Genomic DNA, 57,671 nt, shown 5'->3' with positions numbered 1-57,671 from the left:
GGGCAGGACGCAACCTACCTGCTTCGATTGGAGTGGGCGTAGGGCTCGGAGCCTTGGTGCTGGCATTGCTATTGGCACCCACGGTCTTATTCCTGGTGTTTGTAATGGTAGTGGCGATTATGGCGGAAGTAGAGATGGCCAGAGCCCTCGCACGTATCCGGATAAAGCTGTGTCTGCCTCCTTTATGGGTAGGCACTATCGGGATGATGCTTTGCGCCTATCTGCTAGGACCGGAGGGACTGTGGGCGGCGCTGCTGGCGACCCTGATTACTTGCGCGATTTGGCGTCTAAGCGTGGGGCCTTCTAAGTTCGCTACCCGTGACCTTTTAGCTACCTGCTTTGTCGCTATCTATTTGCCGTTCTTGGCCTCTTTTGTGGTAATTATGCTGCATAACCCGCATCACCCGGCGCCAATTATCCTCTGGATTGTCATCACTATCTGTAATGACATTGGTGGTTATGCGGCGGGGGTGCTTAAAGGTAAACACCCGATGGCTCCGGCAGTTTCTCCCGCGAAAAGCTGGGAAGGTTTCGCCGGCTCGGTGGTGATGTGTACGGTGGCCGCCGCTATCGCCATCTGGGTGACCGGAACTCCGCTTTGGGCAATCGCGGTACTGGGGATATTAACCCCGGTGATCGCCACCTGTGGTGACCTGGGGGAATCTCTGATTAAGCGAGATTTACAGCTAAAGGATATGGGGCACCTATTGCCCGGTCATGGCGGGGTGATGGATCGCTTGGATTCGCTGCTAATCACGGTGCCGCTGTTCTTTGTAGTTTCCCTATTTATCTTTTAAGGGCGGCAGCAATGGCGAAAGAAAAAGCCCTGGGAAAAGGTAAAACTACGGTTAAATCCAGGGGAAAGGCAGGTGCTCTCCCCAAGAGTGCTGCCAGTGATAAAGACCTGATGCGCCGGGCTCGCCCTCGCCGCGATCCTGCCCAAGTAATGCCCACGGATCAAGCCCCCGAAGGCGCCAGAAGCCCGGATGCGCGTCCGGTGCTACGTTTTCAAGCAACCAAGCGGGTAAAACCGCAGGTACATTTAGCGGATTTTGATTTGGCGGGGCGCAAAAAAATGCTAAAAGAGGCCGGTTTTCCGGCTTTTCGCGCTGACCAGTTATCGCGCCACTATTTCACGCATCTGACAACTGATCCGCAGCAAATGTCGGATCTGCCCGCAAATGGGCGCGAAAAACTCACGGATCTGGCTTTTCCGCCCCTGATTGAGCAAGTAGTGGTACGTAGCGGTGACCAAGGAATGACCCGCAAATACCTGTGGCGGCTTTTTGATGGTGCCGAAGTGGAATCAGTGCTGATGCGCTATCCTTCCCGCGCCACCTTGTGTATTTCATGCGAAGTGGGATGCGGAATGGCCTGCCCGTTTTGTGCCACGGGGCAAATGGGGCTGACCCGTAATCTTTCTACCGCGGAAATCGTGGAACAGGTGCGTCTGGCACGTAAAGCCTGCGAGGAGGGCGAACTGGGCGGGGATCCCTGCCACCTCTCCAACGTGGTGTTTATGGGGATGGGCGAGCCGATGGTGAACTATCGGGCAGTGCTAGGCGCGGTGCGCCGTCTGATCGCTGAGCCCCCGGAAGGATTCGGGATGTCGGCGCGGGGAATCACGGTTTCGACCGTGGGACTGGTGCCGGGAATCAAAAAACTGACGGAAGAAAAAATCCCGCTGACCTTGGCGATTTCGCTGCATGCCCCCGATGACGAATTGCGTGACCAGTTGATTCCGGTAAATTCTAGGTTCAAGGTTAGCGAACTCTTAGATGCCGCCTACCAGTATTTTCAAGCTACCGGTAGGCGAGTCTCCATCGAATACGCCCTGATCAAGAATATGAATGATCAAGTTTGGAGGGCGGGGCTGCTGGCAGATTTACTTAATGCTCGCGGGCATGGCTGGGCGCATGTGAACCCGATTCCTTTAAATCCCACTCCCGGATCCATCTGGACGGCGAGTGAATCCCACGCTCAAGCCGAATTTGTGGATACCCTGGAAAGTAGAGGTATAACTACCACTATCCGCGATACTCGCGGACAGGACATTGACGGAGCGTGTGGCCAATTGGCGACCAAATCTCGGAAGGAGAGGGCTGGCAAATGAGTGAGAACAGCTTTCCGCGAGCCGGTTTTTTTACGCGGGGATACGACCCATCCCAGGTAGACGAGTTTTTTGCTAAAGCTCGTAAAGCCTACGAGGGTGGGGTGCCTGCGGAAAAGTTCTCGGCTGCCCAGGTGCGGGGTGCGCATTTTGACCTGGTGCGGCGGGGCTATCAAACTAGCGCCATCGACCAGGCAATGGATCGCCTAGAGGCGGCGTTCGTGCGCCGGGATCGCGCCGATAACGTGGCGGTTAATGGTTCCCAAGCCTGGATGGAGCGGGTTGCGCAACGGGCAACCACGCTTTATCCTCGGATGCTCCGTCCCCGGGGCAAACGTTTTGCCCACCCGGATGGTAAAGGTTATGACGTTGCCCAGGTAGATGAACTCCTTGACCGTTTAGCGGAGTATTTCGACTCGGATGAGGGGATGACTTCTGCCGAGATTCGCAACGCCACTTTTAAGACCGCCAAGAATGAAAAAGCCTATAAAGAGGGCGTAGTTGATGCCTATCTCTCGCGGGCGATAGAGGTATTGCTGGCGGTAGAATAACCGTTTGCGGGCGGGACGCCGCCAAAATAATACTGGTGATTGGGGAGAGGTAGTGCGCGACGTTTTCATCTTGGGATCAACCGGATCCATCGGCACCCAAGCCCTAGAAGTTATCACTCAAAATCCGGAGCGTTTTTGTGTCCGCGCCCTTAGTGCCGGTGGGGCTAACCTTGCTTTGCTGGCGCGCCAAGCCGTCAGTTTCCGCCCGGAGATAATAGCGATTTCTTTAGATAAGGGCGAGGAATTTGCTGATGCGCTAGCTGCGGAGCTTTCCGACAGCAAAGCAAAATATCAACCCGAGGTTTTGACCGGGGAAGATGCTAGTGAGCTTTTGGCTAGGCGAGCTGACCGCGAAGCGGTGGTACTCAATGGGATTACCGGTGGAGTGGGCTTGGCTCCCACTTTGGCGGCATTGGAAAGCGGAGCCACCCTGGCATTGGCAAATAAAGAATCTTTGATTGTGGGCGGTGCCCTAGTGAAAGCAGCCTGTCAGCGCCCTGGTCAGATCGTACCGGTTGACTCCGAACATTCGGCGATTGCCCAGGCTTTGGCTAGCGGTGTCCACCATAAGGGGCTAACCAGTGTAAACCAGGATGGATGCAGTGAAGTTAGTCAGATTATCCTCACTGCTTCCGGTGGACCTTTCCGGGGTAAGAAACGTGCGGATTTAGCTCAGGTCAGCGCGCAGCAAGCGCTTAACCACCCCACTTGGTCGATGGGGCCAGTGGTAACTATCAATTCTTCTACCCTGGTGAACAAGGGATTAGAGCTGATAGAAGCACATCTGCTTTTCGACGCTGAGCCGGAAAACATTGTGCCGGTGATTCACCCGCAGTCGATTGTTCACTCTGGGGTTACTTGGCGCGATGGTGCCACTATTTTGCAGGCCTCCCCGCCCGATATGCGCCTGCCGATTGCCTTGGGGTTAGATTGGCCGGCGCGCCTAGAAAAACCGGTTACCCCCTTGGATTTCACTAGCGCCCAGCAGTGGCAGTTCGAGCCGGTAGATCATGAAACTTTCCCGGCGATAAAACTGGCTCGAGCCGCAGTGGCAGCCTCCGCCTCCCACCCGGCGGTCTATAACGCCGCCAATGAAGTTTTTGTTGATGCCTTCCTTAACGGAAACTTGCCCTACTTGCAAATAGTGGATTCTTTAGCGCAAGTTTTATCGGAACATACCGGTATTGATAATCCGGATTTAGGGCAAATAATGGACGCACAAACCTGGGCGAAAGCTAAGGCTCAGGAAATTGTCATAAACACTAGGTAGGCTACCTCCATGGCGTTTTTGCTGGGAATAATAATTCTGGTTATCGGGCTAATCATCTCTATTGGCCTGCATGAATGTGGACATTTGCTGCCCGCTAAGAAATTCGGGGCGTTAGTTCCTCAGTTCATGATTGGTTTTGGGCCCACCTTGTTTTCGCGTAAACGGGGGGAAACCGAGTACGGGGTAAAAGCTATCCTCTTGGGGGGATACTGCCGGATTTTGGGAATGTATGGGCCGGGCGACCCGGATCAGTTTGGATACAAACTTGACGGTAAGAAACTTTCGGTACGTCAGGCGCGTGCCTTGGAGCCGCAGCAAGCCGAAAACTTGGTTCCTACCTGGTCGCAAGAAGCCCGCGATGCCTCGCTAGCAGAAATCCCCCTAGAGCAGCGTTCCCGCGCCTTTTATAACTTACCGGTACGGCATCGCCTGGTAGTGATGTTCGGCGGACCGGTCATGAATCTATTCCTAGCGTTCGTGCTGATGGGGGTAGCTATGTTGGGGATTGGGATTGCCACCCCTACCACTACAGTCGATAAAGCGGTTTGCCTAAAAGCCGGTCAGGTGGTCGAATGCTCCCAGGAGGGAGCCCAGCCGTCACCGGGAGCCAAAGCCGGAATTAAATCCGGGGATGTATTGCTTGCCTGGAACGGTAAGAAAATCAACACCTGGGAAGACCTGCGCAAATATGCGCAGGCAACTCATGGAGACGCTACCGTTTCGGTGCGGCGCGACGGGGAAGTTCTTGACCTACACCTTTCCGGGGTAGAGGGGAAAGCCGGTCTCTATGCACGTTCGGTACGGCAAAGCACTGGGCTTGCCACCTACGGGCAAACCATGTGGCAAATGTTCTACCAAACCGGGGCAGTAGTCTTAAAACTGCCGGTAGCAGTATGGAATGTAGGGGTTTCAGTGTTTACCGACACTCCGCGAGATAGCTCCGGCATCATGTCGGTATTGGGGGTAGGGCGCATCGCCGGAGAAATCGGTTCCGCCCCGGCCACCCAAATAACCTTGGCTGACCGTGCCGGAGGGCTGCTTTCCCTATTGGCTTCGCTAAATATGGCGCTGTTTGTATTCAACCTGATTCCGCTGCCTCCGCTAGATGGCGGCCATATTGCCGGAGCCTGTTGGCAAGGAATTAAAAACGGCTATGCGCGGCTGCGTTCTCGTCCCGCTCCCGGTCCCATCGATGCCGCGAAAGCGGTGCCACTAACATACCTGGTGGCGGGGCTGTTGATTGCGATGACCGTGCTGCTGATGGTGGCCGATATTGTGGATCCGATTCGCTTGCCGTAGCTTCCGGCGATATTACTAACGGTCGAACTTCCGATATCAGCCTCAGGATGCCCGTGATACAGCGAGGAACAGCGCCGGTAGAGAGGGAAGTCTTGGGGAAAGTAGGGGTTTAGCGGCTTAGGCGTCATAATAGGAACGTGAGTGTTGAACTAGGAATGCCGGAAGTTAAGCCGATGGGTTTTCCGCGGAAGAAAACTCGCAAGATTCATTGCGGAAGCGTAGCTATCGGGGGAGACGCCCCGATTAGTGTGCAATCTATGTGCACCACCAAAACTACCGATATTGGGGCTACCTTGCAGCAGATAGCGGCGCTTACCGCTGCAGGGTGCGATATTGTGCGAGTAGCGTGCCCCAGCGCGGATGACGCGGAGGCACTGCCGATAATCGCCCAAAAATCTACTATTCCGGTGGTAGCTGATATTCATTTCCAACCTAAATATGTATTCGCTGCCATTGAAGGCGGGTGCGCCGGAGTGCGGGTTAACCCCGGAAATATCCGCAAATTCGATGACCAGGTGGAAGAAATCACCAAATGCGCCCGCCAGCACGGCACCGCTTTGCGGATCGGAATCAACGCCGGTTCCCTGGACCCGCGGGTAATGGCGCGCCACGGTAAAGCCACCCCGGAAGCCTTGGCGGAATCCGCGGTTAATGAGGCGCGGCTCTTTGAACAATACGATTTTCACGACTTTGCAATCTCGGTTAAACACCATGACCCGGTAACCATGATTCGCGCCTATGAACTGCTGAGTGAAATGGGGGATTGGCCGCTGCACTTGGGAGTAACCGAGGCGGGACCGGCTTTCCAAGGCACTATTAAATCCGCGACCGCCTTCGGGGCCCTGCTGCGTCAAGGTATCGGGGATACTATCCGGGTTTCTCTCTCTGCTGATCCGGTAGAAGAAATCAAAGTCGGGATTGAAATCCTGCAATCCATGGGGCTAAAAGAACGCACCCTGGAGATTGTTTCCTGCCCCTCTTGCGGACGCGCCCAAGTCGATGTTTACACTTTGGCAAACGCCGTCACCGATGCGCTAAAAGACGAGATTAAAGTGCCGCTGCGTGTAGCGGTGATGGGTTGCGTTGTAAACGGTCCTGGCGAGGCACGCGAAGCCGACCTGGGGGTAGCCAGCGGTAACGGTAAAGGCAAGATCTTTATCAAAGGTAAAGTGATCAAGACGGTTCCCGAGGAAGAAATCGTGCCTACCCTGATTGCGGAGGCTCACCGCCAAGCCGAGCTGCTAGGTCTAGAAGAAGGCTCTGGCGAAGTTGAGGTAACCGTTTAGTCCATCGAGACAGAAGCGGGAAAAGCGCTCGGGGGACCCCGGTGAGCCTCGTAAAAATGACAAGGGCGTATTTGGAACTTTCTAATTGGGGACGTATCCGATTCTGAAGGTAATGGTTAATAACGTGTCCCTCTCGCATCTTTTCCCACTCCTGCCCTAAAAATCCTAAAGCCTAGAGGGTTTTCTCGCGGGGAGGATTGATTTTTCCTCCTGCCCAAGAATTCGGAAAACGTAGCGACGTTTCCCGAATTCTTATGCCCACCGCGCCTACTCGGATAAAACCAATCCTCCCCGCTTAAGTCCAGCCTGAGCGCTTATCTTTTCTCATTCCTCCACGAAAACCCCGACACCCTAGCGACGTTTACCGAATTCTTGAGCTCAAGGGTCTTACCGCTTTCCTTTTGAATAGCCGGGTATCCGAAGTTGAAACCATGCGAATAAAGGCTGCCAGCTCGGATAAAAACGACCTTCCCCGTTTAAGCCGCCCGTCTTTTTATTGTTTCCCCGCGCCGTTTCCTGCAGGAATACATCGTCAACGCAAGTTTGCTCTTGGCACTTCAAGCTGGGCGTAGAGTCCTTGTCTACGACCGTAACCCCGAGCGCGAGAGAGAAGTTTTATCCGAGTCGGCTAGGCGGGCGTAAAACTCGCAACTGTCCGCGGGCAGTTGCGAGTTTTTGGGCGGGAGGAAAACTTCTCGCTCGCGCGGATCTAGCGGATAGCTCCCGCGCTCCTACTACAGAAGCCTTTAACAAGATTCCTGCGAGGCGGGCGCGGTTTAGGTTCCTTTGAATCATCTACTAAACTGGCGAACGTGGCTTACAATATGTCGACTTATTTTGTCAGGACTTTGCGGGAAGACCCGGTAGATGCCGAGGTGGATTCCCATAAACTGCTGGTGCGCGCCGGTTATATTCGCCGCGCCGCGCCCGGGATTTACACTTGGACCCCCCTGGGGCTGCGCACGATTCGGCGCGTAGAACAGGTAGTACGCGAAGAAATGGATCGGATCGGCGCCCTCGAGGTGGCTTTTCCGGCGCTGCTGCCGCGCGAACCCTATGAAGCGACCAACCGTTGGGAGGAGTTCGGGCCTTCCCTGTTTAAGCTGCAGGATCGCAAGGGCGCTGACTACCTGTTGGCACCCACTCACGAAGAAATGTTCACCCTGCTGGTGAAAGACTTTTATTCTTCCTACAAGGATTTGCCAGTCGTCCTCTACCAGATAAAAGAAAAGTATCGGGACGAGGCGCGCCCCCGGGCTGGCCTGATTCGCGGACGCGAATTCATTATGAAGGACGCCTACTCTTTCAATATTGATGATGAAGGACTGGAAGCCTCCTACCAAGAGCAGCGCCGCGCCTATCAGCGGATTTACTCGCGGCTGGGGCTAGATTTCGTGATTTGTTCCGCGATGGCAGGCGCTATGGGAGGCTCCCGCTCTGAAGAATTTATATTCCCCTGCGCTATTGGGGAAGATACTTTTGTGCGCTCTGAGGGCGGTTATGCGGCCAATGTGGAGGCCGTGACCACTATTGCCCCGGAGCCGAAAGATTATTCGCAGGTTCCGGCGGCAATTGAACGTAAAACCCCTGGTGCACACACTATTGAAGCGCTAGTGGAATACTCGAATGAGCATTTCCCCCGCAAAGATGGTCGGGTGTGGAATAAAGCTGACACTTTGAAAGCCTTCATGGTTGCTGCCACCTATGCGGATGGGAAACGGGAAGTGCTGCTCCTGGGAGTACCCGGGGATCGCGAGATTGATATGCGCCGCCTGGAGGCTTCTCTGGGGGCAGATGTGGAAATGGCTACCCCGGAAGATATGGCCGCTTACCCCAATATCGTGCCAGGCTTTACCGGTCCTACCTGTGCCGGGCCTGATCATCCGGATCGGAAAGTAGACGAGGACGGGAATATTACTGGCAGCCCCCGCTGCCTCCTAGATCCGCGGGTAGTGGAAGGTACCGAATGGATCGCGGGTGCCGGTAAAGAAGACACCCATATTTATCACCTGGTGGCCGGCAGAGATTTCCGCGGTGACGGCTTTATTGAAGCCGCCGAAGTGCGCGATGGGGATCCGGCGCCTGATGGTTCCGGAGCCTTGCAGACCGCCCGCGGGATTGAAATCGGGCATATATTCGCCCTCGGAACAAAGTATTCCGAAGCCCTGGGGTTAAACGTACTAGATCAAAACGGAAAATCCCAGGTAGTTACCATGGGTTCCTACGGCATCGGAGTCTCCCGGGTCATGGCTGCTATCGCCGAGGAATATCACGATGAGGTGGGGCTCAAATGGCCCACCAATGTGGCGCCCTTCCAGGCACACGTGCTGGTTACTGGTAAAGGGGCAGAACTTTTCGAGGCCGCGCAAAAGCTGGGAGACCAGCTCACCGCCGCCGGAATCGATACTTTGATTGATGACCGCAAGAAAGTCTCTGCCGGGGTAAAGTTCAAGGATGCGGAACTGCTAGGTATGCCCTGGCTGGTAGTGATTGGGCGCGGGCTCAAAGAAGGAACCGTGGAAGTGCGCTGCCGCGCCACTGGCGAACGCAGCGAAATCCCAGTTGCAGATGCCTTCCAGTATGTCAGTGACAGGGTGCGCAGCGACCTTGCGAAAGCCTATGCACGGGCAGAAAAAATCGTTCCGGCAGCTGCGGTGGCAGCGGGTAGCGAGGAGGAATAACCATGGCTTTTCGAGAAATCAGAGTAATCGGTGACCCGATTTTGCGTACCCCCTGTGAACCGGTGGGCGAGATCGATGAACATATAAAACAGCTGGTAGAAGACCTGCTGGAAACGGTAGATGCCGACGGGCGGGCCGGTCTCGCCGCCAACCAGATTGGCGTGGGGCTGCGGGCTTTCTCCTGGAATATTGATGGGGAAGTTGACTATATTCTTAATCCTCGGCTGGTAGAAGTTTCTGAAGACGAATACCAAGACGGCGATGAAGGGTGCCTTTCGGTGCCGGGACTGTTCTTCCCCTGTCAGCGCGCCTGGTATGCGCGTGCCGAAGGGATTGACCTGGATGGCAAGCCGAAAGTGGTTGAGGGCGAAGAACTGATGGGGCGTTGCATCCAGCATGAATGTGACCACCTCGATGGGCATCTCTATCTTGATCGCCTGGATCGCTTAACGCGCCGCAAAGCTTTCAAAGAGATTCGCGAAAAAGGTCTGTAGCTGCCCTCTGAAATCGCACTTAAGCACGGGGGCTATATTTATCCTCCTGCCCAAAAACTCGAAAAAGCCGTTGGCGTTTTCGAGTTTTACGCCCGCCTAGCCTTATCGGACAAATATAGCCCCCGCGCAAGAGCCTGGACGCGAGGGCTGTGTTTGTCCTCCCGCCCAAGAATTTGGAAAACGTAGCGGATTCATTGCCGTTTTATGCCCATACCCGGTGAGTTTCATATTTTCAGCTAGGTATCCGAAGTTGGAGCTTTCGATGGAGAGTCTGCCAAACCCAGCCCCCGCGCGTTCATCTGGTTCCCTCTTGTATCTTTCCTCGCGCGCAAAACCACAGGTGTCACATTAGCCTCAGTGGTCACAAAATTGGTGGTCAGAGGCTTTTGGGCTTGTTGAAAGTCGCTATCGAGGGCAAAATAGAAACAGAGACACCGCGTGTCATCACTCTTTGAGGGCGCACAGGCCGTTGGGGAAGACGAACCTTGCGAGCACTAAAGGAGAAGCGATGAACAAGGATTACACCCGCGGTGTACTTTTCGTACACTCATGCCCCCGTGCGCTTTCTAGTCACGTGGAATGGGCGGTTGGCGCGGTTCTAGATCAACGCGTCAACCTAGAGTGGACGGAGCAGCCTGCCCAACCGGGAATGTTCCGCTCGGAACTGTCCTGGGTGGGGCAGATTGGTACCGGTGCCAAGCTGGCCTCTGCCTTGCGTGGCTGGGAACATCTGCGTTTCGAGGTTACCGAGGACGCCTCCATAAATAACAATGGAGGACGCTGGTCATATACCCCTGACCTGGGAATCTTTCATGCCCAAACCGATGTGGTGGGCAACGTAGTGGTGCCGGAGGATCGGGTACGCTCTGCACTCGCCCAAGGTAGCCAAGAAGAGTTGCGGCGGCTCCTGGACTTGGCGCTGGGAACCGCCTGGGATGAAGAACTCGAGCCTTTCCGCTACGCCGGAGCGGGCGCGCCGGTGCGTTGGCTGCACCGAGTGGGCTGAGATGGCGCTAGATGCTGATGCCCTAGCGGCGCTCGCTGATTTTGGTAAAAACCTGCCTGGTGGCTCGGAGGGCGAAAGCGGGGGAGAGGATGAGTCGGCGCGTACTGCTGCCCCGGAATCCGGGGCGGTTTATGAGGAAAGTAGCGCTAGTGACCCGGATGCCTCCTCGGAAAATATATACCCTGCCTGGGAAAACTTTAGTGGTGAACCAGCGGTTATAGCTTCTCTGCTAGAGGCCGTTGTCACGGAAACTGGCAGTGAACAGGCGGATCTGCAGCCGGCGACGGAGTTGAGGACGCAGTTGGATTTCGATGATCTGTCACTGTATGCGGTAGTGGCACGGCTTGAAGGGGAACTGGGTCAAAAACGCTCCGATACTCAGATCGCCAAATGCGAAACTTTGGGGCAGTTGGCTAGCTTATATCAAAGTCACTAATCCGATAGCTATTCCAGCTATCAACTTTAATCAGGGGTTTACCTGGCTTTTAGATTTCGTTAAAAATACCGTGTTAGTCTGGAAATAATCGTAAATTCTGATGGAAGGGTTAAATATGGATGACGCAGATGCAGCTGCAGGTGTAGCTACAGCTATTGGGATAGGGATCATTGTTTCGATGTTGATCGCCTTGGCTCTAGAAATCCTGTTTATTTGGTTGGTATACCGAGACACCAAGAAATACTCTGATGCCGCCTGGGAACGCTCGGGACAAAGTAAGGTGCTTTGGCTGGTCTTAGCTTTCTTCTTAGGTGTTATCGGATTGGCGATTTATTTTCTGGCCATCGCTCCCAAAGTACGCGAAGCAGACATGGCCATAAAATCTGGTCAAGCTCCTGGCTACGCTCAGGTAGGTCTAAACGGCCAATACGGCCAATATGGGCAAAACGGACAGTTTGCCCAAGGTAACCCTTCCGTGCAGGCGCCTCCAAGTGGAGATTCTGGACAGGTAAACCAGGGTGAACAGTTCCCTCCTTCGCAACCTCAGGGGTAGTTGCAGAATGGGTTAGTGTCAGGCAGGCTTTAAGCGCATTTGCTTTGCCAAGTTGCAGTGTTTGGGCGTGTCGGAGCTAATTGTTAAATATCTGAGATAGCTTTAAAAACACAATAACCTAACATTCCATCCGGCGAGAGGAAATATTTCCTCTCGCCGGATTTGTTTTTTGCTTTCCCCTCATTCTTATCTGGCGTCTACTTCCGTTAGTGCTGCTGGCAGTTATCGTTGGCTCGACTGTGGTATTGAAATAGAAAACCCTTGGTTCACTCAAGTAGTTGCTAGTTTTTCTATTCTTAAAAATATATAATGACGCTATATAACTTTCACCTGGGTTTTTGCTCATGCGCCCTTCATGGGTTGTGAGAATTCATTAAAGCTTAAGAGGGGATAGGAAAGATGAAAACTCAAAAAACTCATGGTTGTACTTGCAAGCGTAGCGCTGGGGCTGGGGCTTGCTGGGTGTACGGGCAGTGCTGATAAGAAGGCAGAGGATACTCCTAAGCCTCCCTCTATTAGTCAGGTGGAAAAGCAAAAGCAGCAGGAGGCTAAAGCAAAGGCTGCAGCAGAGACGAAGGCCAAGGCGGAACAAGAAGCCAAAGCCAAGGCGGATGCTGCTGCTAAGGCACAGGCCGCTGCTAAGGCTAAAGCACCTGCCCCTGCCAAAGCTCAGCCCAAGGCACGTAACTATCAGCCGATATCAACGTAAGGCGCAGCCTAAACGGCGCTACCAGGCTCCTCGCCGCCCCGGTAGCACTGCTGCCAAGCCAAAGGGGAACAGCGGCAGCAGTAAGGGTGGCTGGTCTAATGGCTCGGTAGATACCAAAGATGGTAAGAACTGGTACGTAAAAGATGGAGTTGATGAAGTCCACGTATGCGGCGACACCGAGGGCAACTCCTGGCCCTGCTAAGTAAACTGAACGTTTAAGACCTTGTAGCCCTAGCGATTTGCTGGGGCTACAAGTGTATTGGGGACGCAATTCCCTGTCCGACCCGAAAACCTATCTACCTGCATTTTCATTTTGGAAATCCTTTTTACGCATTACCAATAGTGGAAGCGAAAAACATAAAAGGAGGACTTTCCAAGATGATACAAAAAGTATCTAAACGCTTGGTGTTGCTAGCTGCCTTGGTAGCGTTAGCACTGAGCGTTAAAGTTCCACTATCAATGCCTAAGGCTGAGTCGAAAGCTGTAGGGCCTGGGTACTGGATTAGTATCGGGTGGTTTACCGCTCGGTTTGCGCGAGTTCTTTTAGGCGCTGGCGGAGGGCTTCAGCGTCGCCGAGGGCGTCATAGAGCGCGTCCTCGGAAAGTACCCCGCGAGGCAAATCTTCCGGCAAAAGCCCCTGGTTGTCGGCTTCTAGATCTTCCCACCAGGCTTTTCCGGAATAGTAGCTATCCAAGGCGCGATAATCGTCCCACATCTGCTCATAGGTATCCAACGCGCCCTCAACAGTTGCAATCGCGTCATTTAGGCGCACCAGCGCCGCCTCCATCTGCGAAACCCGCCCGATTATCTCCGCGGAAACTTGAGTTTTTTCCATAGCGCTATCCTCCCACACCTCGCACCTTACCGCTTATCTAAATAAACGTCTCCGGAGGGCGCGCCTGCCGCTGCTAACCAGTCCGGCAGTTATTCCGGTGGCAGGAAAAACTAAAATCCCCTCAAAGCTATTGACCCCCTAGAACGCTTGTAGTACCTTGTACTACAAAAGGGGAGGGTGAGAGATGGCATTTTCCATTCGGATGAGTGCAGAAGAAAAAGCACTAGCCACCAGCTATGCGAACCTGCATTCCGTTACCTTGGCAGAAGCCTTTCGGCAGGCACTTTTTGAAAAGATCGAGGACGAGTTCGACCTGGCAGTGGCCGATGAGGCTCATCGCGAGTGGGTGGAGGACGGAAAGAAATCGTACTCCTGGGATGAGTTCAAGAAAGAGCTCGACCTGTGAAATACCAGTTCCGGGTAACCGCCAGGTTCAAAAGGCAGTTTCGCAAACTCGATCGCTACACTCAGCGCATGATTAGCAACTGGATTGATAAAAACCTGGTGGAAACCACCGATCCCCGCAGCCACGGAAAACCGCTGCGCGGAAACTATGCGGGGCAGTGGCGATACCGCATCGGAAACTACCGGCTTATCTGCGAAATTGAGGATGATTACTTCTATATTCAAGCCTTAGCTATTGGACATCGCAAAGAAATTTATCGGTAGTTGTAGCGGAGGCAACTATAGGGAAATCCTGCGAAAGCCGGGGTTGTCCGTAGAATCGAAAAGTGGCTTAATGCGGTCCAGTGCCTTTTAGACAGGTGAATACCTATTCCGGAATTAGCAGGGTATTACCTCCAAAAAGTAGGGGGGCGGCCACCGCTCGGTGGGCGCCCCCCGGATGCGATTAGTATCAGATATTACTGTTCGCCAGAAGAACCGGCGTTTGGATTTAGCAGGTCATAGCGTTTTACTGCTTGCGAAACCACCGAGCGATCCTGAAGAACCCCGTCCTCATTCAAAGCCTCCAAGGCCTGAACTACCAGGGACTCTGCATCAATCAAGAAGTGACGACGCGCGGCGGCTCGGGTATCGGAATACCCGAAGTCGGAAGCGCCGAGCACCTTATAGCGTCCCGGCACCCAGGGGCGAATCATATCGGGAACCAGATGGTCATAATCCGAAGTCGCGATCACCGGTCCGGTAGCATTACGGAGCCGCTGAGTAATGTATGGCAGGCGGTATTCCTCATCCGCATGAATCAGGTTGTGGCGATCGCTCTCCATACCGTCCCGGCGCAGCTCATGCCAGCTGGTTACCGACCAGACTGCGGCATCAACCCCCCAATCCTGCATCAAAAGTTTTTGTGCCTGCAGCGCCCAAGGCACCGAAATCCCCGAGGCCAGCAGCTCCACTTTCGGTCCTCCATTTTCATAGTGACCGGTCAAGGCGTACATGCCGCTTAAGATTCCCTCGACATCTACTCCCTCGGGTTCTGCCGGCTGCTGAATCGCCTCGTTATAGACCGTCAAATAGTACATGACGTTCTGGTCACGTCCATCGGAGCCGTCCCCATACATTCGCTGCATACCGTCACGAATAATATGCCGCAGCTCGTAGGCATAAGCCGGATCGTACTGCACAAATGCCGGGTTAGTGGCGGCAATAATCGGGGAGTGACCATCGGCGTGCTGCAGACCCTCACCTGTCAAAGTAGTACGCCCCGCGGTTCCCCCAATCACGAAGCCCCGCGCGAGCTGATCGCCAGCCGCCCAGAACTGGTCGCCCGTCCTCTGGAAACCAAACATCGAGTAGAACAGGTAGAAGGGAATCATCGGTTCCCCGTTCGACATATAGGAGGTACCGGCCACCTGGAAAGCCGCCGCTGCACCCGCCTCATTAATCCCGGGGTGCAGAATCTGCCCGTCCCGCCCCTCCGAATAATGCAGCATCAAATTTTCATCTACCGCAGTGTAATTCATACCCAGGGTGTTATAGATCTTCGCCGAAGGGAACATAGAATCCATCCCGAAAGTACGCGCCTCATCGGGCACAATCGGTACGATTCGCTTGCCAAACTCTTCGTCTTTCAAGAACTCTTTCATCAGGCGCACCAGCGCCATCGTAGTGGCAACCTTCTGCTTACCCGAACCACCCTTGAGGACGTCATAAACGGAATCCTCCGGCAAAGAAAGCTGCATCTGATTACGTTCTTTAGGACGCGAAGGCAAGAATCCCCCCAACTTCTCCCGCCGCTCAAACATGTATTGCAACGAAGGATGATCTTGCGGGGGACGGTAATAGGGAGGTAGCTGCGGATCTTTCTCCAGCTGTTCATCGGTAATCGGAATATGCAACCGGTCCCGCAGCGCCTTCAAATCTTTCAAGGTCAGCTTCTTCATCTGGTGAGTAGAGTTGCGCCCCGCGAAAGTCTCACCCAGCACATACCCCTTAATAGTGTGCGCCAAGATTACAGTCGGCTGTCCCTTATGCGCCATGGCTGCATGATAGGCGGCGTAAACCTTGCGGTAATCGTGACCGCCCCGCCGCAAATCCCAAATTTCTTCATCGGTCCAATCCTCCACCATTTTCGCGGTGCGAGGATCGCGGCCAAAGAAATGTTCGCGCACATAAGCGCCATCATTAGCTTTGAAAGTCTGGTAGTCACCATCCAGGCACTCGGTCATAACTTTCAGCAGCGCATGGTCATGATCTTTAGCCAGCAACCGATCCCAGCCGCGCCCCCAAATCACCTTGATAACGTTCCACCCGGCGCCTCGGAAGAAGGACTCTAGTTCCTGAATAATCTGTCCGTTACCGCGCACCGGGCCATCCAGGCGCTGCAGGTTACAGTTCACCACAAAAGTGAGGTTGTCGAGCTTTTGTTGCCCCGCCAGCTGCAGCATCCCCCGCGATTCCGGTTCATCCATCTCCCCATCACCCAGGAAAGCCCAAGTGTGCTGGTCAGAGCAGTCTTTAATTCCGCGATTAGTTAAGTAGGTGTCGAACCAGGCTTGCGTGATTGCCTCAGCCGGGCCTAGCCCCATCGAAACCGTGGGGTATTCCCAAAACTCCGGCAGGTGCCGCGGATGCGGGTAAGAAGGCAGCCCATGCGGAGCTTGCGATAGTTCCTGGCGGAAACCATCCATATCTTCCTCAGAGAGCCGCCCCTCTAAGAAAGCGCGCGCATAAACACCCGGGGAGGCATGTCCTTGGAAAAACACGTGATCCCCGCCGCCCGGGTGCGACTTGCCTCGGAAGAAATGGTTAAAGCCCACCTCGTAAAGAGTAGAAATCGAGGCGTAGGAAGAAATATGACCCCCCACGTGTACCCCTTGACGTTGCGCGCGGGTAACCTGCACCGCCGCATTCCAGCGCATCCAGCGGCGATAGTCCCGCTCGATACGTTCATCGCCCGGGAAAGCCGGTTCATCATGCGGCTTAATCGTATTAGTGAAAGGGGTGTTCAGGTTCGCGGGCACCGCCACGTTTTGCTCGCCCGCCGCTGAAAGCATCCGCAACAAAAGATCGCGAGTACGCTCCGGACCGCGTTCTTTAATCAAATCATCCAAAGAATCCAGCCACTCGCGGGTTTCTTGGGGATCAGGATCCGGTAGGGCGTTAGCTAACTGGTGTACAGAATCCAGTGATGCCTTATTTTCGCTCATAGATTTCGTTGCTCCTCCAACAGAAAAAACCATACGCACCTAATTGTTATCTATTTCCGTGGCTTTCGCTAGTGTTGCCCGGAAAACAATGAACACCCTCCGCAAGCAAGCATGCAGGCAATAAAGCCAGGGACGTTTTTCTGCCCGCCTGGAAGCTGCCTTGAATTTCTTCTAGCAGAGAAAATAGGGGAAGGGAACGACCGGGAAAGCGTAGGTAAGCAGAAAAATAGGTAAATCAGGGCGCGTTTATCTCAAAGCGCGCCTACGCGTTTCCTCCTATTGCTTTAATCATGTAACTTAGAGAGCGTGGAAACCACACGCGAAAGGCATGAAAGTTCCCTATCCGTTTCAGAGATGGGGTTTAAGAAAGAACAAGTCATTCAGGAATTTGGTTGGGACGAGGACGTCGATGAAGATCTTCGCCAAGCCATAATGGATCAAATAGACGATGATCTCCAAGATGAAGATTTCACCGCGATGACCGATGGCGCCCTAATCTGGTGGCGTGACGATGACGGCGATGCTGATGATCTCTCCGATGCGCTGATGGACGCGATGGGCAATATGGATGAAGGGGGATTGATTTGGGTACTCAGCCCAATCGCCTCCGACCCCGGTGCCGTTGACCCGCGTCTAATCGAAGAGGCCGCAAAAACGGCGGGTATGAATCCCACCACCTCTGACGTGGTTTCTGCGCATTGGGCAGGCACCCAAATAGTTTCCCGCGGCCGCTAAGTGTTTTAAACCGCTCCGAGTATCTCCGGTATTTAAAACGTCTCCCCAGGTGGAGGCGGTGTAGCTGATTCCTGTTGGGATTACGCGTCATTTTCTCAATCAAACCCGAGGGACTGGGCTGAGAAAAGCGCTCGGGGGATCCCGGTGAGTCTTGCTGCGCTCGGTTCAAGCCCCCTCTCGCATCTTTTCCCGCCCCAACCCTTAGAGCCTTGTATGGAAGAGAAAAGATTGCCGAACTAAGAAAATGTTATGGAAGTAAGCCACAATGAGTGTTAGTAATCCCTGCGGGATTACACACAATTTCGTCTCCCTCACTAATACGAAAACCCGAACGGTTTTCGTGCCGTTCGGGCTCCTCATTGTGGGCCCAGAGGGACTCGAACCCCCGACATCCACGGTGTAAACGTGACGCTCTAACCAACTGAGCTATAGGCCCTAGACCTGTTAAAGAATACCCAATAGCGCGAAAGAAACAAACTTCGCGGGCTGTGAGATGTGTCGAACTTACTCAATCAGTTCCACTGAAACAATCCGCCGTCCACATTTCCCGCGCGCCTTTTGCAGCTAACGCGAGGTCATGGGAAAATGAAATAAGCCAAGAATACCAAGGGAGGCGGCGCAAATACCTGCGGAAACGGAAGTCAGTAAACAAGACCTGGACAGAGCCTATGAACTGGTGCGCCGCGTGCGTGACCGGAGCTTAAACCGGCGCAAAACTGATTCCTCCCCGGGCAGCGTCCCGGCAAATGCCCCCAAAAGCTCCCCGCGCTACTACCCAGATGCCAACACCCCCAAAGAAGGGTTAGAACTGCTGGATTGGGGCGGTACCGCCCTGACCAAACAAAGCTCCCACGGCGGGGATTTCTCCCGGAAGCTACGCGAAGATTTTCAACGCACAAATGCCTCTGACCTGGATATTTCCGAGGTTGAGTATCGGCGGGTACAGCTAGAAAAAGTTTTCCTAGTCGGCATTTACGATTCGGATCGTGCCAGTGCCCAGCAGTCCCTAGCGGAGCTGGCAGCCCTCGCCCAAACCGCGGGAGCAGAGCTGGTAGGCGCCGCCCTACAGCGGCGCAGCGCCCCGGATGCCGCAACTTTCGTAGGGCGCGGGAAAGCCAAACAGTTAGCCGAACAAGTGGCGACCCTGGAAGCCGATACCGTGATTGTAAATGCGCAGTTGCAACCCTCACAACGCCGCGGTCTAGAGGACCAAGTCAAGGTGAAAGTGATTGACCGCACCGCCGTAATCCTGGATATTTTCGCCCAACACGCCTCCTCCAGGGAAGGCAAAGCGCAAGTCGAATTAGCGCAACTGCAATACTTACTGCCGCGCCTACGGGGCTGGGGACAGTCAATGTCCCGTCAGGCGGGCGGGCGCGTATCCGGGGGTGCTGGTATTGGTGCGCGCGGCCCGGGCGAAACCAAACTGGAAACTGACCGCCGCCGGATTACCAAGCGAATTGCGAAACTGCGCCGGGAAATCAAGCAGATGAAAAAAGCGCGAGACACTAAACGGGAAAGTCGCCTCAGCAGCTACCTGCCTTCGGTGGTAATCGTGGGATACACCAACGCCGGGAAATCCTCCCTGTTAAACGTACTGGTAGATGCGGATGTGATGGTGCAAGACGCCCTATTTGCCACCCTGGATCCCACGGTGCGGCAAGCAGAAACTCCCGATGGACGCGCCTACACTTTGTCCGACACTGTAGGTTTTATTGACGAACTCCCGCACGAACTGGTGGAGGCTTTCCGCTCTACCCTGGAAGAAGTCGAATACGCCGATGTAATCGTGCACGTGGTGGATGCCAGTCACCACAACCCCGTCCAACAGGTAGAAACCGTACATGAAGTGCTAGCGGATCTGCCGAACGTTTCCCGCATCCCCGAGATTATCGTCCTCAATAAATCCGATCTGGTAGATGCCCTGCACCTACGGGCGCTGCAATCGGCACTTGCAAGCGGAATCCCGCTATCTACCCGCACCGGGCAAGGCCTAGACCAGCTACGGGAGGCAATCGGCGAGGCGCTACCTCCTCCCGCTAAACCCATTGACTACGTGATTCCCTACGACCAATCGGCACTGGTAGCGAGGCTACACGAGGAAGGTATCGTAGACAAAGTGGAATACTTAGAAAACGGCACCCACGTGGTAGGACGCGCCGGGCCTGCGCTTGCCCAAGCCATCTTAGAGGCGGCGAATTAGATGGAGAATCCCGCAGCCTCCCCGTTAGTAGCCACCGCCGATAGAGGCAAAGGTGGAGGCGGTAAAGACGCCCAGATGGCACGGAAAATCCTCAGTACCTGCATCAGTCAGATTGGCGGAAGTGAACGCGCCCAACAGGTGCAAATGTGCAACCTGGTTGCCCGCTCGTTTTCCCTGCCCGGCAGTCAATTGGTGGGGGCAGGAACCGGTACCGGAAAATCTCTTGCCTACCTGGCAGCGGCCTTCCAAAGGGCAATCGAACATGGGGACAGAGTAGTAATCTCCACTGCCACCTTGGCTCTGCAACGTCAGTTGCTTACCTGTGATATCCCCACAGTCGTGAGTGCCTGCCGCGAACTTGGTTACCCTCCTCCCACGGTGGCGGTATTAAAGGGCTGGTCAAACTATATTTGTCGCTGGAAATTAGCGGCTCCCGAAGAAATCGAGGGATTGTTCCCCAGCTATGAGGCAGCCGAATATTCCCCCAGCAATATCGGTAAACAGCTGCAGCGCCTGCGAGACTGGGCAGAAGAAACCGACAGCGGTGACCGGGATGAACTTCAGCGGGGAGTGTCCTTAGCTGCCTGGCAGCAAGTCTCGATTTCTCCCAACCAATGTCAAGGTAAAACCTGCCGCTTCTTTACCGATTGTTTTCCGCGCGATGCCCGTCTGAAAGCCCAAGACGCCGATATCATCATCACTAACCATGCTTTACTGTCCATCCAGGCGCTGACCAGTGCAGAGCTACTGCCAGAGTTCGACCTCTTGATCGTAGATGAAGCCCACGAACTGCCTTCCCGCGCCCGCTCCCAAGCCTGTGTAAGCCTCGCGGGCGGTACTATAGAAAAAGTAGCGCGGGGAGTGAGCAAACATTTCCACCTTCCAGTTACCGCCCTGGAAAAAGCGGGCAAAGATTTTACGAAAATCCTAGAGGCGCTGGACGAGGGCGAACTGAACGAACTGCCAAAGAAACTAGAAACCACCTTAACCACGCTGCAAATAGAACTCTCCGATATTTCCGGGGAAGTCACCAACAGCGCCGATGAGGATGAACAACGGGTAAAACAGCGCATCGTCCTCGCCCAGATTGAAGAAGCCTTAGATGCGTGCGAGATAATCGCGGCCTTTGACCCGGAAAAATCGGCCGCCTGGATCGCGGAAGAAAAATCCGGAAGCCGCCGCCTGTATAGCGGCTCTTTGGATGTGGGCGGGGATCTTTATACCCACCTATTTAAGGGACATTCCTGCGTACTCACTTCGGCAACTATGCAGCTGGGGGGATCTTTTGAGGCGATTGCGACTCGTTTAGGATTCCGGGACAAGAACGTTTGGCAAGGCAGTGACCTGGGCAGCCCCTTTAACTATCGGAAGCAAGGAATACTGTATGTGGCCGCAGATTTGCCGCGCCCGGGACGCTCCGGCTTGAGCGAAGCCGCTTTGGAAAGAAGCCTAGAGCTAGCCGAGGCTGCCGGCGGCGGAGTTTTGGGGCTGTTTTCTTCCTATAAAGCTGCTAAGCAAGCCGCCGAGTATTTCGCTAAGGAAAGCGACTTGCAGATATTCCTGCAGGGGGAGGCCCCGATAAATCAACTGATAGACGACTTTGCAGCCAGTAAAAACTCTTGCCTGTTTGGTACCCTGTCCCTTTGGCAAGGAGTAGATTTGCCTGGCGACAAATGCCGCCTCGTCCTCATCGATCGTATCCCCTTCCCGCGGCCTAATGACCCCTATATTTCTGCCCGCACCCGGGCGGCCCAGGCTCAAGGGCGCAGCGGATTTGCTGAGGTTTCTCTGTCTCACGCGGCCTTACTTTTAGCGCAGGGAGTCGGTAGATTGATTCGCACCCACTCGGATCGGGGAGTAGTGGCGGTGCTAGACCAGCGTCTAATCAACGCCCGATATGCGGGCTACCTGCTGAAATCAATACCGCCATTTTGGCGAACTACCGACTGTCAAACAGTGCTCGGGGCGCTAGGGCGGTTGGGGAACCCAGGCGAAGGGGACAAGTAGCTATTCCGCAAGCCTAAAAGCCGGCAAAGTCACCTCGGCAATTAGGTCGTTCTTCACCGGAAAATCCTGGCAGTAGCAGGTAACTTTAGAAGTAGAAGATTGATTCCCGCCTAAAGGAGAAACCATGTCCAAAGAACGCGCCAATTCTCTCTACCCTGCGTCGATGCTTACTCGCCGCTCCAAAGTTGGGATTGTAGGTGCCGGATTCGTGGGAACCGCCCTGGCTTATGCCTGCCAGATTAAGGGCGCAGCGCGTGAAATCGCCCTCTTTGATATTAATAAAGCCAAAGTTGAGGCCGAGGCGCTGGATTTGGCTCACGGGATTCAGTTCACCCCCGCGGCTTCCATCTCAGGTTCTGATGATGTTGAGGTATTGCGGGACGCGGATGTAATCGTGATAACCGCTGGTCCCCAGCAAAAACCCGGGCAATCGCGCCTCGATATGGTGCAGGCGATGGTCAACATCATGAACTCGATTTTGCCGAAAGTGTTAAAAGTGGCGCCCGATGCCATCTATATTTTGGTTTCTAACCCGGTAGATATCGCCACCTATATGGCTTTGAAGATGAGCGGACTACCCTCGCACCAGGTATTTGGTTCCGGTACCGTGCTTGATACCTCCCGGATGCGCTATCTAATCTCCCAAGAAACCGGGGTGGCGGTGCAAAACGTGCATGCCTATATCGCCGGGGAGCATGGCGATTCGGAAGTACCCCTGTGGTCTAGTGCCGAGATCGGAAACGTGCCACTTTCCCGCTGGGGAGCCACAGTCAATGGCGGAATTTTTGATGACAAACTGAAACAGCGTATCTCTAAAGATGTAGTCGAATCCGCCTACCGGATAATCGAAGGCAAAGGGGTCACTAACTTTGCAATCGGACTTTCCGTCACCAATATCATTTCTGCAGTTATGCGCGATGAAGACCGGGTACTGACGGTATCTTCGCTGCTTGATAACTGGAATGGGATTTCCGGAGTATGTATGGCAGCTCCCACCCTGGTGGGGCGTTCCGGGGTAGGGCGGGTGCTAGATCCCCCCATCACTCTTAATGAGCGTGATGCCCTCACTCGCAGCGCCGAAAAACTTTCCGAGGTAGCTAAATCGGTAGGCCTCTAGCTAGTAGAGGGGGAAGTTCGCTAAGAAAGGGGAACTTCCCAAATAATTTTTAACCCTCGAGGTAGCGCGGGTTGAATCAGACAGAGTCCGCCGTGGCGGCGCGCCCGACTTTTCAGGTTATCCAACCCGGAACGCCTAGTAACTGCAGGGTCAAGACCATGACCATCATCGGTTACCTCTACGCGAATAGAACCATTAGTACCCATCCCGTTAATGGTTACCACTACCTGGGCCGAGGAGGCTCCCGCATGGCGCGCCGTATTAGACAAAGTTTCGCGCACCACCGCTACCACGTCATCAGAAATATCGTGGCTAAGTCGCTGATCGACTTCCTCAATCAAAATTTCTTCCCGAGAAGGATCAGCAGAGGAAAGCGTTTCGCCATCGATATCTAAAACGAAGGAGGGCGCAAATCCCAGAAGCCGGCGGGCTAGAGAGGCTTCCCGGCGCAAACGCTCAACCAAATCTACTGCTGCGTCCGGTTCTCGCAGATTATGAACGATAGCACGAATCTGTTTCACCGAATCATCGACACTGGCCAGAGCATCTTGCATCAGGGATTCGGCGTGCGCAGAATCCAGATTAGCGCCACTAGCGAAAGCTGCGCGGATGCGTTCCAACTGCATGCCAGTGGCAAAAAGTTGCTGAATTGCCAGGTCGTGAAGATCTTCACCGATTTTGGCGCGCTCATCTAGCAACGTAGCAATATCGGCAGCATGTTTAGCCCCGGCAATCTCTAGAGCCAAAGCCGCCTGAGTTGCAACCTGTTCCGCCATTTCTAATACCGCCGGATCAAACTCCGGTTTTTCCGGCAGGCGCAGCAGCAACAAAACTCCAATGGCGTGGGAACCAGCTAGTAAAGGAGCATAAAGTGCCGCCCCGAACCGAGCTAACTCCGGCACCCGCATAGTGGTTGCCCGCGCTAGCGAATCAACGATTAAACCTTGACCTTCTGCCAGTACCGTGCGCGCCCGCCCGTGGGGAGGAAAGGTCACCCCGATCAGGTCTGAAGCAGCGTATCCAGAAGCAATCTCGCACACCCAGGAATCACCCACCGAGGGGAGTACCAGCAGTGCCGTATCCGCGTCCGCTACCTCCCGCACCGATTTCGCGATGAACTGTAGCGCGTCCTCTTCCTCAGTTCCCTCTAATAAAATTGTCGTGAGCTGCTGAGATACCCGGGTCCAGCGTTCGCGGGAACGTGAAACTTCGTAAAGGCGAGAATTTTCTACCGCCACCGCCGCCAGGGTAGCTAGCGCCGATACGTACGCTAAGTCCTGCTGGCGGTAGCCACCGGGTCGGTTGCACAGATAGAGGCGCCCGTAGACCTGTTCGTGGATACGCAGCGGTACCCCCAAAAACGACACCATTTCCGGGTGTGTAGGCGGGTATCCGGTGAAACGAGGGTCGGAATGCAAATCGTTAGAGATAATACCGTTATTCACCGGGATTGCCCCGATTATTCCCCGACCGATCGGGGGGTCTCCCAGAGATTCGTACTCGGCGGCACTCAAACCGTGGATATAAAAAGCGCTGGTTTCTCCGCGAGAACCCAGGATAGATAATGCCCCGTAGGGGGAGGAGGTAACCGCACAAGCCTGATCTACGAAAGCCTGCAAAACTTTATCTTGTTCCAGGTTTCCCATCAGCTGCAATACCGAGGAAATCAGTTGGGTACTATCTGCTGGCAGCGGTGAGTGATGCCCCGCATCGCTATTTAATACCGGGGGAATATCGATTGGTGAGGGCGCGTCAGCATTGTCTCGCCCGCTAGCTACAGAACCCGAATCAGGGAAGCTAGCGTTAGCGGAGGCGGGCAGTTCCTTAAAAGACATCTACTTGCTCCTGACGTAGGCTCCAAGCATATCCTTGGTGACTTTCCAGCAGCTCCCGATGGGTACCTTGGGCTACGAAAGTTGCCGGTTCGTCCGGGCTGCCATGCGGTTTATCCATAATGAAAACCTGATCTGCCTGGTCAAGTGGGGTGAGGCGGTGGGTAACCAGAATGACTCCCCGCTGATGATCTTCGCTGCCGGCAGTAAGTAAATCACGCAGTAGCGCATCGGCAGTTTCCGGATCTAAGTGTTCGCCCGGCTCGTCTAGAGCTAGCAGTGGAGCTTTAGCGGCTAGGGCGCGTGCCAGCAGAATGCGGCGGCGTTCCCCACCAGAAATAGTGGTTGCTCCCGAACCTAACTCGGTTTCGATACCCTCTGGTAGCGAGGAAAGCCAATCACCTAAACCGGCTTCTATCAAGAGTTCTTCGCCCTCGGAGACGGAAAGCTGACCGTTAGCCACCCGCAAGTTTTCCAAAATGGTGGTTTCGAATATATGGGCGTCCTCGGGGGTAATCACGAAATTAGCCGCCGCTTGCGTACGCGGCAGAGAAGAAATATCTACTCCGTCAATTTTCACGCTCCCAGCAACCGGTTTTAGCAGGCCAGCTAAGGTATAAAGCAGCGTGGTTTTCCCAATGCCAGACTGACCCACAATCGCCAGGTGATCCCCGGGAGCCAGGCGCAGATTAATCTCGTCAGCCACCACCGGACCGCCCGGCCAGCCGATAGCCAAATCCTTGGCTTCTAAAATGCTGGGTTCGCTCGGCTTGCAGTTTTCCGTCAACACTTCTTCGGTTTCTTCAGCAGCTTTTACTTGCTCTTCCGGAGGCAACATATTCATGATTCGCACGGCGGAAGTCGCTGAAATCACCAACTGTTGGGCGGCAGAACCTAGCTGGGAGGTACCCTCGAAAGCAGAAAGGGGAGTAAGCGCCAACACTGCCAGCATCACCTCGGGGATTGATTGATCATTGACCGCAAAAATCCCGAAATAAGCCGCCATAATCACCGACATCAGCATGCCGAATACGTCGATAGCGGCCGCCCAAGCTGCAGGTTTCGCGGTGGCATCTTTCGCGTCATACAGTTGATCTTCTAAATCGGATAGGCCCGCAAGCACCTGCTGGGTTTGCCCGTCAACTGTGATTTGAGCAGCGCCATCAACAATGGTCATTGCCACTTCCGAAATGTGGGCGCGACTCTCGGTTTCCCGGTGTTGGGCAATCCGGGTAGAGCGAATAGTAAATAACGGTCCCACCACTCCCGACAGCAGCAATCCCAGGGTTAAGAACAGTCCGGCGCGCCAATCTACTAGCGAAATTCCCACTACCGTAATTACCCCCACGATAGTGGCTACCATTGCCGGCAGCAGACTTTTGACTACGAAATCGCCGATATTATCAACATCGGTTCCCATCCGGTCGAGAATATCTCCGCGGCGCAGGCTGGCAATGCGGGCAGTATCGGAATGTGAAAGCGTCTTGTATAGGTTAGTGCGCAGGGTGGTCATTCCGGAAACCCCCAACTGGTGGGAGGCAAGGCGCTCTAAATAGCGGAAGACTGCTTTCGAAATCCCGAAGAAACGCACCGATACCACTGCTACCTCTAGGTAGAGGACGGGCGGCATTTGCGAGGCGCGCGCAATCAACCAGGCGGCAGTCGCCCCCAGAGCAATTGAAGCGCCCAATCCGGCAGCACCCAAAAAACAGGCGAGGAACAAAGTTCCCGGTTTAAGTTCCAAAAGTTTAATCGCCCGCTTAAGTGCCTGGCGTTCCTGAGCAGTAATAAACCAAGTCTTCATTTATTCCAACCCCCGGGTCGAACCTAAGAATTCAGGAATCTCCGCCTCACTGGCTATGGCTGCCTGCGGCTGGCTATCGCGATATTCCTCGGCCTCCTCAGCGGTAAAGGGCACCGAGGAAATCCGCACTACCTGGTCTGCGATCTGGGCAAGTTCTTTGCGGTGAGCAATTAAAACTACGGTTTTTCCCGCATCCTTTAGCTGCTGGACAACTTGGGCGACCTGGGCAACCAAATGCGCATCTAGGTGGGCAGAAGGCTCATCCAGGGCGATTAACTGTTTAGTAGACAGTAACGCTCGTACTAGGGCGAGGCGTTGGCGCTGACCTACCGACAGGCCTTCCCCGCCGGCGCGTAAGAAAGTGTTCCAGCCGTCTGGTAGCTTCGCTACTACCTCGGCAAAACCTGCGAGATTAGCAGCTCGCTGCACCTGCTCGCCAGGTTCGCCATGCGGAAATAATTCCTTCAGGTGGGCGGGGCTCTCCGCAATATTTTGGGCTAAAGTTCCCGGCAAAAGTAGCGGCATCTGCGGTAGCCAAGAGGTTTGCTCCCACCAAGAATCCGGGGAAACCTCATCTAAATCCAGGGTTTTGCCAGAGGCAGCGGTGAGGGTAATAGTGCCGCGGTCACAGGAGAGCTGTTTTAATAACGCCATCACGGTAGTGGTTTTACCTTCGCCAGATTTGCCCACTAAGGCGGTGATTGTAGCTGGTTTAATCACCATATTTACGGCGTTGGGTGCCCAAGCTCCCCGCGAACGCATCCCCAGATCCTTAATGGTAATAGTGGTTTCTTCTAGCTTAGGAGCCGGTTTATCACCCCCGGTAGCCGGGGGAGTTTCCAAGATTTCGAAGGCAGATTGGGAGGCCGAAAGCCCATCGGCGGAGGCGTGGAAGAATTTTCCGACTTCCCGCACCGGTGCGTACACCTCGGGAGCCAGCATAATCGCAATTAGTCCGGTGTAGAGGTCGAGGCCGCCAACCACCATCCGCAAGCCTACGGTGACCGCCACGATTGCTACCGAAAGAATCGAAATGAACTCCAGGACGGCACCTGACAGGAAGGCGATCCGTAAAGTCGCCATCGTGGTTTGGGTATAGGTTTTCCCAATGGAGGAAATCTGTTTTTCCGGACCGCGATGCCTGCCCAGGCTCTTTAAAGTGGCTAAACCGGCAACTAAATCGAGCAGTTGCCGCCCCAAATGCTGCATAGTGGCCAAGCGGCGATCCGAGGCAGTCTGGGTCATCAGCCCGATAATCACCATAAATATCGGAATCAGAGGAATAGTTATGATCGCTACCAGTGCTGACCAAAAATCCATAAATGCCATTACCAGTAGCACCAGGGGAGTTACCGTGACCGCCAAGATTAGTTGCGGAATATAGTCCACGAAATAAGGACCGAGTTTTTCTAGACCGCGGGTAGCTAGCGTTACCGTGTCGGTACCTTTACGTGCCAGCCAACGCGGACCGAGTTTTAAACAATGAGCCAGTACCCGCCCACGCAATTCTCGAATCGCTTTCTTGGCAGCCCGATGTTGATGGTAGGAACGGAAATAGGTGAGCGCTAGCCGCGCCAGGGAAACAATCGCTAACCAAAAAGCAAAGTGGGCGACTTGACCCCAGGACTGGCGCAAAGATATCACTGGAGAAATTAAGGCTGCAATCAGAAAGCATTGGGCGATTACTAGACCTGCTTGCATAATGCCGGTAACTGCGGTGATGGCAATGGCGACCCGCGCAGACTTAGCATATTTCAGCAGTTTCGGATCAAGTGGTTTCAAAACAAGTGTCCTCCGTGCAATTAATGGGACTATTTTCCCACAGGAACCTGAAAACTCTAAACCTTGTTCATCGAGTAGTCGTTGCTTACGCGTGGGAGAAGGATTTCTTCTCCCACGCTCATTCCAGGTCTGGGTGAAAAAAGCGCTCGGGGGACCCCGGTGAACCTTGCTTCGCTCGGCTCAAGCCCCCTCTCGCATCTTTTTTCACCCAGACCGGTTACCCGGGTGTGGGGGCTAGGTTTTATCCGAGTGGGTGCGGTGGGCATAAGAATTCAGAAAACGTCGCTACGTTTTCTGAATTCTTGGGCGGGAGGAAAAACCTAGCCCCCGCGCCTTCTTTCCGAGTACTTTTTCTGGCCCAGACCTTCTATGAGGTCAATAGTCGCGGGGGTAAAAATAGTGTTGGCCTTGGCTATTCAGCCAAGGCCAACACTATTTATTTAGTTTTTATTGTTCGGCATCTAGTTGGGAGTTACCTGATAGGTGCCGATTATTTGCCTAGCTTTCCGCGAGGAAAGAAGCACCCTGACGAATCTTGTCCCAGGGGACACCCGGGTTTTCGTCCAGATCCTCAAGAGTAATCTTCAGTGGCATCCGCGTGTAGCTCCAGTAGGTGTAACCCAAAACGATGGGTACCACTACCAGCGCGATCACTAGCATAATCGCCAAAGTGGACTGCGAAGAGGAAGCATCCCAGATAGTCAGAGAGAACTCTGGCTTGATGGAAGACTTCATTGCGTTGGGTGCCATCGCGGTAAAGATCCACGCTACTGCCCCAGCGATTCCGACGGAGTGGGCGAGCAAGGTACCCCATTCGGAGCCGCGAAGAGCCATCAACACCGCGGCGACAAATGCCAAGGCGGCAATGATCAGCGGGATCCAAGCCATGGCTTGGGAGGCGTACAGGAATTGACCCCAAAGCGCAGCTACGGCAACCAACACGGTGTCCGCAATCGCGAACTTGCCGAGTAGGTTCTTAGCGCGGTTCTGTACTTCACCAGTGGTGCGTAGCGCCAAGAAAGCCAGACCCTGAGTAGCGAATACCAGCGCTAGCATGACCCCACCGGCAATGGTGTAGGGGGTTAGCAGCGAGAGGAACACACTACCGGCAGGAGCGCCCTGTGAAGTGAAGTTGTGGACGTGCTTGCTGAGGTCAGCAGCTCCCGCCACGGCTTCACCCGGGGTGTTGTATTGGGTAATCGCAATGTTCATGCCCTGAACCAGGTTGGCAAAGGCTACGCCGAACAGAATCGGAACTAGCCAAGCCACAATGGTCTGCCAGCTGTCCCAGCGACCCCGCCAAGCAGCCGAAGCTACTTTGGTGCGCCACTCAATCGCGCAAATACGGATGATTAAGCAGAACAGGATCAAGAATAGCGCTAGGTACATTCCGGAGAACATGGTGGCATACCATTCCGGGAAGGCGGCGAAAGTGGCGCCCCCGGCAGTTAGCAACCAAACCTCGTTACCATCCCAAACCGGACCAAAGGTTTTTTGTACCTGAGAGCGTTCCCGGTCAGTCTTGGCTACCATCGGCATGACCATGCCGGCGCCTACCCCGAATCCTTCCAGTACCAGATAGCCAGTCCACAGGACGGCGATCAGGATGAACCAAATAACTTGTAGAATAGTCATCTCTTCGATCTCCTATCTGACCTAGTAAGCAAAGCTTAGGTTCTTGCCAGCATCCTCGCCGTGTACCGCCTTTTCATTGGCAGTGACGTGGATACCTTCCTTAACGTAACGCTTGATCAACAGGAACCAGACGATGCCTAGTGCCAAGTAGATCAGCGTGAAGCCCAACATGGTAACCAGTACCTGCCAGGCGGGGACGGCGAACGAAAGCCCATGCTCGGTAAGCATAAATACCGAGGAACCATCAACTTGCATATCTGTCGGGTGCACGATGAACGGCTGACGACCCCATTCGGTGAATAGCCAGCCGAAGGTGGTAGCCAGGTAGGGCATCGGCAAGCACCAAATAGCGAACTTGCCCAATCCGGTGGACTTAGAAATCTTGCCGTTCTTGGTGGCAATCAGACCCCAAATCGCCAGGATTGCCGAGAAGATGCCGAATAGCATCATCAGGCGGAAGCTCCAGAAGCTGAAGATAATGTTCGGGCTGAAATCAACCGGCTGGGACTGCATATCGTAGCCACGCTGGCTGAGAATCTCCGAGAACACGGAGCCGTATTGCTGGTTCAAAGTATCCAGACCCTCTACCTTTCCGGTAAAGGAGTTGGTAGCCATGAAGGAGTAAACCCCGGGAACTTCGCCAATCTTGGAGATTTGATCGCATTTAGCGTCTAGCGGTCCGAAAGCGGCAATAGTAAAGGGCGCGCCTTCTCCAGCGTTCGGAGTCTCACATAGAGCCTCCGCGGCAGCCATCTTGGCCGGCTGGTGCTTGGCAACCAGCTGACCTTGTATGTGTCCGGTGACTGCGGTTAGCAGACCACCAATAATCATGACCAGCATGCCGAAGCGGGCGATTGGACGCCAAATATCACGAGCCTCGGTTTCGGCGCCGGCATTGGCAGAGCGAACCATCCACCAAATAGCAATACCGGCAACGAAGGTGCCAACCAGTAGCCAAGAGGTAGTTAGAACGTGAGTGTAGGCCGCCCACAATACCGGGTTAAGCAGTACCTGGAAGAATCCAGCCAGACCGTCCAACTGCGCACGGCCGGTTTCCGGATCAAAGGTTGCCCCTACCGGGTGCTGCATCCAGGAGTTTGCCCCGATAATCCAGAGAGCTGAAGTGTTAACCCCGACAAAGACCAGCCAGGCGCACGTAAGGTGTGCCTTCTTAGATAGCCGGCCCCAGCCGAAGATCCACAGACCCAGGAAGGTGGACTCCATAAAGAAGGAGATTAGAGCCTCGCACGCTAGCGGCGCACCGAAGATGTCGCCTACAAAGCGGGAGTACTCTGACCAGTTCATGCCGAACTGGAATTCTTGCACGATACCGGTGGCTACACCGAGTGCAAAGTTAATTAGGAACAGTTTCCCAAAGAACCGTGTCGCCTTCAGCCAATATTCCTCGCCGGTCTTGTGCCATTTCGTTTGCATAATGGCAACTAGGAGGGACATGCCGATGGTGAACGGAACCAGGATGAAATGGTAGACGGTAGTAATACCGAACTGCCATCGCGCCAACATGGTGGCATCTAATGCTGTTGAAGCAATAGTCATTCTGCTCGCCTTTCCGTTTCTAGTCGGTTTATGAAGTCGCTGCCCCCTATGAACTTGTTCAGGCGAAGTCCATAGTGACAACGTTGTCACTTACAGTAGCTCGTTTTTCAGGCGGTCGCTAAGAAATTCCCAGGATTCCCTAAGAATTTCCCCTGTTTTACGACAGAATTAAGAAATATGGAATAATGATTGTGGATGGTTTCTGCCGTCGCACTACGGAGGAAACCAGCCCAGAGGGACTATTTTCCTAGGAAAACTCTCTGGCGTGGGATAAATATGTTCGCGTAACCAAGGGCTTCCGTCCTAGAGGACGGCGTAATATAGGGGACTTGTCGGTGCGGGCGTGTCCAGGTGAGATCAGTGGTGAAAGACCCAAATAATAACGAAACAGAATCTAATCAAAATAGTGGAGCGGCGCTTTTTTCTGGGCCGGCTTTTTCGGCTCCGAAGAAAATAGAATCCTCTCCGGTGGCTCCCGCTCAGATTACTGCGGCTCCGGCTTTTGGGGCTCCTATGTTTGCGGCGGCTCCGGTTCCGGAAGTACACGTTGACGAGGACGTAACTCGTGAACAGGAAACAACTTCAAAGCGCAAGGGCAGGAAAAAGGGCGAAGACAACAACGATAAGAAAAGTAAAACCGGTAAAGGTAAAGGCGAGAAAAAGACGCGCAGCGCCAAAAAATCCCGTAAAGACCAGGACACTGCCGGCGATAACGGTTCCGGTGATAACCAGAAACAATCTCGCACCAAAGAGGCTTCTGCCTCGAAAGATAGCTCGGAGAATGGCGAATCCCAGGCGGCGCGGGCAACGCAAGAGGAAACTGAAACCAGTGGTAGCCACCGGCGGCGTCGGCGCCGCACGCGTGGTAATGCGGAAGCTGTCGACCAGATTGAGCAGGTCAAAGGGTCAACGCGCCTAGAAGCGAAGAAGCAGCGTCGCCGGGAGGGACGCCGCGAGGGACGCCGCCCCAAGATCATTACCGAATCTGAATATTTAGCGCGGCGCGAAGCGGTAGATCGCACGATGTTAATCCGCTCTAAAGACGGACTAAACCAGATTGCGGTTCTTGAGGACAACGTACTGGTTGAGCACTATGTGTCCCGGCATACCCAAACCACTATGGTGGGCTCGGTTTATCGCGGAAAAGTGCAAAACGTGTTGCCCTCTATGGAGGCAGCTTTCGTTGATTTAGGGCGCGGACGTAATGCGGTGCTTTACGCCGGGGAAGTCAATTGGGACGTCGCCGGGATGAAGGGTCGGCCACGCCGGATTGAAGAAGCCTTAAAATCTGGCGATTCGATTACCGTGCAAGTAACTAAAGATCCGATTGGACACAAGGGTGCGCGACTTACTTCCCAAGTAACCCTGCCAGGACGTTTCTTGGTGCTGGTGCCGGGGGGATCAATGACCGGAATTTCCCGGAAACTTCCCGAGGGGGAGCGGCGCCGCCTCAAGAAATTATTGAAAGTGATTGTGCCCAAGGACTTCGGGGTAATCATTAGGACGGCCGCCGAAGGCGCCAGTGAAGAGCAACTGCGCCAAGATGTGCAGCGTCTGCAAAGACAGTGGGAAAAAATCGAAAAGAACGCCGCGTCCTCCAAATCGGCACCCTACCTATTGCATGGAGAGCCGGAACTTGCCTTGCGGGTGGTACGTGACGTGTTCAATGAAGATTTCCAAAAGCTGATTGTGCAAGGCAAGGAAACTTATCGTCAAGTTGATTCCTATGTGGAAGAGTTCGCTCCCGATCTGCGCGATCGGGTGGAACAGTGGGTGAGCAGTGACGATATTTTTGCCGCGCACCGGGTAGATGAACAGCTGGCTAAAGGCATGGATCGGAAAGTGTGGTTGCCGTCAGGCGGCTACCTGATTATTGACCGTACCGAAGCGATGACGGTCATTGACGTTAACACCGGGAAATACACTGGTTCCGGGGGTACTTTAGAAGAAACCGTTACCCGCAACAACTTAGAATCCGCCGAGGAAATCGTGCGTCAGCTGCGACTGCGTGATATCGGGGGAATCGTGGTTATTGACTTTGTCGATATGGTGCTGGAATCCAACCGGGATTTGGTTTTGCGGCGGCTAGTAGAATGCCTAGGGCGAGATCGTACCCGCCACCAGGTCACGGAAGTTACTTCCCTAGGTCTGGTGCAAATGACCCGCAAGCGGGTAGGAGAAGGGCTGGTAGAGGCATTTTCTACTCCTTGTGAGCATTGCGAGGGACGCGGGTTTATTGTGCACTCGGAACCGGTAGAAAACGGAGAGAATAGCGACGAAAATTTGCGTTCTCAGGGGCAAAAACGCGAGGCGAGAAACGAGAAACGCGCAAAAACCGATTCTAAGAACCGGGCATCAATGGCGAAAGTAGCGGCAGCTGCCAGCAAGGCTCATGAGGACAAACCCCAAAGTCAACAGGGGGATACCGATAATACCCGGCATTCTTTAGCTAAAGAGCCAGCTAGCCCGGTGAATGAAAAGGAGCGGAAAGAATCGGTTCCTCATCCGCAGGAAAACGCTGAAGCTGTGCAAGAAGTAGCCACCCCCCAAAAAGATGCGGTAAAAGATACTTTTGAACAGCACATAAATCCAGAAGAATCACCAGAAGATGTTCGCGGAAGTGAGGTCGTTGCCAAAGCGCCTCGCATGGCCGCCACTTCCGGGACGGTTACGCACTCTTCTGAGAGCGCGGTGATGACTATTCAAAGTGCGGGTGCCGTCAAGGCGGTGAGCTTGGAACAGCTTGGTGCAGGTGCTCCTACCTGGGAAAAGAAGACGGAGTCCGGTGAAGATAATGGCGGGGAAACCCCCAGGCGTCACGCCGCAGTAACCGCTTAAAAATCTGATTTTTTCTCCCGCTGACTTCCTCGGTCAGCGGGAGAAAAACAATTTTCGGGTAACTCCACCTCTCTAAAGAATCTCACAATGTGGGTATTTTTGTCCGACAGGTGATAGGTGGGGCTATTTTGGCTCTAAGCAATTGCGCTTCGACAATTGTTTGTCCCGTCTATAAGGAGTTGAGATGTCTGAACAGGTTTCGCAGCCTACTGCGTCCAATAAGACCAGCCGACAGTCATGGGGGACACAATACGGATTCCTGATTGCGGCGATTGGGTCTGCGATCGGTTTGGGAAACATTTGGCGTTTCCCCGGTGTTGCCTATACCAATGGCGGTGGCGCTTTTATTGTTCCCTATCTGATCGCCCTACTAGCTATCGGGCTGCCGATGCTGATGCTGGACTACGCGATTGGTCACAAGTTCCGGGGCTCACCTCCGCTGGCGCTAGCCAGGGTAAACCGGCGTACCGAAGCCGTAGGTTGGTGGCAGGTCGGGGTATGTTTCTTCATTGTGGTCTACTATGCGGCCATTATTGCCTGGGCGCTGCGTTACACCGTGTTTTCTTTTACCCGCGCCTGGGGGAATGATCCGGCAAAATTCTTTTCCGATAAGTTCCTGCAGGCTCAGGACACTACTTCCATCTCGCTGACCCCCGTGTGGGGAATAGCGATTCCGCTAATCATCGTGTGGGTAGTCACTATCGTGTTAATCGCCCTCGGGGTTTCGCGGGGCATCGAGTGGATTACCAAAATCTGTATTCCGTTATTGGTGGTGCTATTTGTTGCCATGGTAATCAAGGCGCTAACCTTGCCGGGCGCAACCGATGGGTTAAACAAGTTCTTTACCCCAGATTGGAGCGCCCTCTGGAATGGGAAAGTGTGGATTGCAGCAGTTGCCCAAATCTTCTACTCCCTGTCAGTAGGGTTCGGGATTATGATGACATACGCCTCCTACCTCAAGAAACGCTCAAACTTGACCGGTACCGGTCTGGTTGCTGGCTTCGCCAACTCTTCTTTTGAGGTGCTTGCGGGTATCGGAGTGTTCGCCACCTTGGGGTATATGGCGCATCTGCAGGGAACTTCAGTTGACAAACTGGAAAATATCACCGGGGTGTCGCTGTCTTTTATTACTTTCCCGCAAATCATTAACGAGATGCCCGGTGGATCCATTTTCGGGGCGCTATTCTTCGCCTCTTTGGTGTTGGCTGGGGTAACCTCCATGGTTTCTTTGGTGCAGGTAGTAGCGGGGGCTTTCCAAGATAAGATTGGTTGGACCTCCAAACAGGCTTCGGTGATTCTGGGGGTGATCCTCGCGATTGTCTCAGTATTCTTCTTTGGTACTACCACGGGGCTCGCGGCCCTGGACACGGTTGATAACTACATCAACACCATCGGGGTGGTTGGCGCGGCGCTGTCGCTATGCGTGATTGTTACAGTGGTAACTCCTTCGCTGCGTTCCTTGCGGATTCACCTGAACGTTACTTCTGCGGTCAAAGCCGGCAAGTGGTGGGAGGCACTGATCGGATTCGTAATCCCGGTGCTCCTAGTATTCATGCTGGTACCAAACCTAGTGGATCTGATTTCTCACGGCTATGGCGATTATCCGCGCTGGTGGACAAATACCTTCGGCTGGGGAATGTTGGGGATTCTTTTGGTGTTCTCAGTGATAATGCCCCGTTTGAAGTGGCATAAGAGCGCCGAGATTTCCCCCTCGTTTGACCTAGAAAACGTGGACTGGAACAAGGAGGAAGACTAGCTATGACCGGTGAAGCAATTTTGATGATGCTGGTCGCCATCTTGGTGATATGGGGCGGCCTGGTGGGGTCGGTAGTGGCGTTGCGCCGTATGGATCCGCCCTACCAAAAGGGCGAAAACTACTCGGAAACTGACTTTAACCCGCATCCAGGTCTTACCGAAGCTGACTTTATCGAAAAGGAAGCTGACAAGACCGAGGAAGCAGCTGCAGTCAGCGAAGGGTAGCAATCTCTCGGGGAATACAGGCAGGGCGCAGCGAAGGGTAGCAATCTCTCGGGGAATACAGGCAGGGCGCCAGCGATATTATTCCGCTGGCGCCCTGCCTGTTTTTGATACCCAGCTCTTCAGTTTCCCGAGTCCCGGGTTTACCCCTTACGCCCTAGTTATCTTGCGTAAAAGTTCCTAACGCTTGGCTAACCGCGTAGCAGGCAACTGCCCCCGCAGCGGCGACATTCAAAGAATCCACTCCATGACTTAACGGGATTTTCACTAACTGATCGCAGCTGGCGAGTGCCTGCTTAGTCATTCCCGGTCCTTCGGTGCCTAGTACTAAAGCAACTTTCGGCTGTTTCCCCCGCTCCACCTGGGATTGCAGGCAGGCGCAAAATTCTGGCAGAGAAATCGCTTGTTCAGATAAAGCTAGTCCGGCCACTATAAATCCCCGATTTTTCAAAGCGGAAGTATCTGGCCAAGCAGAAATCTGCGTCCAAGGCAATGAAAATACGGTTCCCATCGAAACTCTAACTGCGCGGCGATAGAGAGGATCGGCGCAATGCGGGCTGGTCAAAATGGCGTCAAAGCCCATAGCCGCTGCTGAGCGAATCGCGGCGCCAACATTGGTGTGGTCAACCAGATCCTCTAGGATTAGCACCGCCCGCGCCCCGGACAGTACTTCGTCCAGTTCCGGCAGGGCAGGGCGTTCCATCGCGGCGATAGCGCCGCGATGCATACTGAACCCGGTAAGTCGGGTCAGCTGTTCTTCCTCAGCTACAAAAATAGGAATATCGCCAGCCCGGCTTCCCAAAGTTTCCTGCAGACGTCCCAGCCAATGCCGATTGGTTAAAACCGAGCGTGGCTGATGACCGGCTGCCAAAGCGCGGGCAATCACCGAAAAACTTTCCGCCAAATATAGCCCGCGTTCGGTCTCAAAACTTTTTCGTAGGTTCACGTCCTTTAACTGGGTAAAGTCACGTACCCGCGGATCAGACAAATCATTAAGCGGAATGAGCACTCATCTATCTTATGGCTTTAAGGGGCGCGAATAGATTTCCACAGATTTCCTGGTCGGTAGTTTTCCCGGTTCCTTTATCCGCTATTCTTGCCCGCCACCGTTTGCGCGCCAAAGTAAAGAAAAGCATCAAACCTTAAGGAGTAACTATGGAAACCACCTCTCTAACTGCGTATTCGCCCGCAAAAACTAAGCTGGGAGCGCGCCTTCAAAATAGCGACCCCTTTGCCCTCTCGACCCCGGAATTCTTGGGGGAGGAGGGGGATAAAATCGTGTTGGAGATGCTAGAAGATGACCCGGATTTACCTTCCGGTCTCTATGGACCGCTGGGGTGGCTAGCAGAAACCAAAATCCCGCAAATCCTGAAAGACTATGTAGCCACCGGACAGGGAATAGGGGATTACCAGCGTTTTCATGGGCTTGACGCCGAGGGTGCGCGCAAAGTATTGGCGGCGCTCCCGCGGATAGCTTTAGCAGATCGCCAAAATGATGCCCCCACTTTACTGGCGTTTCTGAAGGCCTGTATCGCTAATCCGGGGCGGGTTTATCTTTCCGGATACCTAATCGGGTCCTCGCGTTGGGACGAACGGGTCAGTGTTGACACTATGTTCATAGTAGAAAGTTCCGCGGAAGGGATGCCAGAGCCTTCCGCGCGGCAGGCGCGAAAAATCTGGCATACCTACCAGAGCAAACTTTCCTTGGGGCAGGCCAGCGCGCCCGATGAGCTGTATAGTGCTGACCCCAGATGGGCATCTGCCGGATGGTGCCTGTGGTGGGATTAGCGATTAACATCGGTAGTAACGGTAGTTTCCGGCAGATTGTCGTCCGCTATTAAGTAACTACCTAAGCTATTAAGTAGAATCGAGGGCGTGCTATACCGATTCTTGTTTAATCATGTGATTTCGCGTTTGGATCCCGAAAAATGCCATAACGCCACTATGAAAGCGCTGTACTTAATCTCTAAGATTCCCGGATTAACCGCGCTGATTAGGATATTTTTCTCCGGATCCGTAGGTACCTTGAAGGGGGGCTGGGTCGGCAACCAGCAGGGGCTGAAATCCCTGGCCAGACCAGTTCCTGGATACCTAGGGCTGGCAGCGGGCATGGATAAAGATGCTTTAGCTCCTCTGCAATTTGGTGCCTTTGGATTCGCGTTTGTAGAGGTAGGAACGGTAACTCCCCGTCCGCAACCCGGAAATGACAAGCCGCGCCTGTGGCGGATATTGCCGCTACGCGCAGTACGTAATCGCATGGGCTTCAATAACCAGGGAGCCAAACAAATGGTGCGGCGCCTGCAGAAGCTACGCAGTACCCCAGCGGGGCGTTCCCTAATCCTAGGGGTGAATCTGGGCAAGAATAAGACCACTGAGCTTGCGCAAGCAGCAGATGATTACCGCGCTAGTGCGTTGTTGCTGGCAAAATATGCAGACTACCTGGTGATTAATGTTTCTTCGCCCAATACTCCCGGACTGCGTAGCCTGCAGGCAACTACGCAGCTGCGCGAAATCGCCGAAGCAGTTAAAACAGCAGCTCAACAAAGTGCAGGCAGAGCAGTTCCGGTATTGGTGAAGCTGGCTCCCGACCTGGAAGATACGCAAATAGTAGAACTAGCGCAAATGGTTAAAGAAGTGGGATTAGCGGGCGTAATCGCCACTAACACCACTATTAATCACGATTTTGGAGAAGGGGGAGTATCGGGTCCTCCCCTCAAAGAACGCGCCTTGCAAGTTGTGCGGCTTTTACGTTCCCGCTTAAACGAGGACTACCTAATCATCGGGTGCGGGGGAATCGAGGACGCAGCTACTGCCCGGCAGTTCCTAGATGCGGGAGCTGACCTGCTAGAGGCGCTGACTGCGGTTATCTATCAAGGTCCAGCTTTCGCTGGGAAAATAAACAAGCAGCTTAGTGCGGATCTTCCCGCCTTGCCGTTGCGTAATAACCACAAAAACTAGGGGCGAGAAAGCATATAGGCGCGAATATCGCTAGCGTACTCGCTGATATCGGGGCGCGAACCGCGCGGACCGGAAGGGCGGGGACGGCGCATCCGCCGCGGACTAGCCAGGCGCATCAAAATATAGCGGCCATTGCCTTTCTTTACCCGTTTGTCTCCATCAGTGATTTTCAACAGCGAACGGTTAATTATTATCGTGGTGATAATGGCTTCAATCAGTGCCAGCAGCAGCAATCCCCACATGGTAAATAGCAAAATCGAATTCAACTGTTGGTTGCGAGAGAACGCAATCGACAAAATCAGGAAAGCCAACACAATCGGCATAAATAACTCGCCGATAGCAAAACGGGCATCCACGAAATCGCGGATATAGCGCCGAAGCGGACCTTGATCGTTAAGGGGTAGATAACGCTCATCACCTGTGCCATCTAGCGCTTCCCGCTGTTTCTTATAGACCTCGTCACGCTGCTCCCGGCGCCGTTTACGTGCCTCTTTCTTGTCCACTACCAGCGGGCGCCGATTGCGCGCCTCGGCATCCTTGCGTTTAGGGGTGGGGCGCCCCTTGCCCGCGCCCTTTTCCTCTACCTTAGCGGTATCTTCGTCTTTACTGCTTCCAAAAAGTTTCACTCATCCAGGTTATCTAGCCGGGGCGGGCTTTGGAAATCTGTATTATTTAAGGATTTTTCGCCGAGGTAGGAACGGCTCCTTTCTCTAAGCCCGCGGTATCGGGGTACCCTGGCAATCATGAGTGATATTTCTAAAGTAAAAACAGCTTCAGAGAACATTTTTAAAGACGTGAAAAGCGAACTGACGAAACTGGTGGCTATCCCCTCCGTTTCTTCAGATTCCCGCGCGGAAGTAGAAAAATCTGCCCACCACCTGGCGGAACTATTTTCTAAGCTAGGGATGGAAACCGCGGTGAAAACCGCGCCTACCCCCGGTGGGGAAGAAGGTATGCCCGCGGTTATTGCCCGGAAAATAGTTGACCCACAGGCAAAAACAGTTTTGCTTTACGCCCACCACGATGTGCAGCCAACCGGACCGCGCGAACGCTGGAATACCGATCCCTTTGTCGCCACCGAAAAAGACGGCCGCCTCTATGGGCGCGGCACCTCGGATGATGGGGCAGGAGTGATGGTGCACTACGGGGCGCTGTTGGCTCTGGCAGATAAATGCCCAGTTAACGTGACCTGCTTTATCGAAGGCGAAGAAGAAATCGGCTCGCCCTCCTTCCGTAACTTTATTGAAAAGTACCGGGAAGATTTGGCTGCGGATGTGATTATTGTTTGCGACTCCGATAACTGGCGGGTAGGGGAACCGGCACTAACCGCTACTTTGCGGGGAGTAGCCAGTATGGATGTGAAAGTAAAAGTAATGGAAACCGCCTTGCATTCAGGAGCCTACGGCGGCCCGGTACTAGATGCGGTCACTATTGCCAGCCTTTTGCTAGCGAAATGCTTCAACCCTGACGGTAGCTTGGCAGTACCGGGTCTTGGCGGGTCTACCAGTGCAGATGTGCATTATCCCGAAGAACTATTTAAGGCAGATGCCCAGGTAGTAGACAGCTTCCAGCTAGCTGGGAAAGGCGAGTTGGCATCGCGGCTCTGGAATCAACCCTCACTTTGCGTTATCGGTTGGGATCAGCGATCCCGCGCCGAAAGCGCCAATGCCCTGGTTCCGGAAACCTGTTTGCGGCTATCACTGCGGACTGCTCCGGGTACCGACACTGCCGAATGCGCTCAGGCTTTAAGCACATTCTTAGAAGAAAACGCGCCTTTTGGAGCCGAGGTGGAAACCGAAGTTCTCGAATGCGGTCCCTCCTATCAAGCCGAGTCATCGGAGGCGGAAAAAGAAATGAAATGGGCGCTATCTAGTGCTTGGGACAAAGACGCGGTAGATATTGGTTGCGGGGGAGCAATCCCGATGACCGCCGACTTGGCACAAGTGTTCCCCGAGGCAGACATCCTGATTACCGGGGTGGAAGATCCGGCTACCAATGCCCACTCCGAGAACGAATCCCAAGATTTAGGGGACTTGCGCAATGCGATTACTGCCGAAGCGCTGTTCCTGACCCGGCTAGGCGGCCAGCTTTAAGTGCAAATAGTTCTGGCAGTAACCAGCACGGCCTCCGCTAGCGCCAAAAAGCTAGGGGAGGCCTTTAAAGCTGGATGGCTCCGGCACCAAAGCCAAGATCAACTGCAGGTTATCCCCTATTCATACAGTTATAGCGAGGTGGCAGCTAACTTCCCGCTAGCGGATATTTTCGCTGGCACGGCTGACCCAGAGCAGGCAGGTAAACGCTTAGTCGCGTCATTAAAAGCGGGAAACGATATATATCTTCCTCCCTGTCAGGCAGAACAATCCTTGCAAAGTGAATATCTGTCACCGGGGGCAATGGCTTTGGAAAACCTAGAGGAACTTCCGGATTTTCCCGCAGCTTTCATGCGGGCAGTGGCACGCGCCTACGGTAAGGAAACTGCAGACCCGCAAGTTTGGGAAAACCTGGGGCGCACCCTCGGCCGTGGGGTGGTAGTTACCGGCAGCCAAAAACCGTTATTTTCTGCCTCCGGGGTGCTGGCTACGGTGGCAAAAACCCGACCGCAGATTGCGCAAAAAACTAAAGAAAATTGGGAAGAGATACTGGGGCAGGCGCAAAAATGCGGACACCAGCGTTATCTGGGGCTGTCCAGTGCAACTGGCTTCGGAAAAGCTCAGGAAACCCAAATCGGAGCTCTGCCGGGAGGAGGGTGCGCCTTTGGGATTGGGGAACTATTAGGCAGATTGGGAGCCCGTCTGGATTTCGCGGCAGATTTCTTGGATGAGCGCACCCGTCTGCCCCAGATTTTAACGGGCGCAGATTTGCTAGTGGCGAATACCGGTGAGCTTTCCCCCTGGAATGTTTCCGGTTCGCCGTTAGAACATTTATGTGACACAGCTAGTCGCTTCGGTCTACCAATAGTGGCGATTACCAGCGAAAATAATCTGAGTAGAGCAGAGGCGTCCGAAATGGGAATCGATGGTATTTATCAGTTTCCCACCGATATTTCCGGTATGAGCCAGGCTGGACTTCGCTTAGCGCGTACCTGGTCACGATAGCCAGTAGGGGCAGGCTTGGACTAGGCTAAGGACTAGCTTACTGAAACCAGACGATAGTTATTAGGGAGAAACATGAGTGAAGAACAGGCTGAAAAAACAGCCACCCACAAAGTTACTTTGACCGAAGCCGCCACTAAGAAAGTAAAATCACTGCTAGAGCAGGAAGGACGCGATGATTTGCGGCTGCGAATTGCTGTCCAGCCAGGCGGCTGCTCCGGGCTAATTTACCAGCTCTATTTTGACGAACGGCTCCTGGATGGGGACGCAGTAGTAGAGTTCGCTCCCGGAGTAGAGGTAGTGGTCGATAAAATGTCCAACCCCTATTTAGAGGGCGCCTCTATTGACTTCTCGGATACTATCGAGCGGCAAGGCTTCACCATCGACAATCCGAACGCAGTAGGTTCTTGCGCCTGCGGCCAATCATTCCACTAAAAACAGTCAGGACTTAACCGTGAAACGTAGACTTTCATCTTCTCTAGCTGCCTTTGCTCTGATGGGAGTAATAATCGGCGGCGCCCTCACCGCTTGCAGCACCAATGATTCCGGGGTGAAAGTTGAGGGCGACTACGGCAAAGCTCCCAAGGTTAGTGCCGGGGAAGGAACTCCGTCTAAAGACCTGAAAGTTGTCACCCTTAAAGAAGGAGAAGGTGAAGCCTGCGGCACAGGCGCGGTGGTAGAAGTCAACTATCACGGGCAACTGTGGAATGGGAAAAAATTCGATTCCAGTTTTGACCGCGGAAAACCCGCTGTCTTTTCCTTAAAACAGGTAGTTCCCGGCTGGGGACAGGGGCTTAAAGATGCCAAGCCAGGATCGCGCACCCTCCTGGTGATTCCTCCCGACTTGGGGTACGGGGATCAGGCAGCCGGCACTATTCCCGCCGGATCTACCCTGGTATTCGTAGTGGATACTCTAAAGTGCTTCTCTGCTTCCCAGGCGAAGAAAGGCGAGCAGCTGCTAGCAGGAGCTAAAGCAACCGGCGACACTCTGCCCGGTCTGGAAGTTGACGGCAAACTGGGAGCAAAGCCGACATTGAAAGTAACCCCAGATCAGCTGGCCAAAGATCGCACGGTGGTAGTGTTGGCGCAAGGAAAAGGGGCGCCGCTGAAAGCCAAAGATGTGGTGATAGTGCATCAAAGCTGGGTAGACCCGGATGGGAAGACTGCCTCCACCTGGGATAGCGCAACCCCGATGCCGCTGCAGGGGGAAAAGACTCTAGCCGAGTTGGGATTAGATAAAGAACTTGCTGGTAAAACTGTGGGATCGCGCCTAGGTTTAAGTTCCATGCAAAACGGGCAAGCCGTAGCAATCGTGCTAGATATTGTCGGCACCCTCTAGGAAATCTGGACCGGCTCGGTAATGCATAGTATTAACGCTTTACATGCAGTCAAGACATTGAAAATGCGGGTGATAGCAGTCGCACTTTTGGCTGCTGTTTGTCTGTGCTCCCTCGCGGGCTGCTCCCAGGGAGGGACCGAAGCCTCCGCTCCCGAAGTAAAAGGGAAGTTCCCGGCAGTCTCCGGTGAGTTAGGGCAGGCGCCCCAAATGGAGGCAGGTGTGGGCAAAGCCCCCACCAGTTTGCAGGTACGAGTGCTTCACCAGGGCGACGGACGCAAAGTAACCGCCAAAGACCAGGTGTTAATGGATACGTTGGGTAACCTGTGGGACGGAAAAACCGTGATGAGCACCTTTAGAATTGGGGACTCTGCCCAAGGCTACGCGATGAGCGAAGTTATCGCCGGTTGGAAGCAAGGGCTAATCGGCAAGAAACTCGGCTCGCGGGTGCAGCTTACCGTACCCCCGAAACTAGGATTCCAAGGTGAAGCTGCCAAGAGGATCCCCGCCGACTCCACTATGGTGTTCGTGATTGACCTGATCAGCGCCATGGATTTAAGTGATGTCTCGGCACTGAAACAGGCGAAGAAAATCGACAAATCATTCGAGAAGCTACCTAAGGGAGTGAAGATTGCCGGCGCTCCCGGCAGTCAGCCGCAACTGAGCATCGATCCCGATATGCCGGCTCCAGAGTTAAAACAGGTAATCATGCTTTACCAAGGCACGGGACCGAAACTGGAACCGGATGATTTTCCCGGGGTACATTTGACTGCCGCCAGCTATCAACAGGGTGAATGGTCGAAAGTTTCTAGCTCATGGGAGAGCGGCAAAATGGTGTCTACCCCCGCTACCGTGCAGACTACCCCACAGTTTCTGGGGGTACCGATCGGTTCGCGGATGGTGATGATAGAGCCCGCCGAGGGGGCGCGCCAAGGGGCGAAGGCACATCCAGCGCGGATTGCTATCTACGACATCGGGGCGAAACAAACCAGCACCCGCCTCGGGTGACAGTTCTTGGATCTTGAAGGCGCGGGAAAAAGTTTTTCTTGTTTTCAGCGTTGCGCGAGGGATAGATTTTTCCTCTCGCCCAAGAATTTGGAAAACGTAGCGACGTTTTCCAAATTCTTATGTCCTTAAAGCCTTATCGGTTTAATATGTTGCAGCCAGGTATCCGAAGTTTAGGGCATTTGATGCAAAGTCTGTCTGCTCGGATAAAATCTATCCCCCGCGCTTGCTGGAAAAGGTGCAATAAGACAGCCAGAGCGTGCGGACGGATTTATACCGAGGGGTAGGCTTCGGGCACTAAATCCGTGAAAATGCCAGAGCATTTTCCGGATTTCGGGGCGCGAGGTAAAATCCGTTCGCACGCTCAATCTGGCGTGTTTTTTAATAGCTACGCGGAGCGGCTGCTAGGCCAGGTTGATTAGGGACTTAAAGTTCTTTTCGGCGTTTTCGAAACGGGCGGCAACGTTTTCCCAATTCACCACATTCCACCAGGCCTTCACGTAGTCAGCTTTCACGTTCTGGTAGTCCAGGTAGAAAGCGTGCTCCCACATATCCAGCATCAGCAGCGGAGTTACCCCCACGGGTACGTTTCCTTGCTGATCGAAGAGCTGGAAGATGATGAGGCGGGAAGAAATGGAATCCCACGCCAGTACGGCCCAGCCGGAGCCTTGTAGTCCGGTGGCTGCCGCCGAGAAATGCTTCTTGAAAGCCTCAAAGGAACCGAAGTTTTCGCTGATTGCGGCGGCTAGTTCGCCTTCGGGCTCTCCGCCGCAGTCAGGTCCCATGTTGGTCCAGAAAACCGAGTGGTTGGTGTGTCCGCCCAGGTTGAAAGCTAGATCTTTCGAGTACTGGTTAACCGCTGCCAAATCCCCGGCTTCACGGGCAGCTGCCAGCTTCTCTAGGGCGGCATTGGCGCCATTCACATAGGTGTTGTGGTGCTTGTCATGGTGAAGTTCCATGATCTTGCCAGAAATATGCGGCTCTAAAGCGGCGTAGTCGTAGGGCAGTTCCGGAAGCGTGTATTTCTCCATGAAAATGGGTCTCCTTTGTTGTTTTACAATCCACCTAGCCTCCCTCCGACTAGGCGAGTTCGTAACCTAGTTTAGGTGCTAAGTCCTACTTTCGCAGCCGCAGCAGCTATGCTGGCAGCTGAAGATGGGGTTTTGCAGTGCCGTTAGTAATGCAGACTCAAGATAATTAGCAGCACAATCGTTTCCACAGACTGCAAGAGCGTAATAGTCGGTTACAATGAGAGCCAAAAGTCCCTTTAAATATTTACCTAAGGAAGCAGAAAATGGCGGAAGCGGAAAAGAACCTGCAGATTTTGTTGTACAGCGATGACCGTGAGGTGCGCCGACAAGTAATCGCCGGGGTAGGGATCAAACCCGCGGCGGATTTGCCGAAGATTACGTGGGATGAAACTGCTACTGCCACTATCACTCAGGACAAGGTACGCAATAATCATTATGATTTGCTGATCCTTGATGGGGAGGCCACTAAGATCTCTGGGATTTCGGTAGCGAAGTCTCTAGCTGAGGAAAATAACAACCTGCCGCCGATTCTGATTTTGACTGCCCGCCAACAGGATGAATGGCTGGTCGGCTGGGCGGGAGCTGCCAAAGCGGTAGAACGCCCCCTCACCCCCCTAAAGCTACAAGAAGCGGTATCAGAACTGCTGCGCTAAGCTAAAACACTTTTTATTCGAGGGAGTATCTGCGGCATATAATCCCGGCGGCACCCTCAAAGCTGGAAAGAAAACGGCTGTCGCGCCTGATCCAAGGTATGTCGTAACTGAGTGCGAGAAAGCATTCCCTGGGCAGGCAAAGCAAGGGCCTTGTTTCCCCGCATCCGTACAATCCGGGTTCCCGGTTGATAAAGTTGCTGCGCCAAAATATGTAGCTGTTCCCAAAGGACATCTTGGGCGAGGAAGCGGGGAGCAGGTGCCGGGAAAACTTCCGCTAATCCCGCAACCGTTTGGTCTATCGCAATTTTAGGGGCGTTAGCGCAGGTAAACGCAGTACCTACCAGTTTTCCGTAGGCGAGGGCGAGGTAAACCCATCCGCCGCGAGCAGCCGGGAGGGCAAAAATTAGTTCTGCCGCCGTGAGCAGCGGGGATAATAATTCTTGTTCTGCACCTGCGCGCATTAGCGCAGAAAGCTGTTCCCGAATCACTGCTGCCTGCTCGTATTCTTCACGCTCTGCCAGCTCACGCACTTTTCCTAACAGCGTGTCAACCGCGACCAGCTCTGCGGCGGGCTTATCAGCCGCCAGTTTTGCTAGGTGCTGGGCATAACTAGCTTGTTTTTGTGGGCGGCAGGGAGCAATGCAGGCCCCTAACTCTTCCAAGTAACAACTATCCGCAGGGTTCCCGGGGGAAATTTCTTGAGTACAGGTGCGCAGGCACCACTGCCGGGAGAGTACCCGGCGGACTCGCTCAGCGCTTTTGCGGGTAGAAAACGGCCCGAGGGTGCGGGAGTGGTTTTCTCGCTCTACCCGTTTAGAGAGTTTTAGGCGCGGAAAATCTTCATCGGTTAGTTCTAACAGCCAATATTTATCAGGGCGGGTACTGGCGCGGTTAAAAGGTGGGTTAAGACGCGCGATTAGCTCCAGCTCTTTTAGCCGTGCCAAGAGGACATGGGGAAAACAAATATGCTGAATCCGGCAAGCGGAGGCTAACATTTCCCGCATTTGGCGACGTTTTTCACCCGTTGTGGTGTAACTGCCGACCCGGGTTCGCAGGTTAGAAGCTGACCCTACATAGAGAGGATTTCCTTCCTCGTCCTCAAAAATGTAAACCCCGGGACGCTCCGGTAGCTCCGCTCCCAGCACCCGTTTTGCCCGAAGCTGGCGGGGAACCTTTTGCAAAACCCGAAAATCTTGGCTGTGGGTAAGACCTGCCCCTTGCCCTAGATCCAGTAGCCCCTGTAGCACAGTGACTGTAGCCAAAACATCCTCTAGGGCACGGTGAGTAGGCTTTTCCGCGCCAAAATATTTAGCGAGGGTAGCCAGGCGGTGATTCGCGACAAAAGGGCGCGGCAGCAGTAGGCGGGCAATCGCCAAGGTATCAACGGTGAGGGCGGCAGGTAGAGGAGCGTCTAGCTGCTCGGCAGCGCGGCGCAAGAATCCGGTATCGAAACTAGCATTATGAGCCACCAGAGCGTTTACTGGGGGAGAATCGGGACGCTCCGCCCTCCAAAATGTAAGGAAACGCGAAAAAACCTCTTCCAGGGGGTCGGCAGCCAGCACCATCGAGTTGGTGATTCCGGTCAGCGCCACGATTTTTGGGGGAATCGGACGGCGGGTTCGCACCAGAGAACGAAAAGTTCCACACAGGCGGCGTTTATAGTAACGGGCAGCCGCAATTTCGGTGATTTCCGCCCCGGCACCCATCCCGGTGGTTTCCAGGTCAACCACCAGAAAACAACACTCAGATAGCGGGGTTCCTAGTTGCGAAAACTGACCTTGGGGGGCTATTTCACCGTTTGCAGGTACCAGGGTACTTAGGTGTTGACGTAGGGCGCGCGAAGGTGGACCGAAAAATTGAGCGCTCACACTCTCGCCCCATCGTCATCCCCCCATTTATTGGTTAAAGGGCTGCGTCCGCGAGGACGCAAGTAAAATAGCAGGGCGCAAAAAATCGCTAAATCTAAGAAACCCAGGGCGTGCATCCAAGGCGGCAGACTGACTCCCGCAATATAAGTGGCTACCCAGGCTATTAGCACTACGATGGTGATTACTAAAACGCGCACAGCCCCGCGAGGGCGAGGAGTAGCCGGCAGTATGGGGGGTTGAAACTGTTCATTTGGCTCGGCTAATTCGTAATCTCGCGGTCCAGGCGCGAAAATACCGGTATCATCTAACCTAGATGTAATATCCAAAAATTCATCATCTACGCGACGTTGACTTGGGTTGCGGCGGCGATGCGCCCCCCACTTCTTGGGGAGTTTCATAGTCGTTAGTCTAGTCGGTCTTTAGAGATCGGCTAGTTAGCCCGGGCGGGAAGGAAGCTTACGTGTTTTACCGGATGCTGAAAGTAATCCTGGGGCCGATTCTAAAGGTTCTTTACCGCCCCTGGATCAAAGGAGCCGAGAACATTCCCGAGACCGGGGCGGCGATTCTGGCCTCGAATCATCTAGCGGTGATTGATTCTTTCTTTTTACCGCTCATGATTGACCGCGAAGTAGTTTTCGTGGGCAAAGCCGACTATTTCACCGGTAAAGGTCTAAAAGGTGCCTTTGTGAAGTGGTTTATGACTCAGGTGGGCACAATCCCTATTGACCGTTCTGGGGGGAAGAAATCCCAGGCCGCTTTGCAAAAGGGGTTGGCGCGTCTACAAGAGGGCGAATTATTTGGTATCTATCCGGAGGGTACCCGCAGTCCCGATGGGCGGCTTTATCGAGGCAAAACCGGGGTGGCGCGGCTGTCGCTACGCTCGGGTGCCCCGGTTATTCCGGTAGCCATGATTGGTACCAATATCGCCCAGCCGATTGGCACTCGTATTCCGCGCCTGCACCGCATTGGAGTGGTGGTTGGGGATCCTTTGGACTTTTCCCGCTACCAGGGGATGGAAGATGACCGCTACGTGTTGCGGGCAATCACCGACGAGATTATGTATTCCTTGATGAGCCTATCGGGGCAAGAATACGTGGACTTGTATGCGGCGGATGTGAAAAAGGCGTTGGCTGCGAAGAAGGATGACCAGGACGCGGTTGCTGCCGAACCGAAAGTGCAGGCCCCTGGCGGCAGGCAGGCTCCAAAAACCGAGGTGCCGGAGCCTCCCGAAGAAACTACCGGTGAGGGCAAAAAAACGAAAGAATAGCCCCCGTCTAGGAAACTTCGGATATTTTCTTCCATAAACTGATGTTTGCGGCCAGTTTTAGTTACTTTAGGGATTCGCGCGCAGATTGGGCGATAACTCGTAGCTAGCTAGGGGAAGACTACCCCTTGTCCTAGAGTCGTCCTCGGGTTATCGAGTAGACTTAATGAATGTCGGGGCCAAAACTGGCCAAACAAATCTTTTGGAGGAGATATGACCATTAAACGGGTAGCACTACTAACTGCGGGCGGCTTTGCGCCCTGTCTTTCATCAGCGGTTGGTGGATTGATTGAGCGTTATACCGAACTGGCCCCGGAAGTTGAAATCATTGCCTATAAGCACGGCTACCACGGGTTGCTGTCCAAGAATTTTATTGTGGTAGACGAAGATGCTCGTAAAAATGCTGGTCTGCTGCATGAATATGGTGGTTCCCCGATTGGTAACTCCCGGGTGAAGCTCACCAACACCAAGGATTTGGTTAAACGCGGTCTGGTTAAAGAGGGAGTTAATCCCCTGGAATTCGCGGCTAATCGCCTGGTAGAGGACGGGGTAGATGTGCTGCACACTATCGGTGGGGACGACACTAACACCACCGCGGCTGACCTTGCGCACTACCTGCATGAACATGACTATGAACTGACCGTTGTGGGTCTGCCGAAGACCATTGACAACGACATTATCCCGATTCGTCAATCCTTGGGCGCCTGGACGGCTGCCGATAACGGAGCGTTATTTGCTGAACACGTAATTGGGGAATGTCAGTCCAACCCGCGGGAACTGATTATCCACGAAGTAATGGGACGCCACTGCGGTTATTTGACGGCTGCTACTGCCCGTTCCTACCGCAAGCTATTGGACAAGAAACAGTGGCTGCCCTCCATGGGTCTTACCCGCGAGTCTCGCGATATTCACGCTATTTTTGTGCCTGAGGCACATATCGATATCGAGGTCGAGGCCGCCCGTCTGCGCAAAGTTATGGATGAGGTAGGGAACGTAAATATCTTCCTTTCCGAGGGCGCCGGGGTCAGCGAAATCGTGGAGCAGATGGAGCAGGCAGGGGAGACCGTTCCCCGTGATCCCTTCGGTCACGTCCAGCTAGATAAAATTAACCCCGGTCAGTGGTTTGCTCGCCAATTTGCCGAGCGGATCGGAGCGGAAAAAGTGATGGTGCAAAAGTCCGGTTACTTCTCGCGTGCTTCTGCTGCGGGCGTTGAAGACTTGCGCCTGATTAAGTCGATGACCGATTATGCGGTGCAGTGCGCACTGGAAGGCAAACCTGGTTTGATTGGTCATGATGAAGAAAATGGGGATTTGCTGAGCGCGATTGCGTTTGCGCGGATCAAGGGCGGTAAAGCCTTTGATATTAATACCCCCTGGTTCCAGGAAATGATGGCAGACCTTGGGCAGGAAGTTAAGCCTGCCTAGTTGTTCTGTGGCGTGCCTACCCGGTTTTCACCTATTAGGGGACAGGCACTGAAATAATCAGTTGACTGAAGTTCCTTTGGCTCTCGCCGCTTGCGGCGAGAGCCAAAGGAATTTATGCCGCCAGTTTTTCCGGGAAGGTATCCAAGTTGCCATTCGGGCGTTAACGGGACAGATAAAGCAGAAAACAACTGCCGGTAATTTGAGAAAAACCAGCAGGGAATAAGTCCGTCTCCCGGACTTATTCGTCTTAAAATCTAAAACTTACTAGGGTGGATTTCGTGGACGAGAAAACAACTAAGGCGCTGAATTCTTGGCGTAACTGCCCAGCAACCCAGCAGCCCAGCTATCCAGATCAGGACAAGCTACAAGAAAAACTAGCTGACCTGCGTACTCGCCCTCCTTTGGTGTTCGCCGGAGAAGTAGATGCCTTAAAAGAACTACTGGCAGAAGCCAGCAAGGGACGCGCCTTTGTGCTTACCGGTGGGGACTGTGCGGAAACCTTCGCGGAGTCAACTGCTAATCGGGTACGGCTGAAAATCCAGACCATTTTGCAAATGGCGATTGTGCTCACCTATGGGGCGTCCTTGCCGATTGTAAAAATGGGGAGAATGGCTGGTCAGTATGCCAAACCTCGCTCCAGTGATACTGAAACCCGTGACGGAGTTACTTTGCCGTCCTACCGGGGAGATGCAGTCAACTCTTTCGAGTTCACCCCCGAGGCGCGCACTCCTGATCCGGCACGGCTACTAGATACCTACACTCGTTCGGGTACCACTTTGAATCTGATTAGAGCCTTTACTCAAGGTGGGTATGCTGACTTGCATCGGGTACATGAATGGAACCGTGGTTTTACTTCCAACCCGGCATATAAACGTTTTGATGCCCTCGCTGGCGATATTGACCGCGCAATTTCTTTTATGGACGCTGCCGGAGTTAGCGCTGATGAATTGCGCACCGTGGACTTTTATAGCGCCCACGAATCTTTACTTTTAGAGTACGAACAAGCTATGACCAGGGTGGATTCCCGTACCGGTAATCTTTACGATACCTCTGCGCATTTCCTGTGGATAGGGGAGCGTACCCGCCAGGCGGATGGCGCCCATGTGGAGCAACTCTCCCAAGTTGCCAATCCTCTGGGGGTAAAAATTGGTCCTGACGCTAGGGGTGATGACCTTTCTCGGCTGCAAGATAAACTAAACCCCCAGGCCGAGCCGGGACGGCTATCCTTCATCACTCGAATGGGTGCCAAGGAATTGAAATCCTCTCTACCGGCACTTTTAGAGGCACAAAAGCGTGATGGGCGGCCAGTTACCTGGATGTGCGATCCCATGCACGGAAACACGATTCAATCTTCCTCCGGCTATAAGACTCGCAGTTTTGAACGCATCCTGGAGGAAGTGGCTAGTTTCTTTGCCGCTCACCAAGAAGCGGGTACTATCCCAGGGGGAATCCACGTGGAATTGACTGGTGATGATGTCACCGAGGTAATCGGGGGTAGTGAACGCCTAACGGAAGATTCTTTGAAGAACCGCTACGAAACCCGGGTGGATCCGCGGCTAAATCACCAGCAATCTTTAGAACTAGCATTCCAGGTCGCGGAAATGCTGCAAAAACGCCACGATACCATGGGTAATCCTTTGCGTGAACCCTTAGAACCTTGGGGATATACCGTTTAAGCTCCAGGGGGCAGCGAACGCTTAGGGACGCAGCCTAGCACCCGGCTCCAGCGTTATTTCTCTAGCCTTTACCGGGGTGACATCCTATACGTAGGTTAAAGTAACCGTAGATCCACTCTTGAGCTTGGTGCCCCCACCAGGGGATTGGGAATAAACCCGGTTGGGAGCAATCCCTAATAGTTGTTTTTGTACATTCACCTGGAAGCCCAAATCCGTCAACTTTTGTTTAGCTTCCGCCATAGATAAAGCGGTCACATTAGGGACTTCCACCATTTCCGGACCTAGCGAAAATCGCACTTTTATCCGGTCATGGTGATAAACGGTAGTTTCTGCCTCCGGTTCTTGCCCGATTACTTGCCCACGCGGAACAGAATCAGAAAACTCGGTAGTTTTTTCCATCTCCAATTTGAGGTTACTGAGAATTTCTGCAGCTTCCTCTTCGGTTTTACCAGCTAAATCCGGTAAAGTAATCGGTTCTTTCCCTTTTGAAACCGTCACTTTTACCGGGCTGTGATGGCGTAACGTAGTGCCGGCTTTCGGATCGGTCGCAATGATTTTCCCTTTTTCGACCTCATCGGAATACTCTGCGCTGGTACCGGCTAGTTTCAGCTTTGCCCCTTTAAGTAGCTTCGCGGCCTGACTACCATCTTTGCCCGTTAAATCGGGGACTTTCACGTATTCAATTCCCCGTGAAATGTACAGATTCACCCGGGATTTTTTCCATGCCTTCGCACCAGCTTTGGGATTGGTGCGGGTCGCCTTATTAGGGGCAATAGTATCGGAGTATTCGCGACTAATTTTCACCTTTAACTCTGCTTTTACCAGCATGGATTTAGCTTGCGCTACGGTTTTCCCTTCCACATTGGGAATCGCTACTCGCCCTCCAGGTCCCAAAGTAAAATACCAGCCAGTTACAGCCCCGGCTGTTACCAAAATCGCGGCGATAATCGCTGCTACTAAGCGTTTCTTGCTTTTTTCTTGAGGAGGGGCTTTAGAGGTTTCCTCCGGGGTGGCTGCTGCAACCACGGTTAGCGGTTTTTCGGGGTTGGCCTCAGGTAGGGTAGCAGAATAATCATCGCTAGTGTCTGCACTATGAGGACGAATCGGAGCTGCAGGTACCTGCGGGGAGGAGGCCGGCAAAACCGGCAGTAATGCAGTTCCCCCTTTGCCTAGGGGAGTACGTTCAGTTTCAGTTTCTTGCGCTACGCTCACCGGGCGCTTAGCTTTCCGTGCGCTCAGCTCAGGACTAAGACAAGCCGATACTGCCCTGATCAGCTGTAGCGCTGCTCCGGCGTCAGCGGGGCGATCTTGGGGCTCACGGGCAGTAAGCGCCGCAATCAAATCGTCGACCTCGCTAGGAATCCAAGACACTGTGTTGGAAAGCGGGGGCACATCCTCGCTTACATGCTGCCAGGCAGTACGAATCGCAGTCTCACCTTGGAAGGGCGGCACCCCGCTAATCAACTCATACGCCATGATTCCCACGGAATAGACATCGCAACGAGCATCCGAGGTAGTTTGGGAAATCAGTTCCGGAGCCAGATAAGTGACTGTTCCCATTACCGATCCGGTAGTGGTGCCGGTAGCTTGATTAACGGCGTGAGCAAGTCCAAAATCAGCTACTTTTACCTTCCCCGAGGGAGCCAGCAAAATATTTTCCGGTTTAATATCGCGGTGAATAATCTGCATCCCATGAGCTGCCTGCAACGCCTCTAAAACCTGTTCGGTGATTTCTAGAGCACGTCCTAAGGGTAAAGTGCCTTCCTTAGTCAGTACCTGGCGCAGATTCGGACCATTAATAAACTCCATCACCAGGTAGGGGCGGCGCCGCCAGGTTCCCTGATCGAAAATCTGCACAATCTCCGGATGCATCAAGCGGGCAGCCGAGCGTGCCTCTGCCTCAAACCGCTCCACCAGGGAGGCAGTATTAGCTAGGTGGGGATGCATAATCTTTAGCGCCACATCGCGCCCCAACCGCTCGTCATGAGCGCGGTAAACACTGGCCATCCCCCCGGTGTCAATAATCTTCACTATCCGGTAGCGTCCATCGATTAGGCGTTTTTGCATAGGGTCTTCATCGGCAGAGCTGTGTTTTATTTCCGGAATCTGTCCAGTATCTGCGGCTTTAGCAGCTGCGTGGGGGATAGACGAATCCTGCGGGATGTCGCTAGGGCGTCCTCTAGATTCCGGATCAATGCTCATAAGGCAATCCTAGCGGCAGCCTACTGCAATGCCGGTAAGCGGCACGGCTAGGAGCAGGCTTGCCCCCTCAGATAGGCTAAGAACATGGAAATGATCAGTTTCGCGCAAGCCGCCGAGCGTCTGGGGGTAAAGGTCACTCGCGCCCACCGCCTCCTAAATGAGCATCGCCTTTTGGGCTTACCTGATGAGCAGGGAAAATTGCAGATTGTCGCGGATAGTCTGCTGGAAACTCCCGAGGGATGGACTCTAATTGAGCGCCTGCCTGGAACCATGCTCACCCTGTTAGATGGAGGTTTTAGCGTTCAGGAGGCAACCGCGTGGGTACTTGCTGCCCAACCGTTACTAAATGACCAGCGCCCGCTGGATTTATTGCGCGCCGGAAGCCATAGCAAAGTTAATGCGGTGGCAGCTATGCAGGCATTATAGGGCGAATGCTTTAGGATTCGCGTTCGACTAAGGCGCGTCCTAGTCGGGAAAGTGCCTCGCGTCCAGGGGTATCGAAATCACCGCTCGCTAACAGGGCATCACCTTTAGCAGCATACTCGGAGATTAGTAGGCGATGTCGCTCTTTTACTCCCTGCTGCTTTAGGGCTTCAGTCACCGCCGAAATCTGGGTGGCAGTAGCAGCCCGGTTGCCGAACACTTCGTGTAACTCCTTGCGCGCGCAATCGCTTAGCAGCTGTTCCGCCAGGGACCACAATACGGTTTTCTTCCCCTCGGTGAGGTCTCCACCTGCAGGTTTTCCGGTTTGGTTGGGGTTGCCGAAAACTCCGAGTTCATCATCGCAAAGCTGGAAGGCGATTCCCCAGTATTCCCCGATAGCAAATAGGGTTTTCAGTTGCTCCGCGTTGGCACCAGCTAGGCGCGCCCCCAAGGTGAGCGGGTGGGCAACTGAATAACGCCCTGATTTGTGGCGAACCACCGTCAAAATTCGCTCCCGCGCGGTGGCCGGATCCAGTTCATCGGTTTCGAGTCGCAAGTCCAGGTACTGACCAGCGGACACTTCCCGGGTCATCTCGGTCCAGTTGGCGAAAAAAGCGTCTGCGTTTTCACAAGCAGAGGTCACTTCAAAAGCGCATTGATCGGCAACCGCTAGCAGCAGATCTCCCAGTAGAATCGCGGCAAAACTGCCGTATTCGGCAGAGTTACCTTGGCGTTTCTCTCTAAGATGTTGTTTGGTAAAACTGACATGAGCTGCATCTTTGCCGCGTCGCAGTGGGGAGTTATCAATAATGTCGTCATGGACGAGGGCGCTGGCTTGGTAAATCTCTAGCGCCACCCCCAGGTCAAAAACCTGCTTTGGGGGACTGGTCAGGTTGCCACTGATTGCCGCCCAGCCGGTATAGGCTAGGCGAGCGCGGGTGCGTTTGCCACCAGAAAGGGCGCCGAGTCCTCCTTGGAATAGTTCTGCTATCCCCTCGAGGTTGTGCCAAGGCTGTATCCCGCTTTGCCACGCCCTCGGCAATAGTTTATCAATCTGGGCTGAAAACTCCTGTTCAGTGGGCATTAGCTGCTAATTCCTTTCCCTGTATGGTCTCCTCTAGCCGCGAAACTTCCCTAGATATGTGCTAGAAAGTGTGGTATTGAATTATAATTGTTGAGCATTCTCTATGAAATCGTTTAGGAATCAGGAAAGGTCGCTGTGACTACTAAACCTGCTCAATCTGAATCTAGCGCGAAAACTTCCTCGAAAGCTAGTGCCGCTGCTACCAATCGGAAAATGGCTACTGCTAAGACCGCTAAGAGCGCGGGAAAAAACCCCTCCACTAAGACGGCAGCTAAGAAGACCACTGCTGCCAAGACCGGCGCGAAGACTACGGCGAAGACCGCAGGTAAGTCTGCAGCGAAAAAGACTACTGCTGCCACGACTAAGAAGGCGACCGCAGCGAAGAAAACCGCTGCTAGCAAGACTGCTACCGCGGCAAAGACTGGTGCGGCAAAAAAGACCGCTACCAGTAAGAAGACTACGGCTTCTAAACCGGTAGCGAAGAAGAGTGGGACGGCGAAAAAGACCGCTGCCAGCAAAACTGCTGCCACCAAGAAAACTACTACCACCGCTAAGAAAGCTACCGCAGCGAAGAAAACCGCTGCTAGCAAGACCGCTACCGCGAAGAAGACAGCTGCCAAGGCTGAGGGAACAGCGAAGACCGCCGCCTCTAAACCGGCAGCCAAGAAAACCACTACGGCAAAGACTGCTGCGGCAACTAAGGCAACTACTAAGACTACTGCTAAGAGCGCCTCTAAGGCGCCGGCAAAAGCCGAAGAAACCAAGACAAAATCAACAACTAAGAAGCCGGCGACGAAGAAAACAGCCGCGAAGAAAACTACTGCCAGCAAGACTGGCACAGCGAAAAAGGCGGCTGCAGCCAAGAAGACAGTTGCAAAGAAAGCTGCTGCGAAGAAGACCAGCTCTAAAGAGAAAGAAATCGAGAGTACGCTGCCGCAAGAAGATCAAGAACTCGCGGCAAAAGACGCCGAGCTAGATGAAGACGCGGTTGAACCTGGCGACGAGGATCTAAGCGACGAAGAAGAAATCGACATCGAATCGGAGCTGGCAGATAGCGACGATGATGAAGATGATGAAAAGCATGGGGAAGACCGGGAACCTGAAGAAGACGATGACGAGGATGAAGATGCTCCCGCCAATGCTGCCGAAGGGTTAAATGAGGCGATTGCGCAGGCGAAGGCTAATGCCAAGGGGCAAAAGAAAGGCAATTCCTTTACGGTTTCCGATTCTGATGAAACCGATGAGCCCGCGCAACGGGTTACGGTCGCAGGAGCTACCGCAGATCCGGTTAAGGACTATCTGAAGCAGATTGGTAAAGTTGCGCTA

48 protein-coding genes and 1 tRNA gene (2 of these 49 cut by a window edge) are annotated in these 57,671 nt (G+C 53.8%); 34 read left to right on the top strand and 15 right to left on the bottom strand.

Annotation, left to right across the window (positions count from 1 at the left end; all coding sequences use genetic code 11):
- From BQ5456_RS02395 to BQ5456_RS10470, 12 genes are all read left to right on the top strand, one after another.
- Positions 1 to 797, top strand: the 3' portion of a protein-coding gene (locus tag BQ5456_RS02395) for a phosphatidate cytidylyltransferase (protein ID WP_205407841.1). Its footprint begins 19 nt before the window's first position; only the last 797 of its 816 coding nucleotides appear in the window; its start codon lies beyond the left edge, outside the window; it ends in the stop codon at positions 795 to 797.
- A 110-nt stretch (positions 798 to 907) separates the two neighbouring features.
- The gene (gene rlmN / locus BQ5456_RS02390) at positions 908 to 2,113 is read left to right on the top strand and encodes a dual-specificity RNA methyltransferase RlmN (RefSeq protein ID WP_071129887.1); all 1,206 of its coding nucleotides are present in this window, start codon (positions 908 to 910) and stop codon (positions 2,111 to 2,113) included.
- Positions 2,110 to 2,661 carry a DivIVA domain-containing protein gene (locus BQ5456_RS02385; RefSeq protein WP_071128582.1) on the top strand — a complete coding sequence of 184 codons (552 nt, stop codon included), beginning with the start codon at positions 2,110 to 2,112 and terminating at the stop codon, positions 2,659 to 2,661. Before rlmN ends, BQ5456_RS02385 begins: the two co-directional genes overlap by 4 nt.
- Positions 2,662 to 2,665: 4 nt before the next feature.
- Entirely contained in the window at positions 2,666 to 3,931 is a 1,266-nt protein-coding gene (gene dxr, locus BQ5456_RS02380) for a 1-deoxy-D-xylulose-5-phosphate reductoisomerase (RefSeq protein ID WP_235858517.1), read from the top strand.
- Positions 3,932 to 3,940: 9 nt separating this feature from the next.
- On the top strand, positions 3,941 to 5,230 hold the full coding sequence (locus BQ5456_RS02375) for a M50 family metallopeptidase (RefSeq protein ID WP_071128581.1): 1,290 nt from the start codon (positions 3,941 to 3,943) through the stop codon (positions 5,228 to 5,230).
- Between the two features lie 155 nt (positions 5,231 to 5,385).
- Positions 5,386 to 6,516 carry a flavodoxin-dependent (E)-4-hydroxy-3-methylbut-2-enyl-diphosphate synthase gene (ispG, locus tag BQ5456_RS02370; protein ID WP_071128580.1) on the top strand — a complete coding sequence of 377 codons (1,131 nt, stop codon included), beginning with the start codon at positions 5,386 to 5,388 and terminating at the stop codon, positions 6,514 to 6,516.
- 812 nt (positions 6,517 to 7,328) lie between these two features.
- Positions 7,329 to 9,197 carry a proline--tRNA ligase gene (locus BQ5456_RS02365; protein WP_143037003.1) on the top strand — a complete coding sequence of 623 codons (1,869 nt, stop codon included), beginning with the start codon at positions 7,329 to 7,331 and terminating at the stop codon, positions 9,195 to 9,197.
- Positions 9,198 to 9,199: 2 nt separating this feature from the next.
- On the top strand, positions 9,200 to 9,691 hold the full coding sequence (gene def / locus BQ5456_RS02360; protein WP_022864049.1) for a peptide deformylase: 492 nt from the start codon (positions 9,200 to 9,202) through the stop codon (positions 9,689 to 9,691).
- Between the two features lie 508 nt (positions 9,692 to 10,199).
- On the top strand, positions 10,200 to 10,697 hold the full coding sequence (locus BQ5456_RS02355) for a DUF3145 domain-containing protein (protein WP_071128579.1): 498 nt from the start codon (positions 10,200 to 10,202) through the stop codon (positions 10,695 to 10,697).
- Positions 10,627 to 11,133, top strand: coding sequence for an acyl carrier protein (locus BQ5456_RS02350; protein ID WP_083378310.1), 507 nt, complete (start codon positions 10,627 to 10,629; stop codon positions 11,131 to 11,133). Before BQ5456_RS02355 ends, BQ5456_RS02350 begins: the two co-directional genes overlap by 71 nt.
- Positions 11,134 to 11,248: 115 nt before the next feature.
- The gene (locus BQ5456_RS02345; RefSeq protein WP_071128577.1) at positions 11,249 to 11,686 is read left to right on the top strand and encodes a hypothetical protein; all 438 of its coding nucleotides are present in this window, start codon (positions 11,249 to 11,251) and stop codon (positions 11,684 to 11,686) included.
- Between the two features lie 418 nt (positions 11,687 to 12,104).
- Complete coding sequence (locus tag BQ5456_RS10470; protein WP_071128576.1) at positions 12,105 to 12,395, top strand: hypothetical protein; 291 nt, start codon at positions 12,105 to 12,107, stop codon at positions 12,393 to 12,395.
- Positions 12,396 to 12,912: 517 nt separating this feature from the next.
- On the opposite strand, the gene BQ5456_RS02335 is transcribed toward BQ5456_RS10470, so the two are convergent.
- A complete protein-coding gene (locus tag BQ5456_RS02335; protein ID WP_071128575.1) occupies positions 12,913 to 13,230 on the bottom strand; it encodes a DUF4298 domain-containing protein in 318 nt (105 codons plus the stop codon).
- Positions 13,231 to 13,414: 184 nt separating this feature from the next.
- On the opposite strand from BQ5456_RS02335, the gene relB reads away from it, so the two are divergent.
- Positions 13,415 to 13,636 carry a type II toxin-antitoxin system RelB family antitoxin gene (gene relB, locus BQ5456_RS02330; protein WP_071128574.1) on the top strand — a complete coding sequence of 74 codons (222 nt, stop codon included), beginning with the start codon at positions 13,415 to 13,417 and terminating at the stop codon, positions 13,634 to 13,636.
- Complete coding sequence (locus tag BQ5456_RS02325) at positions 13,633 to 13,899, top strand: type II toxin-antitoxin system RelE family toxin (protein WP_071128573.1); 267 nt, start codon at positions 13,633 to 13,635, stop codon at positions 13,897 to 13,899. Before relB ends, BQ5456_RS02325 begins: the two co-directional genes overlap by 4 nt.
- A gap of 194 nt (positions 13,900 to 14,093) precedes the next feature.
- Here the strand turns inward: BQ5456_RS02325 and aceE are convergent, their stop codons facing one another.
- Positions 14,094 to 16,841 (bottom strand): pyruvate dehydrogenase (acetyl-transferring), homodimeric type, encoded by a 2,748-nt coding sequence (gene aceE, locus BQ5456_RS02320; RefSeq protein WP_071128572.1) that lies wholly within the window; start codon positions 16,839 to 16,841, stop codon positions 14,094 to 14,096.
- A 306-nt stretch (positions 16,842 to 17,147) separates the two neighbouring features.
- On the opposite strand from aceE, the gene BQ5456_RS02315 reads away from it, so the two are divergent.
- Positions 17,148 to 17,576: a DUF3052 domain-containing protein gene (locus BQ5456_RS02315; protein ID WP_328585295.1), complete on the top strand. Its 429-nt coding sequence runs from the start codon at positions 17,148 to 17,150 to the stop codon at positions 17,574 to 17,576.
- A gap of 362 nt (positions 17,577 to 17,938) precedes the next feature.
- Here the strand turns inward: BQ5456_RS02315 and BQ5456_RS02310 are convergent.
- A tRNA-Val gene (locus BQ5456_RS02310) sits at positions 17,939 to 18,012 on the bottom strand.
- 249 nt (positions 18,013 to 18,261) lie between these two features.
- Here BQ5456_RS02310 and hflX point away from each other — a divergent pair.
- The 3 genes from hflX to BQ5456_RS02295 all read left to right on the top strand — a co-directional run bounded on the left by hflX (position 18,262) and on the right by BQ5456_RS02295 (position 22,903).
- Complete coding sequence (hflX, locus tag BQ5456_RS02305; RefSeq protein WP_083378309.1) at positions 18,262 to 19,779, top strand: GTPase HflX; 1,518 nt, start codon at positions 18,262 to 18,264, stop codon at positions 19,777 to 19,779.
- On the top strand, positions 19,780 to 21,786 hold the full coding sequence (locus BQ5456_RS02300; protein ID WP_083378308.1) for an ATP-dependent DNA helicase: 2,007 nt from the start codon (positions 19,780 to 19,782) through the stop codon (positions 21,784 to 21,786).
- 124 nt (positions 21,787 to 21,910) lie between these two features.
- Complete coding sequence (locus BQ5456_RS02295) at positions 21,911 to 22,903, top strand: L-lactate dehydrogenase (RefSeq protein ID WP_071128570.1); 993 nt, start codon at positions 21,911 to 21,913, stop codon at positions 22,901 to 22,903.
- Between the two features lie 20 nt (positions 22,904 to 22,923).
- Here the strand turns inward: BQ5456_RS02295 and BQ5456_RS02290 are convergent, their stop codons facing one another.
- From BQ5456_RS02290 to BQ5456_RS02270, 5 genes are all read right to left on the bottom strand, one after another.
- A complete protein-coding gene (locus BQ5456_RS02290; protein ID WP_083378307.1) occupies positions 22,924 to 24,738 on the bottom strand; it encodes a GAF domain-containing sensor histidine kinase in 1,815 nt (604 codons plus the stop codon).
- Positions 24,728 to 26,539, bottom strand: coding sequence for a thiol reductant ABC exporter subunit CydC (gene cydC, locus BQ5456_RS02285; protein WP_071128569.1), 1,812 nt, complete (start codon positions 26,537 to 26,539; stop codon positions 24,728 to 24,730). The genes BQ5456_RS02290 and cydC overlap by 11 nt, the downstream gene beginning before the upstream one ends.
- Positions 26,540 to 28,321: a thiol reductant ABC exporter subunit CydD gene (gene cydD, locus BQ5456_RS02280; protein WP_205407840.1), complete on the bottom strand. Its 1,782-nt coding sequence runs from the start codon at positions 28,319 to 28,321 to the stop codon at positions 26,540 to 26,542.
- A gap of 498 nt (positions 28,322 to 28,819) precedes the next feature.
- On the bottom strand, positions 28,820 to 29,956 hold the full coding sequence (gene cydB, locus BQ5456_RS02275) for a cytochrome d ubiquinol oxidase subunit II (protein ID WP_071128567.1): 1,137 nt from the start codon (positions 29,954 to 29,956) through the stop codon (positions 28,820 to 28,822).
- 21 nt (positions 29,957 to 29,977) lie between these two features.
- Positions 29,978 to 31,513: a cytochrome ubiquinol oxidase subunit I gene (locus BQ5456_RS02270; RefSeq protein ID WP_071128566.1), complete on the bottom strand. Its 1,536-nt coding sequence runs from the start codon at positions 31,511 to 31,513 to the stop codon at positions 29,978 to 29,980.
- Between the two features lie 513 nt (positions 31,514 to 32,026).
- On the opposite strand from BQ5456_RS02270, the gene BQ5456_RS02265 reads away from it, so the two are divergent.
- The 3 genes from BQ5456_RS02265 (at position 32,027) to BQ5456_RS02255 (ending at position 36,331) form a co-directional block, all read left to right on the top strand.
- Positions 32,027 to 34,351, top strand: coding sequence for an Rne/Rng family ribonuclease (locus tag BQ5456_RS02265; protein ID WP_143037081.1), 2,325 nt, complete (start codon positions 32,027 to 32,029; stop codon positions 34,349 to 34,351).
- A 184-nt stretch (positions 34,352 to 34,535) separates the two neighbouring features.
- A complete protein-coding gene (locus BQ5456_RS02260) occupies positions 34,536 to 36,107 on the top strand; it encodes a sodium-dependent transporter (protein ID WP_071128564.1) in 1,572 nt (523 codons plus the stop codon).
- Positions 36,108 to 36,109: 2 nt separating this feature from the next.
- A complete protein-coding gene (locus BQ5456_RS02255) occupies positions 36,110 to 36,331 on the top strand; it encodes a methionine/alanine import family NSS transporter small subunit (RefSeq protein ID WP_071128563.1) in 222 nt (73 codons plus the stop codon).
- A 154-nt stretch (positions 36,332 to 36,485) separates the two neighbouring features.
- Here the strand turns inward: BQ5456_RS02255 and BQ5456_RS02250 are convergent, their stop codons facing one another.
- The gene (locus BQ5456_RS02250; RefSeq protein WP_071128562.1) at positions 36,486 to 37,337 is read right to left on the bottom strand and encodes a TrmH family RNA methyltransferase; all 852 of its coding nucleotides are present in this window, start codon (positions 37,335 to 37,337) and stop codon (positions 36,486 to 36,488) included.
- A gap of 146 nt (positions 37,338 to 37,483) precedes the next feature.
- Between BQ5456_RS02250 and BQ5456_RS02245 the strand changes: the two genes are divergently transcribed.
- On the top strand, positions 37,484 to 38,116 hold the full coding sequence (locus tag BQ5456_RS02245) for a hypothetical protein (RefSeq protein WP_083378305.1): 633 nt from the start codon (positions 37,484 to 37,486) through the stop codon (positions 38,114 to 38,116).
- An 87-nt stretch (positions 38,117 to 38,203) separates the two neighbouring features.
- Positions 38,204 to 39,286: a quinone-dependent dihydroorotate dehydrogenase gene (locus BQ5456_RS02240; protein WP_071128561.1), complete on the top strand. Its 1,083-nt coding sequence runs from the start codon at positions 38,204 to 38,206 to the stop codon at positions 39,284 to 39,286.
- On the opposite strand, the gene BQ5456_RS02235 is transcribed toward BQ5456_RS02240, so the two are convergent.
- Positions 39,283 to 39,912: a DUF3043 domain-containing protein gene (locus tag BQ5456_RS02235; RefSeq protein ID WP_071128560.1), complete on the bottom strand. Its 630-nt coding sequence runs from the start codon at positions 39,910 to 39,912 to the stop codon at positions 39,283 to 39,285. The genes BQ5456_RS02240 and BQ5456_RS02235 overlap by 4 nt on opposite strands.
- Before the next feature lie 117 nt (positions 39,913 to 40,029).
- Between BQ5456_RS02235 and BQ5456_RS02230 the strand changes: the two genes are divergently transcribed.
- The 5 genes from BQ5456_RS02230 (at position 40,030) to BQ5456_RS02210 (ending at position 44,722) form a co-directional block, all read left to right on the top strand.
- Positions 40,030 to 41,379, top strand: a complete 1,350-nt coding sequence (locus BQ5456_RS02230) for a M20/M25/M40 family metallo-hydrolase (protein WP_071128559.1) — start codon at positions 40,030 to 40,032, stop codon at positions 41,377 to 41,379.
- Positions 41,380 to 42,381 carry a glycerate kinase gene (locus tag BQ5456_RS02225; protein ID WP_071128558.1) on the top strand — a complete coding sequence of 334 codons (1,002 nt, stop codon included), beginning with the start codon at positions 41,380 to 41,382 and terminating at the stop codon, positions 42,379 to 42,381.
- Between the two features lie 72 nt (positions 42,382 to 42,453).
- A complete protein-coding gene (gene erpA / locus BQ5456_RS02220) occupies positions 42,454 to 42,813 on the top strand; it encodes an iron-sulfur cluster insertion protein ErpA (RefSeq protein WP_071128557.1) in 360 nt (119 codons plus the stop codon).
- Between the two features lie 19 nt (positions 42,814 to 42,832).
- Complete coding sequence (locus BQ5456_RS02215) at positions 42,833 to 43,717, top strand: FKBP-type peptidyl-prolyl cis-trans isomerase (RefSeq protein WP_143037001.1); 885 nt, start codon at positions 42,833 to 42,835, stop codon at positions 43,715 to 43,717.
- Between the two features lie 63 nt (positions 43,718 to 43,780).
- On the top strand, positions 43,781 to 44,722 hold the full coding sequence (locus BQ5456_RS02210; protein ID WP_159428747.1) for an FKBP-type peptidyl-prolyl cis-trans isomerase: 942 nt from the start codon (positions 43,781 to 43,783) through the stop codon (positions 44,720 to 44,722).
- A 401-nt stretch (positions 44,723 to 45,123) separates the two neighbouring features.
- On the opposite strand, the gene BQ5456_RS02205 is transcribed toward BQ5456_RS02210, so the two are convergent.
- Positions 45,124 to 45,750, bottom strand: a complete 627-nt coding sequence (locus BQ5456_RS02205) for a superoxide dismutase (protein WP_071128554.1) — start codon at positions 45,748 to 45,750, stop codon at positions 45,124 to 45,126.
- 263 nt (positions 45,751 to 46,013) lie between these two features.
- Here BQ5456_RS02205 and BQ5456_RS02200 point away from each other — a divergent pair, with 263 nt between their 5' ends.
- The gene (locus BQ5456_RS02200) at positions 46,014 to 46,403 is read left to right on the top strand and encodes a response regulator (RefSeq protein ID WP_071128553.1); all 390 of its coding nucleotides are present in this window, start codon (positions 46,014 to 46,016) and stop codon (positions 46,401 to 46,403) included.
- Positions 46,404 to 46,459: 56 nt separating this feature from the next.
- Here the strand turns inward: BQ5456_RS02200 and BQ5456_RS02195 are convergent, their stop codons facing one another.
- The gene (locus BQ5456_RS02195; protein WP_083378304.1) at positions 46,460 to 48,271 is read right to left on the bottom strand and encodes a DEDD exonuclease domain-containing protein; all 1,812 of its coding nucleotides are present in this window, start codon (positions 48,269 to 48,271) and stop codon (positions 46,460 to 46,462) included.
- A complete protein-coding gene (locus BQ5456_RS02190; protein ID WP_071128552.1) occupies positions 48,268 to 48,669 on the bottom strand; it encodes a hypothetical protein in 402 nt (133 codons plus the stop codon). The genes BQ5456_RS02195 and BQ5456_RS02190 overlap by 4 nt, the downstream gene beginning before the upstream one ends.
- Before the next feature lie 74 nt (positions 48,670 to 48,743).
- Between BQ5456_RS02190 and BQ5456_RS02185 the strand changes: the two genes are divergently transcribed.
- The 3 genes from BQ5456_RS02185 to BQ5456_RS02175 all read left to right on the top strand — a co-directional run bounded on the left by BQ5456_RS02185 (position 48,744) and on the right by BQ5456_RS02175 (position 52,636).
- Positions 48,744 to 49,538 carry a lysophospholipid acyltransferase family protein gene (locus BQ5456_RS02185; protein WP_205407881.1) on the top strand — a complete coding sequence of 265 codons (795 nt, stop codon included), beginning with the start codon at positions 48,744 to 48,746 and terminating at the stop codon, positions 49,536 to 49,538.
- 210 nt (positions 49,539 to 49,748) lie between these two features.
- Positions 49,749 to 50,960 (top strand): pyrophosphate--fructose-6-phosphate 1-phosphotransferase, encoded by a 1,212-nt coding sequence (locus tag BQ5456_RS02180; RefSeq protein ID WP_071128550.1) that lies wholly within the window; start codon positions 49,749 to 49,751, stop codon positions 50,958 to 50,960.
- Between the two features lie 278 nt (positions 50,961 to 51,238).
- Positions 51,239 to 52,636, top strand: a complete 1,398-nt coding sequence (locus BQ5456_RS02175; RefSeq protein WP_235858516.1) for a class II 3-deoxy-7-phosphoheptulonate synthase — start codon at positions 51,239 to 51,241, stop codon at positions 52,634 to 52,636.
- An 84-nt stretch (positions 52,637 to 52,720) separates the two neighbouring features.
- On the opposite strand, the gene pknB is transcribed toward BQ5456_RS02175, so the two are convergent.
- Entirely contained in the window at positions 52,721 to 54,838 is a 2,118-nt protein-coding gene (gene pknB, locus BQ5456_RS02170) for a Stk1 family PASTA domain-containing Ser/Thr kinase (protein ID WP_083378302.1), read from the bottom strand.
- 84 nt (positions 54,839 to 54,922) lie between these two features.
- Here pknB and BQ5456_RS02165 point away from each other — a divergent pair, with 84 nt between their 5' ends.
- Positions 54,923 to 55,264, top strand: a complete 342-nt coding sequence (locus BQ5456_RS02165; RefSeq protein ID WP_071128549.1) for an Rv2175c family DNA-binding protein — start codon at positions 54,923 to 54,925, stop codon at positions 55,262 to 55,264.
- A 10-nt stretch (positions 55,265 to 55,274) separates the two neighbouring features.
- Here the strand turns inward: BQ5456_RS02165 and BQ5456_RS02160 are convergent, their stop codons facing one another.
- Positions 55,275 to 56,345, bottom strand: a complete 1,071-nt coding sequence (locus tag BQ5456_RS02160) for a polyprenyl synthetase family protein (RefSeq protein ID WP_071128548.1) — start codon at positions 56,343 to 56,345, stop codon at positions 55,275 to 55,277.
- 213 nt (positions 56,346 to 56,558) lie between these two features.
- On the opposite strand from BQ5456_RS02160, the gene BQ5456_RS02155 reads away from it, so the two are divergent.
- Positions 56,559 to 57,671, top strand: the 5' portion of a protein-coding gene (locus BQ5456_RS02155; RefSeq protein WP_071129880.1) for an RNA polymerase sigma factor. Its footprint extends 858 nt past the window's final position; 1,113 of the gene's 1,971 nt are visible here — the first part of the coding sequence; it begins with the start codon at positions 56,559 to 56,561; its stop codon lies off the right edge, out of view.

Origin of the sequence: Varibaculum massiliense, from assembly GCF_900106855.1 — a bacterium.
Taxonomy (GTDB): Bacteria; Actinomycetota; Actinomycetes; order Actinomycetales; family Actinomycetaceae; genus Varibaculum; species Varibaculum massiliense.
The sequence above is the reverse complement of the archived record's forward strand: the minus strand, read 5'-3'. Positions and strand labels throughout refer to the sequence as shown.

What these genes read in the sequence shown, in the direction of transcription:
- rlmN (WP_071129887.1), top strand. Translation starts at nt 908, where the DNA reads ATGCGCCGGGCTCGCCCTCGCCGCGATCCTGCCCAAGTAATGCCCACG.
- BQ5456_RS02385 (WP_071128582.1), top strand. Translation starts at nt 2,110, where the DNA reads ATGAGTGAGAACAGCTTTCCGCGAGCCGGTTTTTTTACGCGGGGATAC.
- BQ5456_RS02375 (WP_071128581.1), top strand. Translation starts at nt 3,941, where the DNA reads ATGGCGTTTTTGCTGGGAATAATAATTCTGGTTATCGGGCTAATCATC.
- ispG (WP_071128580.1), top strand. Translation starts at nt 5,386, where the DNA reads ATGCCGGAAGTTAAGCCGATGGGTTTTCCGCGGAAGAAAACTCGCAAG.
- def (WP_022864049.1), top strand. Translation starts at nt 9,200, where the DNA reads ATGGCTTTTCGAGAAATCAGAGTAATCGGTGACCCGATTTTGCGTACC.
- BQ5456_RS02355 (WP_071128579.1), top strand. Translation starts at nt 10,200, where the DNA reads ATGAACAAGGATTACACCCGCGGTGTACTTTTCGTACACTCATGCCCC.
- BQ5456_RS02350 (WP_083378310.1), top strand. Translation starts at nt 10,627, where the DNA reads ATGAAGAACTCGAGCCTTTCCGCTACGCCGGAGCGGGCGCGCCGGTGC.
- BQ5456_RS02345 (WP_071128577.1), top strand. Translation starts at nt 11,249, where the DNA reads ATGGATGACGCAGATGCAGCTGCAGGTGTAGCTACAGCTATTGGGATA.
- BQ5456_RS10470 (WP_071128576.1), top strand. Translation starts at nt 12,105, where the DNA reads ATGGTTGTACTTGCAAGCGTAGCGCTGGGGCTGGGGCTTGCTGGGTGT.
- BQ5456_RS02335 (WP_071128575.1), bottom strand. Translation starts at nt 13,230, where the DNA reads ATGGAAAAAACTCAAGTTTCCGCGGAGATAATCGGGCGGGTTTCGCAG.
- relB (WP_071128574.1), top strand. Translation starts at nt 13,415, where the DNA reads ATGGCATTTTCCATTCGGATGAGTGCAGAAGAAAAAGCACTAGCCACC.
- aceE (WP_071128572.1), bottom strand. Translation starts at nt 16,841, where the DNA reads ATGAGCGAAAATAAGGCATCACTGGATTCTGTACACCAGTTAGCTAAC.
- BQ5456_RS02300 (WP_083378308.1), top strand. Translation starts at nt 19,780, where the DNA reads ATGGAGAATCCCGCAGCCTCCCCGTTAGTAGCCACCGCCGATAGAGGC.
- BQ5456_RS02295 (WP_071128570.1), top strand. Translation starts at nt 21,911, where the DNA reads ATGTCCAAAGAACGCGCCAATTCTCTCTACCCTGCGTCGATGCTTACT.
- BQ5456_RS02290 (WP_083378307.1), bottom strand. Translation starts at nt 24,738, where the DNA reads ATGTCTTTTAAGGAACTGCCCGCCTCCGCTAACGCTAGCTTCCCTGAT.
- cydC (WP_071128569.1), bottom strand. Translation starts at nt 26,539, where the DNA reads ATGAAGACTTGGTTTATTACTGCTCAGGAACGCCAGGCACTTAAGCGG.
- cydB (WP_071128567.1), bottom strand. Translation starts at nt 29,956, where the DNA reads ATGACTATTCTACAAGTTATTTGGTTCATCCTGATCGCCGTCCTGTGG.
- BQ5456_RS02270 (WP_071128566.1), bottom strand. Translation starts at nt 31,513, where the DNA reads ATGACTATTGCTTCAACAGCATTAGATGCCACCATGTTGGCGCGATGG.
- BQ5456_RS02265 (WP_143037081.1), top strand. Translation starts at nt 32,027, where the DNA reads ATGTTTGCGGCGGCTCCGGTTCCGGAAGTACACGTTGACGAGGACGTA.
- BQ5456_RS02260 (WP_071128564.1), top strand. Translation starts at nt 34,536, where the DNA reads ATGTCTGAACAGGTTTCGCAGCCTACTGCGTCCAATAAGACCAGCCGA.
- BQ5456_RS02255 (WP_071128563.1), top strand. Translation starts at nt 36,110, where the DNA reads ATGACCGGTGAAGCAATTTTGATGATGCTGGTCGCCATCTTGGTGATA.
- BQ5456_RS02245 (WP_083378305.1), top strand. Translation starts at nt 37,484, where the DNA reads ATGGAAACCACCTCTCTAACTGCGTATTCGCCCGCAAAAACTAAGCTG.
- BQ5456_RS02230 (WP_071128559.1), top strand. Translation starts at nt 40,030, where the DNA reads ATGAGTGATATTTCTAAAGTAAAAACAGCTTCAGAGAACATTTTTAAA.
- erpA (WP_071128557.1), top strand. Translation starts at nt 42,454, where the DNA reads ATGAGTGAAGAACAGGCTGAAAAAACAGCCACCCACAAAGTTACTTTG.
- BQ5456_RS02210 (WP_159428747.1), top strand. Translation starts at nt 43,781, where the DNA reads ATGCGGGTGATAGCAGTCGCACTTTTGGCTGCTGTTTGTCTGTGCTCC.
- BQ5456_RS02205 (WP_071128554.1), bottom strand. Translation starts at nt 45,750, where the DNA reads ATGGAGAAATACACGCTTCCGGAACTGCCCTACGACTACGCCGCTTTA.
- BQ5456_RS02200 (WP_071128553.1), top strand. Translation starts at nt 46,014, where the DNA reads ATGGCGGAAGCGGAAAAGAACCTGCAGATTTTGTTGTACAGCGATGAC.
- BQ5456_RS02190 (WP_071128552.1), bottom strand. Translation starts at nt 48,669, where the DNA reads ATGAAACTCCCCAAGAAGTGGGGGGCGCATCGCCGCCGCAACCCAAGT.
- BQ5456_RS02185 (WP_205407881.1), top strand. Translation starts at nt 48,744, where the DNA reads ATGCTGAAAGTAATCCTGGGGCCGATTCTAAAGGTTCTTTACCGCCCC.
- BQ5456_RS02180 (WP_071128550.1), top strand. Translation starts at nt 49,749, where the DNA reads ATGACCATTAAACGGGTAGCACTACTAACTGCGGGCGGCTTTGCGCCC.
- pknB (WP_083378302.1), bottom strand. Translation starts at nt 54,838, where the DNA reads ATGAGCATTGATCCGGAATCTAGAGGACGCCCTAGCGACATCCCGCAG.
- BQ5456_RS02165 (WP_071128549.1), top strand. Translation starts at nt 54,923, where the DNA reads ATGGAAATGATCAGTTTCGCGCAAGCCGCCGAGCGTCTGGGGGTAAAG.
- BQ5456_RS02160 (WP_071128548.1), bottom strand. Translation starts at nt 56,345, where the DNA reads ATGCCCACTGAACAGGAGTTTTCAGCCCAGATTGATAAACTATTGCCG.